This window comes from Thermoplasmata archaeon (genome assembly GCA_036395115.1).
Classification (GTDB): Archaea; Thermoplasmatota; Thermoplasmata; order RBG-16-68-12; family RBG-16-68-12; genus RBG-16-68-12.
On sequence record DASWDU010000049.1, the window covers coordinates 1 to 57,671 of the forward strand.

Here is a 57,671-nt window from a genome sequence, read left to right on the forward strand (position 1 = left end):
CCGCAGGAGGCGGTACAGGACGTTGACCGCGTCGACGCCGGACAGCGAGAGGGCGACGACTCCCGAGACGCTCTCCGAGACGCTGGTCTGACTCAGGTTCTCCCCATACAAAGGCGCGTTCGCGAGGGGCGCGAACGTCCCGCCGTCGAAGTCTGCCCGGAGCTTCGAGCCGAGGAAAATCGACCTCGGGACGACGACCGCGTTCACGCCGACGACGAACGGCCCGTACGCGGACGTCACGTCGAACGTGAAGACGTAGTACCGGTCTTGCCCGACGAGGCGGCTCTGGCCACTCGCCAGCGTGATCGTCGCGTTCCCGTCCGTGACGAACAGCGTGTTCGCCTTCGGCAGGGCGAGCGTCCAGGCGTCGAACGAGTACCAGGAGTCCCCGTTGTACAGGGTCGATGACGACGTGCCCGAATTGAGTGTGTACGTGACGAACGCGTCGACGAGGATGTCGTCCCCGCGGCCGGGGTTAATCGCCCAGGCGGTCGCCCGCAGCGAAACGGACGACACGTCGTCCGGGACGTCCGCATAGTAGGTGGAGCCGAAGTCCGAGGTCGCGTACTGCGTCGTCGGGATCGGCGGCGGGCACGCGTACGACGTGAAGGAATCGCGCGTCGACACGACGTGCTGGCTCACCCACGTGTAGTCGTCGTTCACCCGGATGATGCCGACGAGCTCCGGGGTGCACCACGGGCCCGCGCCGTGGTGGACGGAGTTCACTCGGACGGCCACGAGGAGGTTGTGCAACGGGTCCAGGTCCGACGAATCGCGGACGCCGTCCCCGTCCGTGTCCCACGCCAGCGGGTTCGTCCCTTTCGTCAGCGTCTCGTACCCGTCGGACCATCCGTCCGCGTCCGTGTCCGTCTTCCACGGATCCGTCGCGAAGCCGTCGGAGCCGAGGTTCATCTCCTCGCTGTCATTGAGGCCGTCGGCGTCCGTGTCCGCCCGGTTCGGGAGCGTGTGGACCGTGACCTGCAATTGCAGGTACTCGACCGCTCCAACTTTGTTGATCGTCGAGTCGTACGCTTTCACGTACCACGTCCGGCCTGCGACAACGAGATCCTCCCGAGCGAGTTGGGAACCCGTCGAGGGCTTCTGCAGGAGGTCGTACGACGTGAAGTTGTTCGACTGGCCTGCGTTGCCGTACTGGCGCAACAGGACGCCGAGGTCGTCGGTGCTTCCGGTCCACCGCTCGAGCCATGCGGCGATTTGGCCCATGTCCTCGTGGGTGAAGCCGACCATCGCCCGGACGCCCTGGATCGCCCACGCCGGGGCTCCGAGCGCGAGGTCGATCTTGTCCGAAGAGACCCAGAGCTGGTCTCGCGTCGGATAGCGCTTCGGGGTCTTGACGCTCTTCACGAACAGTTCCTGCCCGTCGGAAAGGCCGTCGAAGTCCGTGTCCGTCGCGTTCGGGTTCAGCAGGATGCCCCGCGCAGAGGACTTCGTCAAGGCGGCTTGGGCGATTCCCTTCGCGTACACGACGAGTTCGTCAAGCGAACCGCCGAATCGCGGGCAGCTCGGCGAGCATCCTTCCGCCCGAGCCAGCGTGATCGGGTTCGCCGTATCCGTCGGCTTGAAACCCGTCGCCGAGGCCATGAGGACGTCATCGAAATACAGGGCCATCGTCGTTCCATCCGTGGTCGCGGACACGCGGACCCATCGATTCAACGGTAGCGGGAGCTGGGAGACGAGCGGGGCCTTCGTGTACATCGTGAAGCGCGCCAGCCCGTCCGAGCTGAGGTTCAGGTAAAACTCCCCTTTCTTGGCGACGAGGGAGACGTCGGACGCTGGAGCCGACGACGAGAGCGCGTATGTGGAAACGGTCAGGCCCGCCGTGTTGAAGTTCAGGCTCGCCGCATCCGTCACGTTGACGCTCGACGCGGCGGTGGCAAAGTTCCGGGCGAACCCGATCCGACCTTCGACGACCGACGTGGCGAAGAGGATGCCCGCGTTTCCCTTGCCGGCGAAATCCGCAAGCTTTCCGTCGGATCGAAGGGACTCCATGTCGAACCGGACGACCGGCAGATCCGCGGCCGAATATTGCGCGATCTCGTCCAGCGCGAGGGCCCGATCCCACAACTGGACTTCGTCGATCGATCCGAGGAAGTACAACGAAGAGCCGTAGTACTGGCCGATGCGCAGGGGTTGCCCCGTCGTCCGGAGGGATCCGGAAAGGCTTGCGGTCGTCGCGTCCGTAACGCCGTTGATGTACAGGCGGACCGTCGAGCCGTCGAACGTGAACCCGATGTGCGTCCATGTGGCCGTGGTGATCGACGTGCTCGAGGTCGCGCTCGCGGTCGTCCCGGCGACATTCTTGACCTGCACATTGAGCTTCCATGCCGTGCCGACCTTCCGGACGTCCATGTAGTACTGGAAGTCCACGCCGCTCTGGCCCTTCACGACGACGGGGTTGTACGTCCCCGCGCTACTCGAAATGGAGACCCAGGCCGCCACCGTAATCATCCCCGGCGAGACCACCGAGGCGTCGCTCGCCTGGACGTAATTCGAGCTGGCGAACGAGCGCGCATTCCCGACCTTGCCGGTGACAGAGGTCGTGCCTGAAATGGTGCCATGGCCGCCGTTCCCGCTCCAATCGCGCAGACGGCCATCCGCCAGGGTCGTCTCCATGTCGTAGAAGGCGATCCGGTGATCCAGGATCCCCGCGAGCTCGTCGGGATCCTTCACGCCGTCCGCGTCCGTGTCATCCGAGGTCGGCGAGGTCTTGAACGTAAACGTCTTCGCGGTCCCGTTCACGGGGATGGTGATCGTGCGGTCCAACACCTCCACGTTATCCGGGACTCCGTCGGCATCCGTATCCTTCAGGGACGGATTCGATCCGTAGGTGTTGACCTCCGCGCCGTCCAGTAGCCCGTCCCCATCCGTGTCCGTGGCGCCGGTCCCCGTCGGTCTCGTCGTCATCCGCGCGGTCAGGTTCGCCGGCCCCGCGAATGCGAAGTAATGCAAAATCTCGACGCCCGGCGTCGCGCTCGTCTCGCGCGCGTAGCCGAAGCTGGCGTTCGCCACCGCAGAGAGCCGGAGGCTCACATCCGCGTTCGAATTCTCCGTCGCGAACCAGGAGACGACCATGGGGGCGACACCGAAGCTCTTCGGGAAAGAGATGTTCCCCGAGGTCGCCGACCCGATGCTTACTGCCAGACGCGTCCATGTCGCGAGTGCGGTTGAGTCCGCTTGGGGGGCGACAGCGATGTACCCGACCGTCTCGGTTGCGTGCGTCCCAAGCGGGTTCGTGCGCAGGTACGTCTCGAAGGAGAAAGCCCCGACCGACCGGATCTTTGCGGCGGCAGCCTTCGTGTCGGCGTTTGACTGGATCTGCGCCAGGACGATAGGATTCTGGGCGAAGGCCTCCCGAAACGGCACGGGCACGTATGTCGTACCGACCCCGGACTTGATGCCCGCTTCGACGACGGTCCCGTCCGGCAGGACGTGGTTCCCGGCCTCGACCACGAGGTAGGTCACGTTCTCGCCGCCGTGCCCGCCCACTGCAGACCACTCCTGAAAGCGGAGTTCAAAGCTGTGGTCGGTGATGGACTGGATCCGGATGATTCCGGTCGCGACATCCTTCTGCGTCGGCGGCTGGGCGATCACGACGGGGCTGGTGTACCTGTTCTTGAGAAACACTTTCGTCCAGGCGTCCGTGATGCCGGCGGCGAGGCCCACCTCTCCGACGACCTTCGATTGGCCCGTCGTGACGAGGCCGCGCTCCTGGCCGTCCGTCAGGCCGTCCCCGTCGGTGTCTGCGAGGCCCGGGTTCGTCGTGAAGGCGGCGAGGATCGAGGAAACGCCGCCCGTCCACACGGTGAGCGTATGCGGCGCGATTTCGTAGCCGTCGGAGAGCCCGTCCAGGTCGGAATCCCTCGTGACGGGGAGCGTGGACCACGTGAACGCCTCCGTCCCGTCGCCGATCCCGTCGGAGTCCGTGTCCATCGCCTGCGGGTCGCTGTTCGCCTCGAATCGCAGGGTGTACGACGTCAGGCTGCCCGCCGAGCCGATCGACCAGTCGCGCACGACGAGACGCCACGGGAGATACGATGTGAACAAGGCCAAGGGCAGCGCGGGCCGCAGGATGCGAGATGCGTTCTCCCAGGCACTGCCTCCGGACGCCGCACTGGTGAGGTCCACGACGACCGTCGCCTTCGTGCCGACATCGATCTCCCCCGGGGTCCAGTCCGCCCCGAGAATGCCCAATGTCGCGGAAGCCGGAGCTGAAGGTCCGTCCGGCGCGAGGGTGGGCGACGTGGGGCAGTTGATCCGGCAACCACCGCCGCCGCCCCCGCCCCCGCCGTTGTACACCGTCACCGTAATGGTAGACGAGGCGGCCTTTCCGTCGGAAACCCGGTACGCTTTGGCGGTCAGGGTGTGTAGATCGTCTGTCGAGTTCGTCGTGTCCCACAGCCACGAATAGGGAGAGGACGTGTCCGTGGACTGCAACACTCCGTCGAGGTAGAACTCCACCTTGGAGATCGACGAGGACGCGGAACTCGCGTTCGCCGCGACGGTCCTGGCGAGCTTCACAATCGCCCATGCGGAGGGCGCCGTGATGTGTACCGCGGGGTCGTTGCTCGTCGTGACGTTGCGGGTCGATGTCGTCGTCTGTTGGAGGGCCCCGAGGTCGTACGCGACCGCTTTGATCGTGTGGACGCCGTTCATCCACCCATCGGTGCCCCACGACAACGCATAGTCATGGGTCCCGGCGATCGGGGTGGACACGAACTGCTGCAGGACATTGTCCACATAATAGCCGACCTTTTGGACGCCGTTGTAGTCGGTCGCGGTCACCTTGACCGTGACCGTCCCGGTCACCGTCGCATTACTCGCGGGGTTCTTCCACGTAACGACAGGGCCGAGGTTGTTGACGTTCACCGAGATCTGGTCCCACGCCTTTCCGCCGGCCGTGTCGTACTGCGTCGCGTTGAGGATCCGGACGCCGTCTCCTGACGTCGTCCAGCTCCACGGGTACGCGTTCCCTACGGGCGCCGTGAGGTTCGCCATGAGCGTCCCGTTCACGCGGAACTCGACTTTCGTCGTGATTTCCGGATGAAGGACCGTCGCGACGGCATTGATCGTCCCCGCGTAGGTCGCCCCCGCGATGGGGCTCGTTATGCCAACGGAGAGTAGATGCCTCCCGGGATCCCAGACGTAGCGCTCGATCCACGCGGACCCGTTCCAGTATCCCACCGCGGCCGTAACGTCGCTCCGTTTCGTATGGTCGATCGAGAAATTCGCAAGTGCTTTCACAGGCAGTCCGTAGAATTGCGCTAGGGACAGGCTTGCGGTCGTCGAATTGACTCCGTCATCCGGGATCGCCTTAGGGAGTCCCCCCGGTGACATGTCCTGGTAGTAAATCGTGGCCGTCTCCTGCGCGTTCGTGAGGCCGTCGCCGTCGGAGTCCCCCTGTAAGTACGCCTCGAATTCGTTGATCTGCGGCTTCGTCGACCCCACCTTGGCGTCGATCGTGATTTGCATCCCCAGCGCGAAGAAGGTGCTCTGAAGGCTGACGACCACATCCAAGACATTGTTCTGTGTGGTCGACCACACCTTCTCTCCGGATTCGTAGAGCCCATTGCCGCTCGTGTCCAAATACAGGGAGAGAGACGTGTACTTCGTCGTCGTAAAGTGGGCGTGCACCACGTTCACGGAGGCGAAGCTCCGGAACCTCACGGCGAGACTCCCTATCGTCGTGGAGCTCTGCCAAACGGAGGACGTCAACCCGTCGATCGCCTTGCCTGGAACGTTGGGGTCCGTATACCCGGAGGCCGTCGCTTGAGCGCCGTTCGTCGCGAGCGCGTGATTGTACTCCGATCCCGTTGGCGACGTCGCCGCGGCCTCGTGGCTCTGAAAGAGCACCGTGATCATGATGACCGCACAGACAATCGCGATAATTCGAAGCGCCCGCTTCGTAAAAGTCCCCTCCGCGCCCGATAACCATGTAGAGGCAGATAACCGCGGTTGTCAATTCGACTTGAGTTGTCACGTTTTCCCCGGGAAGCTCGGACAGTCTAGATCCACGTGCAGCGATTGATTTTGCGACGAATCCCGATTCCTGCATGACCTGCCCGGTCACGCATTCGCCACGGTCGCAAACCCCCTGGACCGGAAGGCGGACGCCCCTGCTGGGATTCGAACCCCAGTCAGAGGTTCCGGGAGCCTCGCCGAGGCTGCGTCGGTTCGATTTCAAAGATGGGCGGCACGACCTCGGGCCGCCTTTTCTGCGCCCGCTCGGATCGCTTTCAGATTCTCCGCGATGCGGTCCGGAAAAATCCCGGAGCCCGAAACGAGGATGTCCGCCCCTGCCTCCGCGACGATCGGCGCGGTGTCCACCTTGATCCCTCCGTCGACTTGGAGCTCGGTCTCGAGCCGCTCTCGATCGATGTACGCTCGCGCCTCGCGAATCTTCGGCACGACGTCGGCGCGGAACGCCTGGCCCGAGAAGCCCGGATGGACCGTCATGATGAGGAGCAAGTCCGCGTCGGGGAGGAACGGCTTGCCCCTCTCGAACGGCGTGGCGGGGTTCAGCACGAGTCCCGGGGCGATTCCGTGGTCGCGGATGAGTTTGATCGTCGTGCGGACGTCGTGATCGCTCTCCACATGGACCGTCAGGTCGTCGACGCCCGCCTCGACGAACGCCTCCACGAAGTTCTGCGGGTGGGTCACCATCAGGTGTGCGTCGAACGGGACCTTCGTCAGCGGCCGGATCGATTTCACCAGCGCGGGTCCCATCGTGACGTTCGGCACGAAGTGTCCGTCCATGACGTCGATGTGGAGCATGTCCGCGCCGGCCCCCACGGCCTCCAGCACTTGCTCCCCGAGCCGATCGAAGCGGGCGGAGAGGATCGAGGGGGCGATCTTGATGCCCATCGGCGCGACGAATGAACAGCGCGGGATAAGGGTTCCCTCCCTCCTCCGCGGCGACGGGAAAGGGAGGCGCGAAGTGCGTTCAGGCTCGGTGGTACGACGTCAGTTCGATCTGAACGTGCAGGCCGTCGACGAGGGTCGCGACCTTGACGACGTTGCCGACGTCCCCGTTGAACCACGCCGCGACCGGCGCGTGCAAGTCGCCAAATCCGTCGTCCCCGAGGCGCATCGCGAACGCCATCTGGTCCGTCGTCGTCCCGAGCTCGATCACGGGCAGCCCCACGCCGACGGGGATCGCCGAGAACGTTCCCGCTGGCGTAGTGACGTCCTCGAAGATCCCGCTCGACAAGAGGAGCCGGACGGGCACGGTGAACGTGATGTTCCGGCCTTTCTCGACGTACCAGTTTGGCGCGTCGAAGCGCCAGGTCGTCCAGGCGTGGACCGTCGCGTTGCTCGAGGCCTCCCATGTCTCGTTCTCTCCGAGCGGGAACGACCAGACGTCGAGGGGCGGGTCGTACGTCGTCTCGATCTTCGCCGTGTACGACACGTTGATCGCCACATCGTAGGTATCGTATTCCGCATAGAACGAGCCGCTGATGTGGACCGTCCGGACCTCCGTGACCTTGGCGAGGTCCGAGGCGCGGTACAGCGTGTACCCGTCGACCGTCGCATCGTTCAGGATGACGGTGGCGTGCAGCATGATCGTGGCGTCCCCGTAGCCCGTCTCCTGCGAGAGGTCGATCACCTTCCCGACATGGTACGTCGCCGCAAGGCTGACGTTGTACTGCGAACCATCCGCCGAGTCGACCGTGCGGGTGATGGTCCCTTCCAACGCCGGGGCGACCCACAGGCTCTGCATGCTCTCGAGATCGGACGAGGCGTTCACGTCGTACGTCCACGAGTCCCCCACGTGCCAGGTCGGCGTGTCGATCGGCCCGGCCTCCGGTTGCGGCGCCGCGCCGTTCGGCGGTTCGAGGCTCATGAGATTCTGGGGCCCGACCGCCACCGCGAAGGCGGTGAACAGCGAGGACGTCACGAGGACGCTGATGAGGAGCGCTTTGTTTTGCATTCGCATCATCGTTGTTCCGGCCTTTACGAGCACTCCAGCTATTTACGAATTGTGATACAGACGTAGAACGGTTAAGCATGTTGAATCGATTTTATCTTTTGAGAATGAATGTCGCCATGCGGCGGGTCGGGAATCTGCGTGCTCCACATCGGTTCAACCGTTGGATCTTCGAAGGGATGTTCCTCGGATGGGGGGCGCTGACGAGCCTCGTCCTCGTCGCGGTACTCGCGGTCGTGACGACGGTCACGTCCGAGCCCTTTGCTATCCTCCTCGTCCTGGCGGTGTTCACTCTGGTGTGGTGGCACTTGCTTTGGATTTCGTTCGAGCGAGGGAGCGGCGTCCGCTAACCCGCGTCACCAAAGCCCTTAAGCCCGTCGCGTCATCTCCGGGCCGTCCCGGGCCACGCCTGCGGGCGGGGTGGGCCATGGTCGACGTTTCCGAGGAACTGATTGCAGGTCTCAAGAAGAAGGCCGTGGTCCTCCGGAAGCACATCATCCGCATGACGAACAACGTGCAGAGCGGCCACCCCGGAGGCTCGATGTCCGCGTGCGACATCGTCACCGCGCTCTACTTCCACGTCCTCCGCGTCGATCCGAAGCGGCCGGACTGGCCGGACCGGGACCGGTTCGTCCTGAGCAAGGGCCATGCGTGCCCCGTCTGGTATGCGGCCCTCGCCGAACGCGGATTCTTTCCGGTTGACGAGCTGATGACGTTCCGCAAGATCAACAGCCGCCTGCAGGGCCATCCGGAGATGGGCACCACGCCGGGCGTGGAGAACGCGGCGGGCGCGGAAGGGCAGGGCCTCTCGTTCTCCGTGGGTCTCGCGCTCGCCGCTCGGATGGACCACCAAGGCTGGCGCGTGTACTGCGTCATGGGCGACGGCGAACAGGACGTCGGGCAGACATGGGAAGCCGCGATGGCGGCATCGAAGTACGGGCTCGATAATCTCACCGCGTTCATCGACCGAAACGGGATTCAGCAGGAGGGCCGCACGGAGGACATCATGCCGCTCGAGCCGCTTGCTGAGAAGTGGGAGGCGTTCAACTGGCACGTCCTCACGATCGACGGGCACGATTTCCGGCAGATCCTCGCGGGGATCGAAGAGGCCCAGCGGACGCGGGGCCGGCCCACGGTTGTCGTCGCGCGGACCGTGAAGGGGAAAGGCGTGTCCTTCATGGAGAACAAGATCAAGTACCACGGCGCCGCGACGACCGACGAGGAGCTGAAGCGCGCCCTCGCGGAGCTCGATGCGCAGGAGGCCGCGATTTGACGGGCCCGTGGAAGTTGGAGAGCCAGCGGTCGTACTTCGGGAAGGCACTCGTCGAGCTCGGCCGCCGCAATCCCGACGTCGTCGTGGTCGGGGCCGACACGACGGAGTCCCTGAAGGCAATCGACTTCGGGAAGGCGTTCCCCGACCGCTTCTTCCAGCTCGGGATCGCGGAGCCCAACATGATCAGCGTCGCCGCAGGCCTCGCCGCCGCGGGCAAGATTCCCATCGCCGCGACGTACAGCGTCTTCGGGAGCGGGCATACGTACAACGTGATCCGCCAGAACGTCGCGTACACGAACCTGAACGTGAAGATCTTCTGCTCCCACGCCGGGCTGAGCGTCGGCCCGGACGGCGCGACGCACCAGATCAACGAGGACATCGGCGTGATGCGCGGGATCCCACGCATGACGGTCCTCGTGCCCGCGGACGGCCCGGAGACGGCGAAGTGCGTCGATGCCGCCGCGGCGATGAAGGGCCCCGTCTACTGTCGCTTCTCCCGTTCGGACGTGCCCACGATCACGTCGATGGGCGACGAGTTTGCGGTTGGTCGGGCGCGAGTCCTGCGAGACGGATCCGACGTCACGCTCGTGGGCTCCGGGCTCATGGTGGCACGGTGCCTCGAGGCCGCGGATGCCCTCGCGCGTCAGCGGATTGACGCAAGGGTGATCAACCTCTCGACGGTCAAGCCGCTCGACGTCGCGACGATCGACCGCGCCGCACGGGAGACGGGCGCGATCGTCACGGCGGAGGAGCACACGATCGTCCACGGCATCGGAGCGGCCGTCGCTTCGGTCGTCGTGGCGAACCACCCCGTGCCCGTCGCCTGCGTCGGCGTGCAGGACGTCTTCGGCGAGAGCGGCGAGGCGGAGGAAATCCTGCGGAAATACGGGCTCACCTCGGACCGAATCGTCGAGGCGGCGCGCGGCGTGCTGAAGCGTCGGGGCATGTAGTCCGCATTCCCGCGGCGTGCACCGGGAGTCGGGTTGCCTCTACCGTCGCCGCCGTCGCGCCTTGGGCTTCGGCTTGCGACTCGGCGCCTTCGCGCGGCTCGCGGGCTCGCTCTTCTGAGGTCCCTGGTTCGAGTAGGTCGTGACGGTCGCGAAGCCCGCTTTGTTCTCCCACGCCATGTCGAAGTCGCCGTCGTTCAGGGACCACCGCGCGATATTCGTCACGAACGCGTCCTTGAAATTGATGCCGCCGGGGAGGAGGATCTCTCCCGAGAAGTCCGCGCCGGTGACGGGGTTCTTGATGTGTTTGCTCCGGACCTCGCCGATGCCCGCGACGGTGAACCAGCTGTCGTACCCGTCGTAGTGGAAGTCGATCGCCGCGTTCCCCGTCGGCAGGACCTTGGAGAATGTCTTCGGGAAGATCTCGAACACGCCGCCGCCGTGCCTCCCGGCGGTGATTTCCTCGATCGCGCGTCGCTGCTCCGACGTCGCGCTCGGATCGACGTACAGCCGGGCCGTCCCGTTCCCCATGTGGATCGCCCGCGGCCACCACACGCCCCATGCGAATTTCACGCCGTCGAGCTTCGTCCCGTCGAAGTTGCCCTTTCGGATCCGCCAGGCCACGAGCGCCTCGCAATTCCCGCGCGTCGGGAGCGCGTTGAAATTGCACGGGCATCCGTAGTCGCAGTTGCAGCTCTGAACATATTCCGCCTCGAACTTCCAGTTGGTCAAGGGAACCCCCGGGGGCGGTATCCGCGAGGCGCTATAAAATCGCGTGCGCGATCGGCCTCCGCACCGTTCATATCCGGGCCGCCGGATACCGCGTCGATGGAATCGGGGAGCCTCGCCGCGCCGGACGCGCTCCTCCGCCGCCTCCGGATTCCCGTGGCCGCCGCCGTCGGGATCGTCGTCGCAGCCGCGTGGTACGTCACGTGGGTCTCGTCCGACCTCCTCATGCAGGCGCGATCGCCCGCCGCGGTCGGCGCGACGGATCTCGCGCTGTTCTTCGCCCTCCTCGTCGTCATGATGGTCGCGATGATGCTGCCGTCCGCACTGCCGATGGTCCTCGCGTACCACGGCTTCACGCGGCTCGAAGCGGGTCGGCCGGCGCGGCCCGCGGACCCGCTCGCGACCCTCGCCTTCGCCCTGCCCTACTTTCTCGTGTGGGGTGCTTTCGGGGTCGTCGCGCTCGTCGCCCTCGTGGCGGTCAATGCCCTCGGGCCGTGGACGGGCGTCGCGCTCCTCCTGCCCGCCGGGACCCTCGTCGCCGCGGGAGTGTGGCAGGTCACGCGGACGAAGGAAGTCTGCCTGAGCCACTGCACGTCTCCGATGATGTTTGTCCTGCATTTCTGGCGTTCCGGGCGGCTCGGCGCGATGCGGATGGGTTTGCGCCACGCCGCATCCTGCATCGGCTGCTGCTGGCTCTTCATGGTCGTCCTCTTCGTCGCGGGCTCGATGAGCCTCGCGTGGATGGGCGGGATTTCGCTGCTCATCTTCGTGGAGAAGCTCGGCGTCCGTCAGGCGCTCCTCACGCGAGCCATCGGCGCGGTGCTCCTCACCCTCGGCACCTTGGCGGGGGCAACGGCCCTCGCGGCCGCGTAGCGGGGGCCCATGCCGCCCCCGTCCGGCCGGACGACCGGCCTCCTGGGCGTAAGCCAGCTCGGCGCGTGGGCGACGATTTTTCGCTCCGTGTTCCTCCGCCCCTTCGCCGCGAAAACGATGACAGGCACGATCGCCCTCGGCGTCCTCGCTGTCGGGGGGGTGGCCTCTTCCTTCAACGACGAACCCGTGCGGCCGAGGCGGTCGCGGGGATCGCTCGATGACGGTGGCGGGATCGGCGAGGGACTAAATCGTCGTTCGATCCGATGCGGACAGGAGCCTACGGCGCGGACTCGGGCATCTCTTTCACTTGCCGGACGGGGGAGAAAAGGACGAAGAGGAAGGCGAACGCCCCGCCGGCGAGCCCGACGATGATCGCAGGCCGCAACCCAATCGCCTCTCCGAGGAATCCGCCCGCGAGCGCTCCCAGGGGCAACGTCCCCCAAACGATCGTCCGCATGGTCGCATTCAATCGACCCTGAAGTCGGAGGGGGACGATCGCCTGGCGGTAGCTGACCTGGTTGATGTTATAGTAGAGATTGCCGACGAACGAGACGAAGAACATCGCCGCGATGGCGGCGAAGGCGAGCGGTCCCGTGACGAAGGGCAGCGGGAGGGGAGCGAGGCCAAACATCACTCCTCCGAGGATGATGGCCGGCCCCACCCCGATTCGTTTCGCAACGCGATTCGCGGTCACAGCGCCGACGATCCCCCCGATTGACGAGATGGCGAACAGGAACCCGAGGGCGAGCGGATCGAAGCCGAGACCATCCTTCAGGTACAGGATGAGCAGCGCCGAGAAGATGGCGCTCGAGAAGAAGTTCGACCACGCGGTGCACGCCGCGATGTGCCGAAGCCGGCGATCCCCCAGGACGACCTTCAGTCCCTCGGCGATTTCCGCAGGCACGGAGCGGCGCTCGGTTGCATCGGGCGTCGCCTCCCGCTTGCGAATCGCGATCAATGTGATCGCGGAGAAGAAGAACGATGCCGCATCGAAGAGCATCGCGGCGGCCGCCTGGAGGAACTGAATCACCGTGCCAGCCAACGCGGGCCCACCCGTGTTCGCGAGCGTGTTGCTCGTCTCGAGCTTGCTGTTCGCATCCACGAGTTGTTTACGTTCGACGAGGGCCGGCAGGTAGGCCTGGTACGCGACATCGAAGAAGACGGTCAAGATGCCGATGAAGAACGAGAAGGCGTACAGGTAGGCCATGTTCAGGAGGCCGGCGAGGCCGAGCAGGGCGATCGTCAGGATCATGCTCCCGCGGCCGAGATCGGCGAGGATGAGGACGGATCGCCGCTGCCGTCGGTCGACCCACACCCCGACGAGGAGCCCGAACAGTAGGAACGGCAGCGTGCCCGCGGCGCCGAGGACGCCCATCTCCGCGGGATGCGCTCCGAGGACGTATACTGCAATGACCGGGATTGCAAGGCCCGTGAACTGGTCGCCGAGCCGCGAGATGGATTGACCCAACCAGAGGAGCAAGAAGTCGTGGTGACGCCAGAGCGTGGGCCCGGCTGCCATCGGTGAACCGCCCGCATCGGTCGTTCGGATATGTAGGTTCGCCCGCCGTGCGGGGGACAACGTCTCCCGCGAAGCGGAAATCCTCTTATCGACCTGCCGCCATCGGTCGTCGGCGGACGCGCATGGTGAAGATTTTCCTCGACACCGCGAACATCGACGAGATCCGCGAGGCGGCCTCGTGGGGCGTGCTCGACGGCGTCACGACGAACCCCACGCTCGTCGCCAAGACGGGCCGCAAGTGGTCCGAGGTGATCCAGGACATCCTCGCCCTCGTCGACGGCCCGATCTCCCTCGAGGTGACGACGACCCAGGCGGACGAGATGATCAAGCAGGGCCGTCAGCTCGCGAAGCTCCACGAGAACGTCGTCGTGAAGATCCAGATGACGACGGAAGGTCTGAAGGCGATCAAGGCGCTGTCGTCCGAAGGCGTCAAGATCAACACGACGCTCATCTTCAGCGCGAACCAGGCGATCTTGGCCGCGAAGGCCGGCGCGAAGTACGTGAGCCCGTTCATCGGCCGGCTCGACGACATGGGCCAAGAGGGGATGCAGGTGATTCGCGAGATCGTCGAGATCTTCCGGAACTACGAATGGGATTGCGAGGTCCTCGTCGCGTCGATCCGCCATCCGCTTCACGTAATCGAGGCCGCAAAACTCGGCGCGGACATCGTCACCCTGCCGTTCGACGTCCTGACGAAGATGACGCAGCATGCCCTGACCGACGTCGGGCTGAAGCGGTTCCTGGACGATTGGCAGAAGGTGCCGAAGTAGGCCGAGGGCCGGATTGAGCAAGCCTCATTTATGGCATCGGGCATCGGGATGGCGTGAAGCTTCCGAGCCTCCGAACGCTCGGCGTGGTCGGATTCCTGGCGCTAGCGGCCGTCGCGACGGCCCTCGGATGTCCGTTCTTCCGGAACCCGGGGAACTTCGCGACTACGGGCGGCCTCGTCGGGTACGTCCGCTACGTCGTCGACGTCCACCGAAAGCGCTGACCCTTCGACCCGCGTCGCGTGGATAGTTAGGGTCCTCCCGAACCGGGGGGAATCTTTCAAGAGGTGCGGGGCCGATAGTACCGACCGGATGGACCCGGGCGCTCCCAAGATCACGCTCGACCAAGAGAGTTTCAAAGCGCTCGCCTCCGACGTCCGCGTCGGCATCCTGAAGCGCCTCGACGTGCGGCGGGAGACCGTCACGGACCTGAGCAACCGGATCGCGCTGAGCAAGCCGACCCTCCTGGAGCACCTTGAGAAGCTCCAGGCGGCGGGGCTCGTCAAGCGGGTCGACGAAGGCCGCAAGTGGATCTACTACGAGCTCTCGGATAAGGGCCGGAAAATCCTGCATCCGGAACGGGTCGCGATCACGCTCGCTCTGTGCGCCGCCGTCGGGCTCGCGATCATAGGGGCGATATACGTGTTGTCCGCATCGGCGCTGATGGGGGCCGGCCCTCTGCAGAATCAGACCGCTTTTCCCGCCGAAAGACTGCAGAGTACTGCGACCGGAGTCTCCGTCGTGATCTTGCCGTTCGTCCTCTCGGCCCTGTGCGTGTTCGTGGCGCTCGCCCTCCGTGTGTACGGCCGGCATCGGCGGCATCGGTTCTTCGCGGAACTCGACGTCGCATGAGTTCGTCCGCGGGCAGGGATGCCCGTCCGGCTTCCGGGAAATCGTTATGAGCGGCGACGGCCTTCGCAACGGTGTGCCGCGGCTCCGGCGGGGGAGGCCCGCGTGGGCGGTCCCCGTGCTCCTGTTCCTCGCCGTCGTGCTCGCCGCGGCCCTGGCGTTCAACGTCGCGAACCTCGAGGCGGGGGACGAGACGGCGCCTCCGCTCCCCCGGGGTACGAGCCCGGGGGCCCTGTTCACGCTCGACCCGATCTACGCGGACGTCCTCGTCGTCGGGTTCGGCGGCACGGTCGTCGGGGCCGCGATCTACCTGATCCTCACGAACCGCGGACACCAGGGGCGCCCGGCGAAGCCCTCGCGGTGGCGGGAGATCCTCTCGTCCGTCCTCGGGCTCGTGATCGTCCTCGCGCTCCTGTTCGGATGGCCGCGGATGGTCCACACCCTCGCCCCAGGAAACGAGACGGCGGACTCGACGACCGTGACCGGGGACTCCGGGAACGTGACGGCGTGGCCCGCCTCCGTGGGCGCGCCGCTCGGCCTGTTCTTGGCCATCACCGTCCTCGGGACGATCCTCGGGATGTCGTACCTGCTCCGCCGCAACGCCGGCGGCTTCGAGGTCGACGACGACGCCGCGCCGGACGAGCGACGAACCGCGTCCGAGGCCGTCGGAGCGGCGATCGCAGAGCTCGAGATCGGAGGCGACGTGCGGGGGGCGATCCTCGCGTGCTTCCAGCGGTTCTGCCGCCTTCTCGGGTCGCGAGGGATCGCGGAGCAGGGGGCGATGACGCCTCGGGAGCTCGAACGCCTCGCCGTGGACCGCCTGCGCGTCTCGCCGGACGCCTCGGGGACCCTGACCTCGTTGTTCGAGGAGGCCCGGTACAGCGACCACCCGCTGCGGGAGGCGGACCGTGCGCGGGCGATCGAGAGCCTCACGGGGATCCGGGCGGCGCTGGAGGCGTGAGATGTTCCGGCGGCCGCTCCCCATCGCGACGGCCCATCCTCGGCCCGCACGGACGGAGGATTCGCGGGAGACGCTCTGGTCGGAAGCCGCCGCGGTCATCGCCCTCGCGGTGACGGTCGGCGTCCTCCTGTACGAGGCGCAGTTCAGCAGCTCGATGCAATGGCTCCTCGGGGTCGGATTCCTCGCCGCGTTCGCCCTGTTCGCGTGGGGCCTGATCCTCCGCCGGACGGCGGAACCGGCGCCGCTCGTCGGCCCGTCGACCCCGGGGACCATCCGCGAGGGGGAGCTCGGGGCCCTCGCCGCCGCCGTGCGACGCGCCTCGCGCGGCATGGCGTACAGCCAAGTGTTGGTCGCCTCGCGCGCCCGGGCCGCATTCGTCGAGCGGGTTCGCCTCGCCCTGGGCCTCTCGCCAGAGGCGATCCGGGAGGCGCAGCGGGATCCCGAGGCGCTCCACCGAATCCTGCACGACGAGGTCCTCGAGGACTTCGTGCACTTGCGCGTCGGCGACTTGGAGGACCGCTACCGCTGGGTCGTCGAGGCACGGGGACGGCGCGGGTTCGGCCCGGATTTCCTCGGGGTCCTCCGGCGCATGGAGGCGTGGAGGTGAAGGTCACCTCCGTCGCGGAGATCGGCGGAGCGCTCCTCGACGCGGTCGAGACCGTCATCGTGGGAAAGCGGCCGGTCCTCGAGCGCGTCCTGTGGGCGATCCTCGGCGACGGGCACCTCCTGATCGAGGACGTGCCGGGCCTCGCGAAGACGCTGATCGCGAAGTGCTTCGCCGCGGGACTCGGCCTCGGGTTCCGCCGCGTGCAATTCACGCCGGACCTGCTCCCGGCGGACATCACCGGCACCTACGTCTTCGATCGCAAGACGGGCGAGTTCGTCCTCCGTCGCGGCCCCGTGTTCACGAACGTCCTCCTGGCGGACGAGATCAACCGCGCGCCGCCGAAGACGCAGTCCGCGTTGCTCGAGGCGATGCAGGAACGGCAGGCGACGCTCGAGGGCGAGACGTTCCGCCTCGATCGGCCGTTCTTCGTGATCGCGACGCAGAATCCGATCGAGCACGAGGGCACGTATCCGCTGCCCGAAGCCCAGGTCGACCGGTTCCTCCTCAAGATCGACGTCGGCTATCCGACGCGCGAGCAGGAGATCGAGATCCTCCGTCGACGGCGGGACCGGCGGACGGACGACGCGACGATCGAGCCGATCACGACGCCCGATGAGGTCCGTGCGCTCCAAGCCGCACTCGAGGACGTCCACGTCGATCCGGCGGTCGAAGGGTACATGGTCGACGTCGTCACGATGACCCGCGGGCACAGCCAGGTCGAGATCGGCGCGAGCCCGCGAGGCTCCCTCGCCCTCCTCAAGTTGTCGCGCGCGCGGGCGGCGCTCGCGGGCCGGGACTTCGTCACCCCGGACGACGTGAAAGAGGTCGCGCAACCGGCCCTCGCGCACCGGCTCATCCTCAAGCCGGATCCGTGGATCCGGGGCGTCCGGACGTCGTCCGTCATCTCCGATGTCCTCGGGCAGGTGCGAGTGCCGAAGGTGCCGTGACATGCGGACGTCCCTGGCGAGCGGCCTCGCCGCGGCGTCGCTCGCGTTCCTCCTCGTCGGGCTCGCGGCGCGGAGCTGGCAGGTCGTCCTGCTCTCCTTGCCGCCGGTCCTCTTCCTCGCCCTCGGCTCGCTGTTCCCGCCGCCGACGCCCCGGGTCGTCGCCGTGCGGAGCCTTTCGCGGGACCGGGTGCAGGCGGGCTCGGATGCGCGCGTCGATCTCGTCGTTCGGAACGAGGGGCCGGCGCTCGACCTCGTCGAGATCCTCGACGTGTTGCCGCCGGAGCTCGCAGTCGTCCGGGGCACGAACCACGCCGTGATCGCCTTGGAGCGGGGCGGCGTCGTCCCGCTCTCGTACGAAGTGCGGTCGGCGGTGAAGGGGGACTTCCACCTCGGGCCCGTCCGCGTGCGTTCCCTCGATCCGCTCGCCCTCGGCGCGGAGGACGCGGTCGTGCCGCTCGACTCGCGGCTCGTCGTCGCCCCGGCCATGGAGGACCTCCGGCGGGCACGCCTCCAGCCGCGGCGCACGCGGCCGTGGTTCGGCCAGGTCCCCTCGAGGCGGATCGGCGTGGGCACGGACTTCTGGGGGATCCGGGAGTACGTCCCCGGAGACGACGTCCGGCGGATCAACTGGAAGGCGTCCGCACGGTTCGATCGGCTGTTCTCGAACGAGTACGAGGGCGAGCGATCCGGGGACGTCGTGATCGTCGTCGACGCGCGGCGCGAATCGTTCATCGGGACGGAGGAGGACAACCCGATCGAGCACGCCGTCCGGGCGGCCCTCGCGATTGCGGAGCACGTCCTCGCGTCGAAGAACCGCGTCGGGCTCATCGTCCAGCGGGACGTGCTGGACTGGGTGCCGCCCGCGTTCGGCCGGAAGCAGCTCTACCGCATCCTGGACCACCTGACCCACGTCCGGCCGGGCGGGGAGTGGCCGTTCGCCCACGTCGCCTGGGTGCTCTCCCGGTTCTTCCCACGGAATTGCCTCGTCGTCATCATCTCGCCGCTGCAGGATCGGTCGGCGCTGTCGGCGATTATCGCGCTGGCGGCCCGCGGCACGGACGTCGCGATCGTCTCGCCCTCGCCGCTCGCGATCGAATGGAGGCTCGGCGACAAGAGGTCGGAGCTCGCCACCGCCCACCGGATCCTGACGATGGAGCGCGCGAACCTGATCGCACAGCTGGGGCGCATCGCCCAGGTCGTCGACTGGGATCCGACGACGCCGCTCGCGCTCGCCTTGCGGAGGATGGGCACACGGCCGCGTCCCGCGTAGTTCCGCTCGCGCTTCGAGGCGCGCCGACGGCCCTGCTCGCCGCCTTGGTGGGCTGGACCGTCGCCGACCTCTTCGCGATCGAAGATGTCGGGTCGAAGACGGCGCTGGTCGAACTCCTCGTCGTCGGCGTCGCGGTCCTGATCGTCGCGCATGCGCTCCGACGACCCGCGCTCCGTCCGATCGGCCTGACGGGCGTCGGGGCCGTGTACGTGGCCTCGCACACGATCGTCTTGGGAGTCCAAGTGCTGCCGGCGCTCGGCTTCGTGGTCCTCCTGATCACCCATGTCGAATTGCGGATCCTGGCCGATCGGTTCGCGCGACTCTACGAACTCGCGCTCTCGGCGGCGGACCGGGCGCGGATCCGCGGGGCGCTGGGCCGAGCGGCGTTGCGTCTCGCGACGGCTGCGATCCTCGCGGTCGTCGTGCCGCTGATCGCCGCGAATCTTGCCGTCGCCGGCGTCGTCCCGCTCACGACGATTCCCAGCGCCATCCTCCTCGCGGCCGGGCTCGTGGCGATCGTCGTGGCGCTCGCGATCCTGCCAAGCCTGCGAGGGAGAGCGGCGTAATTCCACGCGCGGATCGCGCGCGGCGCAAAGGATAACTAGACCTCGAACTTTGCGACGGCCGCTGCCCCGGTGGTCTAGCGGTCTATGATCCCGGCCTGTCGAGCCGGGTGCTCGGGTTCGAATCCCGACCGGGGCGTCTTACCCGTTACTTCTTGGTGTTTTCCGTTTTTGCATCTTCTCGTATCTTCTGTTTTGCGAGTTCCGGGTTCTGGATGTACAAGATGATCGCGTTGGCGTGACCATGTCCCAGCCCGCAGTCCGACTTGAGCCACGTAAGTAGCTCGCCGTGTTTTGCGAGGCCCTTCTCTTTCGCCAGCGCTCGGAAGTATTCCGGGTCCTTTCCGGTCTTGGCCCTGATGTTGTCGATGTATGCTTTGTATGTCATAGTTTCGCCGGGTGCATCTGCTGGGTCAATCTGAATTCTTACTGTTCGATCGAATCCGATTGGACGCATCTGTACCGGGCACCGGAGACTAACTTTGATTAGGCCATGCAGCCATGACGACCGGGGAGGTTCTTACCGTGGCGGGAGAGGGAGAGACGATTGTCGGCATCGTGTACAACGCAGAGGGACAAGTCGGTCGGCTCGCACTGCCGAAGCTGTACGACCTCATCTTCACGGATCGACGTCTCGTCGGCGTCGTGACGGTGAAGACCGGGGGCGCGCGTCTGGCGGGACAGCTGCTCGGTGGGGTGATCGGCCAGGCCGTCGCGGCCTCGTTCGCGAAGGGCGGGGCGGACAAGAAACGGATGGCCTATGCGGGAATGCCGCTGGACCAAGTTGCCGCTCAGAACGCGGCGAACTTCGCGGCGCCGTATGGCTCCATCGAAAACCCGCGAGTCAAGGGGCTGTTCTCGAAGCGCCTTGAGATGAAGGTTGGCGGGAAGAAGGCCGTATTCCGTCTTCCGAAAGAGCAGGTGCCCGCGACCCAAGATTTGGTCCGAAGGCAACTCCCGCGGTAACGATCGCGGGCAGACCGGCTTGGCCGGAGTCCAACGATACAATCATTGCGACCACCATATACCTCCGGGGGGGCCTCGCGTCGCGGCCGCAATGAGCTTGTTGGTTTGCCTCGTGACCGGCCCACCGACAGTGTGAATCCCACCACGGGTCTTCCTGGAGAACAGCTTCGTCGCGAGAGCCTGCCATATGAACCTTCGGATTCTTTCGTTCTCGAAGACGTTAACACAGCTATTTAGCCGACTGCCACTTGGGGAGGCGCCATGTCGGAAGCCGTGACACTTCGGCCTGACAGCAAGAAGACGGTCGCCCCGATGCGTTCATCGAAGGGTTCCGTCATCGATGTCCGCCACCTCGTCAAGGTGTACGGAGGCCGCGGTCAGGAAGAAGTCAAGGCTGTTAACGACGTCAGTTTCTCCGTGGCGGAGGGGGAGTTCTTCGGCTTCCTCGGCCCCAACGGTGCGGGAAAGACGACAGTCATCCGGATCATCACGACCCTGCTCGCGAAGACGAGCGGCTCGGTCCGCGTGGCGGGCCTCGATGTCGAACGCGATGGCGCCGAGATCCGGCGGATCATCGGATACACGGGTCAGTCGATCGGCGTCGATGGCGAACTCACGGGCCGCGAAAACCTCTGGTTGATCGGGCGGCTCTACCACATGCCCAAGTCGCTCGTGGAGGAGAGGGTGGAGGAGCTCCTCGAGGTCTTGCAGTTGAAAGATGCCGCCGATCGGCGCGCGTACACCTATTCGGGCGGCATGCGGCGGAGGCTCGACCTGGGTGCGGGCCTCGTCCATCATCCTCGGATCCTCTTCCTCGACGAACCGACGACGGGCCTCGATCCGCAGACGCGGAACGCGGTGTGGGAGTATTTGCGCCGACTGCACAAGGGAGAGAAGATGACCATCTTCCTCACGACCCAGTACATGGAAGAGGCCGATCAGCTGTGCCAGCGCATCGCGATCATCGATCAGGGTAAGATCGTGGCCGAGGGCAGTCCCACCGAGCTGAAGGCCGCGATCGGTGCAGACATCATCACGGTCCGCATCACGCGAGACGAAGCGTTCGAGCAGAGCCGGGATCGCGCGCTCGAGATTGCCCGGATGGTCCCCGGCGTAAGTCGCGCGACGATCTTCGACGAGGGCGTGAGCGCCCACACGGCCGACGGCGGCGCGACCCTGCTCGAAGTCTTGCGGCGACTCGATTCGGAGAAGGTCCCCGTCCATCAGGTCGCGCTCGCGCACCCCACGCTCGACGAGGTCTTCCTGCAGCACACGGGGCGGCAGATGCGCGTTGAGGAAGTGAAGCCCATGTCGCGGGGATTCGGCCGCCGGAGGCGCTAGAATGGTCACAGACGTTGGACACGCACAGCGGATTATCACGCGAACGCGAGATTCGGAAACGAGCGGCGGGGTCCTGACGGAGATCGGCCTCGTTACGTGGCGGAGCTTGGTGAAGCTGACGAGGACCCCGGTCCTCCTGTTCTTCAGCCTGTTCATGCCGCTCATCTGGCTCGTCATGTTTAGCCAGACGTTTGGGACCGTGTTCTCTTCGGCCACAACCGGCGGCCTTCCGGGAGGTCCGTCTCCGACCCCTCTTCCGTACGACTACGTCGCCGTCCTCCTGCCCGGCATCACGGTCATGACGGCCATCCAGAGCGCCTCTCAGTCGGGCTTCGCGATGGTGTCCGATCTCGAGTCCGGATTCATGGACAAGTTCTTCGTCGCGCCGATCCGGCGGAGCAGCGTCCTGGTGGGCAAGCTCCTTGCGGACGGACTGCGCATGGCGGCCCAGGCCGGCATCATCCTCGGAATCGCGGCCCTCCTCACACTCGCGGGCTGGCGGATCCCGTTCGCGACGGGGATCTTCGGGGCGGTGATGATCATGTTCCTCGCCGCGGCGTTCGGCGTGGCCTTTTCCGGCCTTTCGAACACGGTCGCCCTGAGGACGAAGAACACGGAGTCGACGATGATGGTGAGCTTCTCGCTCACCTTCCCGCTCCTGTTCCTGAGCACCGCGATGCTCCCCAAGGCGCTCCTGCCCGCGTGGGTCCAGAGCTTCTCGACGGTCAACCCGGTCAGCTACATGGCCGATGCCGCTCGCGCGCTCATCCTCACCGGATACGATTGGACCGCGCTGGGGAACGCGATCCTCGCCATCACCGCATTCGGGATCATCCTGAACGGTCTTGCGGTCATGGCGTTCCGCGCGCAAGGCAAGTAGGCCACGATCCGGGTGGATCCAGGCCTAGGCGGGCGTCGGCGAGACGCTCGGCTCGATCCGTCGTGGGGCCGACGCCTCGGTCGACGGAGCGGCCGTTGCCGCATCCGCGAGCCCGGTCGCGTCGCGGCTCTCGACCAGACCGGAGATCGCACTCGACGCCACCGCCGCGACCGACGTCGCGTCACCCCAGGTCTCGAGATGGGCCGCGTTTGCCTCCTCGAATTCGCGGAGGAACCGAACGAGCTCGCGCCCGAGCGGGCCGTCGCCGGAACCCCGGTATACGGCGCACGCGCTTACGAAGCGGCCGTGGACGGCCACGAGTCCCTCGTCTCCGAATCGCTCGTTCGTCGGTCGGAAGGTGTGGTTCGTCGTGGGCGTTCCAACGAATGTCCGGACGGCGGTCAGGACAGGTCCGAGCTGGTCCGCCGCGATGGGCGGCACGAAATCCGAGGCGACCGTCGCGAGCGGGTCGCCGCTCCGGTGGAACAGGAACACCGCACGCACGGCGTGGTCCGTCCCCCGCCACCGCAGGCCGACCGGGAAGGCCAACATTGCAATCATCGCGGGCACAATCAAGATGCCGAAGTCAATCGTCGGGAACCCCTCGGCCCACGGACGCGGGTCTAGGGTCAATAGGGTTTGGTCAAGGCCGGTTGAGTCAAGCGGAATTGAGTGCCTCCGGCGCGACAGGCTCAAGACGGCCCCCGTGTTGCGGCTGCCATGCCCTCCCGCCCCCTCCTGTATTCGATGGACATCAGCCATTACTGCGTCGCCGCGGACCGCATGCTCGCGTTCAAGGGCGTCGAGTTCGACACCCGCTACGTCCCGTATCACGACAAGCGCGAGCTGATCAAGGCGACGGGCCAGGACTACGTGCCCACCCTGGTCTGGGACGGCAACACCGTCGTGTGGCACGACATCGCGGACTTCCTCGAGGCGGAGCGGCCGAAGCCGACCCTCTACCCGTGGGGCCAGAAAGGCCTCGCCATCACCCTGGAGCACTGGGGCCACCAGGTCCTCGAGGAGCGGGTGTGGCGGTACGTCGTCACGAAGATCCCGCCTGTCCTGAAGGACGACTCCGAGCGCTGGGTGTTCGAGGAAATGCAGACCCGGGCCCGCGGGCCGTGGCACGTGCTCGAGATGCGCCGGGAGGAGTTCCGGCAGGACATGAACACGCACCTGGCCATGGTCGAGGCGATCCTCGACGGGCGCGACTGGATCCTCGGGGAACCGAGCCTCGCGGACTTCGGAATCTATGGATCGATGTCGCCTCTCCTGACGGCGGGCGAGCGGATCCCGAAGGAGCTCCCGCGGCTCGCGAACTGGGCGGAGCGGATTCAAAGGCTCGGCCGGTAGAGAGCAATGGCTCAAGGATGTCGGCTCACGCGCCGCGAATCGTCTCGACGAGCGTATCGAGCGCCACGTCGCGCTGCTCCCCGCGCGCCATGTCCCGGACCGTCGCCCGCCCCGCCTTCAGCTCCCTCTCGCCAAGAAGGATGGCGTACCGCGCGCCGATCGCGTTCGCATAGTCGAGGTTCTTCGAGGGCCCACGCCCGACGAGGTCGATGTCGACCCCTAGGCCCGCGGCCCGGAGCGACGTCAAGATTTCGACGGCCCTCTTCTGCGCTCCTTCTCCGATCGGGATGACGTAGGCATCGAGCGCCCGGGCGGGCTCGATGGTCCGTTCGGCATCCGCCGCCATCACGAGACGATCGAGTCCGAGCGCGAACCCGGTCTGGGCCACGCGTTCGCCGCCGAAGACCTCCGCGAGGCTGTACGCGCCGCCGCCTCCGACTTGCTTCTCCGCGCCGAGGTTCGGCGAGTCGACCTCGAAGACCATGCCCGTGTAGTAGTCGAGGCCGCGCACGACGCCCATGTCGAACTCGTAGTCGGAGCGCGAGACGCCGTACGACTCGAGGAGACCGGCGAGGTCCCGAAGGTACTCGAATCCGTCGCGCGCCGCCCCGCTCAGGAGTTCCGCGGCCTCGTCGAGGGCCGAGGTGTCGCCGCTGATTCCGATTACCTTTCGCAGCGGCTTGGACAGATCCTTGCGGCCGAGGCGGACGAGTTCCGCGTCGAGGACCTCGAAGTTCCTCTTGTCGAGGGAATGCAAGATGACCGACTGGTCGTCCGGCTTGAACGGCAGGAACCCCCGCAGGATTCCGATGTTCCCGATCCGCGCCCTCACCTCCTTGAGGCCGATTGCCCGCATCGTCCCGATCGCGAGGGCGAGGACCTCCGCATCGGACGGAAGCGCGGCGCCGCCGAGGATCTCCGCGTTCAGCTGGAAGAATTCGCGGTATCGGCCCTTCTGGGGCTCCTCGTATCGGAAGACGTTCCCCGTGCTGTAGAGCTTCAGCGGCTTCGGCCGGCTCCGGAGCTCGGACACGTAGAAGCGGAGGATCGAGGCCGTGAACTCCGGACGCAACGCGAGGTCCCGGCCCCCCTGGTCCTTGAACGCGTACAGTTCCCGCACGATCGCAAGCCCGGATTTCGCCGTGAAGAGCTCGAGGCTCTCGAACGTCGGCGTGGCGACCTCGCGGAACCCGAACGATTCGGCGAGCTGGACGAACCGCGACTCGACGAAGCGACGCTTCGCCATGTCCTCGGGACCCCAGTCGTTGGTCCCGCGGGGCGGTTCGAACATCGGAGACGCGGCGAAGAGGGTCGGCCACCATAAACGTTTCTGGGAGGCGTCGACAGGGGGGCGGTCGACGATGTTATCGCAGTACTGAGATGCGACCGCCTCCCGTCTGGAAGGACGCTCACGGCCTCGCAAGCTCGCGTCGCCACGCCGCGATGCGCTCCACGAGTTCCGCGCTCGCGCGGGCCGCGTAGGCCTCGATCTCTCGGAGGGTCCGTCGGCGGGCGTCCGGGTCCGACGTGGGCCCCATGTACCGCTCGATCTTCTTGACGCCAGCGCCACGACCTTGGAAGCACCAGAAGTACAGGTACCGATTGCCGCGAATTTCCTTCTCCACGAAGCCGCACCCCACTTTCATGGAGACACCGCCCGAGGGAGATGGCGCCGGAGAGCATGAAGTTATCGCAGTACTGAGTTAAATTCTATCGAACGATCTCGCGTCGCGGCGAAAGTTCCGCTGTGGCGGCCTCGCGATGTTCGGTGGCGTCCCGGCGGCGTGAGTACGCGTCCATCCTCCCCGCGAGCGTCCTGTGGGGCAACTCGTTCCCCGGGAGCAAGCTCACCGTCGGATGGCAGACCCGCTCTTCTCGACGTTCGCGCGGATGGCGCTCGGCGCGGTCGCGGGCCTCGCATTCCTCGCCGCACTCCGTCACCTCGATCTTCATCTCTTCGCCGCGCTCCGCGACCACGCTCCTCGGATTTCGAGGTGGGACGGCCCGATCGTCGCGTAGAAGGACAGGGACGGATCCGCCTTTGCGCGCTCCAGCTGCCAGTGATGCCCCAATCCAATCCCGACATCGTCCTTGACGATGCTGTTGTCGAGCATGCACGCCTTTGCCGCGGCGTTCAGGCCGACCGAGAACCAGCCCAAGCGGGCGCGCGTCCTCGCGGTCGCAGGAAGCGCGTGGACGAGCAAGCTTCCGTTTTCCTCCGCTTCGGCCTCGACTATTTTCCCATTGGCGATCCGGAGCCGGACCCCCCGGATTGTGCGGCCCGCGAAGAAGATCGGGTCGCGGAAACGGACCTCCCCATTCGCCGTCTCGGGGCGTAACACGGCCTCGAGTCTCCCGGCTGGGAGGGACGTGTCGACGAATCCTTGACGGACGTCCGCCGGGCTGATGATTCCGTCATCGACCGCGGGTGTGACCGGCTTCGTCTCGAACCGAAGGTCTGTCCCGAAGTCGGACGTGATGCGGACCCTTCGGCGACCCGAGAGTGCACGAGCCAGCGACGCGCCGGCCTTCTGAATTGTATGCAAATCTACCGCTAGCGCGGCCTCATAGCTCTGCCGCCACTCGGCAAAGTCGAGGCCGTACGCTTCCGCCCGTTCCGGGGTCAGACGGCCGATCGGCAAGTCCACGTGGCGCACCCGCCTCCGGCGCAGCGGTTCGTCTTGCCGTCTGCCCCCTGTCGCATTCGCCTCGAATTTCTCCGGGGGAATGTCTTTCATGCGGCGGGCGTCCGCGGGCCCCCCAAGGTAGATCGTTGCGGTGGCCGTCGCGTTCAACGCGTATTCCGCGGGAGAGGGCGCGCGCAACCACCGGGTCGCAAGCTCGTTCATCGACGTGAACCACAGGTCGTCCGTCATGAGGGTGATGTGGGTGTCGCTCCCAACGCGCCGTGCCTCCAACGCAAGCGCCTCCGCGAGCGGTATCGTCGGGACGTACGTGTAGATCTCGAACACATCGCTCCATCCGAGCCGGAGGGAGGCTCGGACGACCTGGCGTGCGAGTTCCGTCCAACGTTCGAAGGCGCCTGGCTCAACGCTGACTTCCCCCATGGGAGGACCCGCAGCGTGAAGCGGCCGATGGAAGAATAACGTTTGGCCATCCGCGCGCAGGACGGATTGTCTTCGTCCGCCGCAATCTTCAATACGGCTCGCCGGTCTCGTTCGGCGGGATCGCCATGGACGAGGACGGGCCTTTTTTCGAGGACTTCCGGGTCGGGACGAAGGTCCGGAGCAAGGTCGGACGGACCGTCACGGAGACGGACAACGTGTGGTTCACCCTGCTGACCGGGAATGCGAACCAAATCCACTTCAACGAGGATTACACCCGCCGAACCTTCCCGGGGGCACCGTTCAACGGGCGGCGGGTCGTGAACGGCTTCCTGACCGTCGCGATCGCCGCAGGGCTCCTCGTCGACGCGACGAGCCGCAACGGGTTCCAGGTTGGCATGGAGCACGTACGGTTCTCCCGACCGGTCTTCCACGGCGACACGCTGTACTCGGAGGCGGAAGTCACGGAGGTCCGGGAATCCCGGAGTCGGCCGGGGTTCGGCCTCGTGCGGCTGCGGACGCGCGGGCTCAACGAGCGAGGCGAGTCGGTCGTCGAGTTCGACCGGATCTTCATGGTCCGGAAGAAAGGGGAGGCTTGGCATGGCCCACGCGCCGAGTGAGACCCAGCGGCTCCTCCTCTCGACGGTCGCGCGGCTCATGGACAAGTTCCCGCCCGACTACTGGAAGGGCCTCGAGGACCGCGAGGCCTACCCCGAGGAACTCGTGACGGAGTTCGAGGCCCAGGGCTTCGGCGGGCTCCTCATCCCGTCGGAGTACGGCGGCGCCGGCGGCGCGCTGTCGGACGCGGCCCTCCTCCTCGAGGAGATCCACGCGCGGGGCGGCAACGCCCAGCCGTTCCACGGGCAGTTCTATCTCTCCTTCCTCGTGTCGCGGTTCGCCTCAGAAGCGATTCGGCAGGAGTATCTCCCCGGACTCGCCCGCGGCGAAATTCGCATGCAGACCTTCGCCCTCACGGAGCCGGACGCCGGGTCCGATCTCACCCGGATCACCACGGTCGCCGAACGGACGGGGGACCGCTACCGGATCCGGGGCCGCAAGGTCTTCATCTCCCGGGTCGAGCAGAGCGACCTCATGGTGCTCGTCGCCCGCACGGCCCCCGTGGCCGAGGGCGCGAAGCGGACGGAGGGGCTGAGCCTCTTCCTCGTGGACCTCCGGGAGGCGAAGGGGATCGAGCACACCCGCATCCGGACGATGTTCAACAGTCAGACGTACGAGCTCTTCCTGAGCGACGTCGAGGTCCCCGCCGCGAACCTGATCGGCGAGGAGGGCCGGGGCTTCGAGTCCCTCGTCCACGTCCTCAACCCGGAGCGGATCCTGATCGCCTCCGAGTGCATCGGGGACGCCCGGTGGTTCATCGACCGGTCCGTGGAATACGCGAAGGCACGCGTCGTCTTCGGCCGCCCGATCGGGAGCAACCAGGGGATCCAGTTCCCCCTCGCCGACGTCCACGCGCGCCTCGTCGCCGCGGACCTCGTGCGATGGGAAGCGGCCCGCCTGTACGAGGCCGACGCGGACCCGAAGGCCGTCGGCGAGTACGCGAACCTCGCGAAGTACCTCGCCTCCGAGTGCTCCTGGCGCGCCGCGAACGTGGCGATGGACGTCCACGGCGGCTACGGCATGGCGAGGGACATGCACATCGAGCGGAAGATGCGGGAGACCCGCCTGTACCAGGTCGCGCCGGTGTCGAACCACCTCGTCCTCGCGCACATCGCGCATCAGGTCCTCGGGCTCCCGAGGTCGTACTGAACGACGGAGGCGCGGACGATGCGACGTCGGAGCCAACTGTACGTGCCGGCGAACAATCCGCGGATGGTCGCGAAGGCCGCGGGCCTCGAGGCCGATTCGATCGTCTTCGATCTGGAGGACGCGGTGCCCGCCAAGGAGAAAGCGTCCGCCCGGGACGCCTTGGGTCCCGCCCTCCGGAAGGCGGATTGGGGATCCCGGGAACTCGCGGTCCGGATTAACGCCCTCACGACGCCGGAAGGGGAGCGCGACGTGGCCGCCGTCGCGAAGGAACCGCTGCTCCAGGGGATCGTCGTGCCCAAACCGGAGGGGGACCTCTCGTCCCTCGCGCGGACGACCGGCAAGGCGCTCCTCCCGATCATCGAGTCGGCGCGAGGCCTCCTGCACATCGAGGACGTCGTCCGGAGCGAAGGGGTCGTCGCCGTAACGTGGGGGGCGGGCGACCTCGCGGCCTCCGTGGGCGGCGACATCGGCGCGTACGGACGGAACCCGTACGTGAAGACGCTCATCGTGATGGCGGCCGCCGCGTACGGGCTCGATGCGATCGACCGGGTCTTCTTCGACCTCGAGGACGACGACGGCTTCCGTGCCGAGGCGCTCGAGGCGAAGTCCCTCGGGTACGTCGGGAAGCAGGTAGTGCATCCCCGCCAGGTGCGCCTCGCGAACGAGCTGTTCTCGGCGACCCCCGAGGAGACCCGCTGGGCGCGGGATGTGGTCGCGGCGTATGAGGCCGCGGCCCGGGAAGGCCGAGGGGCGATCCGGGTAGGGGACCAACTCGTGGACGCCGTGCACTACCGGGCCGCGAAGCGGGTCCTCGAGCGGGCGGGGGTCTAGCGGGCCGACCTCACCCGGCGCCCTGGCCCCGCGCGAACCGCTGGGTCGCCTCCAGGCTGAATGGCAAATGGCCGCCTCCGTCCTTCGCCTTTCGGTAGTACGCCCAGAGATCGTCCCGGAAGCGCGGATCGCTGCAACGCTCGATGATCGCCTCGGCGCGTTCCCTCGAGGAGAGGCCGCGCAAGTCCGCGTGGCCGTGCTCCGTCACGAGCACGTCGACATCTTGGCGCGGGATGTCCGCGCTCGACAGGAGGGGCACGATTCGCGAGTATCGCCCGCCCGCGGCCTTCGACGCCATCGCCACGACGACGAGGCGCGCCGCGCGGGTGAAGTCGGGCGAGCCGCCCACGCCGTTGTGGGCGTTCGAGCCGATGTGGGAGCTATTAGCACCTCCAAACAAGTCGACTTCGATCGCCTGCTGGACCGTGACGACGTTCAGGCGGGCGATCACCTCGAGGCTATTCGTCACGTCGTACGGTCGTAGGACGACATGCTCGCGTACGCGATCGAGTCGCGCGAACAGCTCGTCCAGGATGCGATCGTCGCCCGGGAGCTGGTACATCGAGGTCGTGCTCACGCCTCGGACCTTGTCCCCGAGGACGGCCGCCCAGCGCGCCGGGATGCCCTCCGTCCAGATGTCCACGCCCCGGAAGGGCAACGCTTCCATCATGGCGGCCGCGAGAGGACCCGCCCCGAGCTGCAGCGCGAACCGGCCCGCCCAGGCCTCGCGCTTCAGTTCCCCTTCGAGGAACGCGGAGACGGCCTGCGCGATTCGTGAATCCGAGGGAGACGGCCCCGTGTAGGAGGCCGAGGGTTCGTCGTCGCGGTCCGTCACGATGATGGCGGCGATCTTGGACGTTGGCACGGAGACGTACGGCCTCCCGACCCGATCCCGGACCCCGCGGATCGGAATCGGCACGCCGGGTCGAGGGCGATAGATGTCGTGGAGGCCCGTCAGGTCCGGCTTCCGTTCATTGATTTCCACGATCACGCGGCGGCTCGCGTCGATGAACGCGGGGAGGGCGTCGACGGCGAGCCCGGGGACCAGCCGTCCCCGCTCGTCGATCGAGGTCACCTCGACGACCGCGACGTCGATCGGCTTTCCTCCGGTAAACGTGCCTTCGCGCACGAGATCCGGATACTCGCCGATGCGGCAATCGAAGAACTCGATGGACCCCTCGTTCACGGCCTTCCGTGCCCCTTCGCTCAGGTAGGGGAAGCGACGCCGGATTCCCAGACGAGCGATGGCCGCCTCGAATCGGGCCGTCGTCGCGCCGCCCGTGAGGAGCGTGAGCTCGTACCGACGGCCGGCTTCCGCGGACCGCGCGAGCGCGTCCGGGATTTCCTTCGCGAGGGACGAACCGCCCATGCAGGAGAAGGCGATCGAGCCGCGCTCCGGCACGAAGCGCTCGACCGCTGCGTCGGCGTCCATGAGGCGCGCGCGTAAGCCCTTGGAACGAACGCGTTCCGTCATCCGCCCCGCTCGACCGGACTACGCCGGGCCTGCCTATAACGGTGGCGCCCGCCGCGGATCGACCGCGGCATCAGGGGATTGCGAAGTACGTCTTCCGCAGATCGTCGAGGTCGAGCAACTCCGCTGGCGGACCGGACTTCACGACGTGGCCGTTCTGCATGACATACCCGAAGTCGGCGATTCGTAGCGCGGCGTATGCATTCTGTTCGACCATCAAGACCGTGAGGCCGGCCTCGCGCAGCTCGCGGATCTTGAGGAAGATCTCCGATACGAGTTTCGGAGCCAGGCCAAGGCTCGGTTCGTCCAGGACGAGGATGGAGGGCTTCGACATCAAGGCGCGCCCGATGCCCACCATCTGCTGCTCACCGCCGCTGAGGCGGCCGGCTTTCACGCGCGCTCGTTGGCGCAGGCGGGGGAACAGGTCGTAGACGCTCTCGAGGGTCCCGTCCGCGGACGATCGCGCGCGTTTGGTGTACGCGCCCAGCCGGAGGTTCCCCTCCGTCGTCAGCAGCGGGAACAGGCGGCGGCCCTCCGGGCACGCGGCGATTCCCTTCGCGGGGCGTTCATGGGCCGGCGTGCGCGTAATGTCCACTCCCTGGAAGACGACGTGACCGTGGGTCGGCCGCACGAGGCCGTTAACGACCTTCAGCGTCGTCGACTTGCCGGCGCCGTTCGGCCCGATCAGGACGGTCATCGCGCCCTGTTCGGCGTTCAGCGTCACGTCCCACAAGACTTGGGTACCGTCGTAGCCCGCCCGGATCCCGTCAAGCCGTAGCATCTGTCGCCTCCGTGCCGAGGTACGCCTCGATCACCGCCGGGTTTTCGACGACCTCCTTCGGAGACCCCTCCGCGATCTTCCTCCCCTCCTGGATCACGACGACGTGCTCGGACAGGGTGAGGACCGCACGCATCACATGCTCGACGACCAAGGCACCGAATCCCAGTTCCTTCTGGACTCGCGCGAAAAGGGCGATCGCGTCGCGGAGTTCTTCCGGCGACAGCCCGGCGAAGATTTCGTCGAGGAGGAGGAGTCCCGCGCCCGTCGCTAAGACCCGCGCGAACTCGAGCCGCTTCCGTTCCTGGACGGTGAGGTTCGAGGCGGGTGCGTCGGCGCGGCGAGTGAGTCCGACCAACGCAAGGAGGCGGAGCGATTCCTCCAAGGCGGAGGCGGGTTCGGCCTCCCGCCGATTTCCGTACATGATCGCGACGGCCACATTCTCGCGGCACGTCATGGCGAGGAACGGCTTCGGGATCTGGTGGGTCTTTGCAACGCCGAGCCCGACGATTCGATGCGTCGGCCACCGGTCGACGCGGCGCCCATCGATGGTGACGGTCCCCTTCGTCGGCTTCTCGACACCCGCGAGAACGTTCAACAGGGTCGACTTCCCCGATCCGTTCGGCCCGATCAGGCCCACGATTCGGCCGACCTCCAACTGTAAGGAAACACCCTGCACCGCTCGCACCCCGCCGAAGTACTTGTGGATGTCCCTTGCCTCGAGCGCGCGACTCACTCGAGGATCCTCCTAAGTTCAGGGACATACGCTCTCAACGTGCCGACGATGCCATCGGGGACGAGGAGGGCGATTACGATGACGACGAGACCGATGATGATGAACTCCGTGCCGATGAAAATGGTCAGGAAGAAGCGCGAAAGGAGGTTCACGATGGCCGCCCCGATAAGCGGACCGAGCAGGGTGCCCATGCCTCCAATGACAATCATCGCGAGCATGAGGAGCGAAAATGTGAGATCGAACGCGGCATAAGGGAAGACGCCCGACGTGGTCCAAGCGGAGACTCCGCCCGCGGCGCCGGCGAACAAGCCGCTCAAGGCGAACAGGAACAGCTTCAGCTTCGGCGCGTCGACGCCGAGCGACTTCGCCGCATCCTCGTCGCTCTTGATTGCCCGAATTCCGTATCCGACGCGTCCGTGCGTGATCCAATACGTCAGGCCGACCTCGATTGCCACGAGAGTCCAGATGGTGTAGAACCACGCCAGGGGTTCGAGCCCGATGTTCAGGTAGATCGCCTGCCCTTGGCCCAGGCCGGGAAGAACGAGAACGATGTTCAGCGCCGCAAGCGGTGTGACCAGCGACGCGATCGCGAAATACACGCCGCGGAAACGAAGCGTGACAGCCCCGATCCCGACGGCGAGGAGGAGTGACACCAAGGCACCAAGCGCCACGCCACCGATGGGATGCAAGCCCAGCGTCCCAACCCCGTATCCGAGCGCGTACGAGCCAGTGGCCATGAACACGACATGGCCGAAGTTCACGTACCCCGTGAGGCCCGTGATGAAGTTCAGCGAATAGGCGAGGGCCGCGAAGATTAGCAAGTTGATCACGATCGTCAGGAGAAACGTTGGGATCCAAGGGGCCCCGGACCCGAGCAATAGCAGGAACGCGCCGATGCCCCAGAGTGTAGGCCCGAACGCCGGTACGCGCGGTCGGGTCGGCCATTTCATCGGAGGATCCCCTCGGGTCGGAACAGCAGGATCGGTATGAGGGTTAGGAAAGCAATCGCAGTGGCAAGCGAGAGGCCCACAAACGCCTGGCCGACGTCGATGATCACGGCGATGGTGATCCCGCCCACAAGGCTCCCCCACATCTTTCCCGGGCCGCCGAGGACGACGATCACGAAACTGATCGGCGCGTATAGCGCGCCCATGCCCGGATTAATCCCCGTTGGCAGCCACACCGTCAGGAGGGCTCCGCCGGCCATCGTGACGGAGAAACCGAGCGCAATCCCGATCGCACCGACGAGCGTTGGGTCGATTCCGAGGAGTTGCGCAGCGGGGATGTCTTGGCTGTACGCACGGATCGCGTTTCCTAGGAACGTGCGGGTGAGGAAGATGTGGGTCAAGCCAATGATTGCCACGGACACGATCGCTACGTAGACTGCCCCCAGGGGCAATCGAAGGAATCCGATTTCGACTACGCCCGGGCTCCAGGGGATTCCGACGAAGTTGGGGCTCCACACCCGGAGCGCCACATTGGTGGTGAACAGCGCGAGCCCGAACGTCGAAACAAGGGTGACCATCTCGCTCCGCAGGCCGATCGACTCCTTCCCACGAATTTCGCGGTAGAGGAATCCGAAGTAGAATCCGAGTCCGACGGCAAGGCCAATCGCTGCGTCCACCGGCGCGCTTAGGAGCGGACTGAATCCAAACCACAAGTTAAGGAAGTACGCTCCGTAGGCGCCGATCATGATGAATTCGCCGTGCGCGACATTCACGATTTTCGCGATGCCCCAAATTAAGTTCAGGCCGTGTGCGATGACCGCGAAGACGCAGCCGAGCAGCAGACCGAAGGCGAGGTCCGCGGCGAGGACAGCTGGCTCGGGCATGCGCCCGGTCTCCCTCGGCTACGATCCGGTGTACGGGTACTGCACCGATGTCTGCGCGAGGTCGGAGGGATACACGAGTTTCTTCGTTCCGGCTTGCCACTGGACGAGGACCATCGTGTGCGCGGTTTGCAAACCTCGGGAGTCGATCTGGAAGCCCCCGAAGAAGGTCATGCTGTGCATGGTGCCCAGCTTCGCTCGGACCTCGGTCGTGTTGAGACTTTGCGCCTGCTCGATTGCCTGCGCAAGCACGAACAGCGCTGCGGCGGCTTCGGCGGCATGATAAGCAGGGGTGGCCCCCCCGTTCAGGGTCCCGTATAGTTGGGTGAACTCCGCCGGGGTCGGTCCGTAGTAAGCAAGGCCCAGCGACTGGGCCAGGGTCGGGCTGTACGGGACGGCGGCCTCCCATTGGGAGGGGCCCGTCACGTTGTTTGCCGACGCGCCGAGCTGGGACTGGAACGTAGGCTCGGTGACCGCCACGAGGAGCGATACTAACTTCGGTGGAGGGATCCAAGTGGTTTTGAGTTGGTTCATGATGAGCAAGCCGTCGGCGAAATGCCCGCCGCCGATGAGGTCGTCGGCGCCCGACGCAGCCGCATCGTTGAGCTGGGTCGTCAAGTCGTTTGTATTCTGGGGGTACGAAACGTTGTAGACGACGCTCAGCCCCTTAGACTGCGCGTACGCGATTGCGGACTGCGTCGCGAACGTCGAGAACGCGTCGTTTGCATACAGCGCGGCGATCTTGTCCGTCGGGTGGTTTGCCTCGATCCAGTCGACCACGCCTTCCAGATAGACGGACGCCTTGCTCAACACCTCGACGAGGTTTCGACGTGTGGCACCGGTCCAAATGATGTCCGAGGACCCGCCGTGGGACATCATGACCCGGTCGTACTGATCCGCGAATGGCGCCGCGGCGGTCGTAAGGCCGCTGCTGTAGGGCGCCAGGAGGAAGTCGGCTCGATCCTGCTGGATGATTTGCGGGTAAAGCGAGACGACATTGGCGCTAAGGCTCTGGTCGTCGTAGTAATCCAAACTGATGTTGTACACCTTTCCTTGAACCGTGATTCCGCCATGGCTATTGATCCAGTTCGCCGCGGTCTCGATTCCATGCAGGGAATTCGTCCCTTCGACGCTGAATGTCCCGGAAAGGGCAATCGTGAACCCGACCCTGATCGTACCGGAGGGACCCTTCGGCAGACTCAGATAATAGAAGGCGACAGCTCCGGCGGCGACGAGGATCAGCAGCACGACCCCGATCGCGATCAGCTTGCCCCGGCCCGTCTTCGGCGCCGAGGGGGCTCCGACCTCTGGTTCGACTGGTTGCGACATGTCTCCCCGCCCACCGGCGGGGCGAAGGTTGGAATCCCTTAAGCTCTTTCCGCCTCCGCGCGAGGATCAAGAGGGGAAAAACTCAATGCCGTCATCGTTCTCCCCCGTGGGGTGAGGGCCCGCGACCGGGACGTGATCCTCGTCCTGCTCGCGAGCGTCCTCTGGGGCACCTCGTTTCCCGGGAGCAAGCTCACCGTCGGGAGTGTCGACCCACTCTTCCTGACGTTCGCGCGGATGGCGCTCGGCGCGCTCCTCGGGGTCGGAGTCCTCGTGGCGACGCGTCGCCTCGATTTCCGCGTGTTCCGCGAGCCGCTCGTCTGGGTCCTCGGTGCGATCAACGCGGTCGGATTCGATCTGCAGAACGAAGGAATCCTGCTAACGACCGCGTCGAAGACCGCGCTCCTCGTGAACGTGAATGTCGTCATCATCCCGGTCCTCATGGTGCTCTTCTTCCGGGAGGCGATGACCCGAGTCCGGATCGCGGGCCTCTCGATCGGGGTGTTCGGGGTCGTCGTGCTCGCGACGAAGCTGAATCCGGGGTCCCTCGCAGGGGGCCAGTTCGAGGGCGACGTCCTCGTCTTCGTCGCGGGCCTCGTCTGGGCGTTCTACGTCGTCGGCGCGAAGAAGATGGTGGACCGCGGCGGGGACTACGTCGCTCTGGCCGCGGGCATCCTGGCGACGACGGCGATAGTGGCGGCCCTCCCCTTGTTCTTGGTCGGCTGGCCTCTGCCCGCGAGGACCGAAGGGTGGCTCGGGATCGCGTACCTCGGCCTCGTCCCGACGTTCACGCCCCTCCTGCTGTACGTGGCCAGCCTGCGCACGATCTCGCCCACGACGTCAGCGCTGCTGATCCTCCTCGAGGTCGTCGTGGCGGCGATCCTTTCGTTCGTGATGTTCCAGGATGCCATCGATATGTTCACCCTCGCCGGAGGGGCCCTCATCCTCTTCGGCGCCTACGTCGTGGCGCGCGGAGAGAAGGAGATCCCCGAGCCCGCGGCCGCCGGTCTCGCGCCGGTGCCGTCGGGCACCGCCTTGCCGGATTCCGATGGCGAGAGGCGGCGATAGCCCGTCCGCAGGAGCGCCAAATTGGCGCTATCGCGCTCTCGCGATTTCGACGCGGGACGGCGCGATCGCCACGTACGAGGACGGGGACGGATCGGCCCTTATCCGCTCATATGAACGGAACGAGGCTCCGGAAGATCGAGTAGGAGATCCAGGAGAAGATCAGCCACACGGCGAGGAACACGGTCGCGAAGACGAAGATTCCGCGCCGCGTCCCCTCCGGGATGTCCCCCTTCAGCGCGCCCACGACCCACGCCATCATTACGGCGAACGAGACGGCGAGATCCATCGCCACCACGGACACCCAGCCCAGAATCCGAATGGTGTCCCGATAGGCGATGATCGCCGGATCGGTCGGAGGCTGACAAAACCCCGTGCAGGGCGGGGGAATCAAGAGCGCGGCGTGGAACGACAGCATCCCGGCGAACAAGAGCACGCCGATGAAGAGGCCGGTCAACAGGACGAAGGTGTTCGTCGAGATGCCCGCTCGCCGCGGGGTCATGGGTACGGGGGGCGCATACGGCGGCGGACCATACGGCGGCGGAGCATACGGCGGCACGGGCGCAGTGGGGCTCGGTTCCATGGTCATCCCTCCCGGACGGGAATGGCCTGTGGATACATAAGGCTCCCGAAGCCCCCGGCCCTCACTCGGCCGATGACAGACCTCGCTGTGGTGATTGCGAGACGGGCGATGTCCGACCACGTGACGGCGAGATCCCGGGCGGAACAAGGAGTTCAGGAGGCGATCCGATCGGCCACGAGGGCAGCCGCAAAGATCGCCGTTCCAACGGACACGACGAGCGGCCCGGCCGGCAGCCTGAGGTAGTTGGCCAAGAGGATTCCCGACCCCGCGCTCGCGGTCCCGGTGAGGCCACTCAGCAACGCGTAGGACGAGAGATTTCGGCTGACGGTTTTCATCGCCGCGGCCGGGATGACGACAAGGGCCCCCACGAGGACCGTGCCGACGATCTTGATTCCGACCGCCACGACGAGGGTCACGAGGAAGAGGTAGACGAAGTTGACCAGGGCCACATTTGTCCCCGTCGACCGGGCGAGTTCCTCGGACAGGATGCTCAGGACGACTCGCCGGTACACGAGCCGTGCGACGACGACGGTCGGAGCGGAAATCCCGACCGCGAGGAGGGCGTCCACGAGGGAGACCGTGGTGATGTCGCCGAAGAGCGCCTCCAAGAGGTCGACCTCGGGGGTCAAGAGGATCCCCACCGCGAGGGCGGTGACGAACAAGACGCCGATGATCGACTCGGGGAACAGCCTCGTCGTCTTCTCGATGTACCATGTCAGGACCGCGGCGGAAAACAGGAACGCGAACGCTCCGAGGAACGGATTGAAGTTGAACAGAATTCCGAGAGCGAGGCCCGGCAACGCGACGTGGGAGAGCGCGTCGCCCACGAGGGCCATCCTCTTCAAGACCATCAGAGACCCGACATAGCCCGCCGCGAACCCGACGGAGATCCCCGCGACGAGGCTATACACGGCCGCGTCGGTCATCGGAGTCCCCGGGACCCGAAGTCGTGCTTGTGCTCTGCGAGGCCCGAACCGCTCCCGAAAATCTCCATCAAGAGATCGGGCTCCGAGAGGCGGCTCGGGGCCCCAAAGAATCGGACCGTCCGATTCAGAGCCAACACCGCGTCGGAATACTGAGAGGCGATGTGGATGTCGTGCGTGATCAGGAGGACCGTGATGTTGCTTTCCTTCTCCAGCCGATTGAGGGCTTCGTACAGCATGTCTTCGCTTCCGATGTCGACGGTGGCCGTCGGCTCGTCGAACAGGAGGACGTTCGGCCGATCGAGGACCGCCCATGCGATCAAGACGCGCTGCATCTCGCCGCCCGACAGGATGTCGAGCCGCTTTCGCAAGACTCCCCCCTCCAGGCCGACCGCGGCGAGCGATTCCTCGAAGCCGGCCTCGCTTTTGAAACCGAGGAAGTCGCGGACGGTGATCGGCACATCCGTCACCACGAAATGCTGCGGCACGTAGCCGATCCGGACCGGGCCGGACCACTCGACCGTCCCCGTGTGTGGCACGAGGCCGAGGAGGACGCGAAAGAGCGACGTCTTGCCCGCGCCGTTCGGGCCGACGATGGCGAGCGTGGTCCCTCTCCGGACGTGGAAGCTGACATTCTCCAAGATGGGGACCTTATCCAATCGAACCCCGAGGTTCGCGACGCGCAGGACGTCTCCGGAGGCGCCGGCGTCATGGGGCGAACTTCGAGAAGGGGGCGGCTCGACGGCCATGCTGCCGCGCCCATTCGATGTCGTTATTTAAGAATTTGTGCACTCTTAATAACCCTCAAGTACGCGTTGCGCGGTCATTAGTAGCATGCCGATCGTCAGCGTGAGCATGGACGAGTCGATCCTCCGGAACCTCGACGACGTGGCTCAGCGGCGCCGCTACCGCAGCCGAAGCGAAGCGGTCCGCGAGGCGCTCCGTGAGTTCATCGATGTCACGGAATGGGGCCGGGAAGGCGGAGAGGCGTCCGTCATTCTCGCGGTCATCTACGAGAAGGGGAATCCGCGCGCCGACCTCGCAATGCTCCAGCACCGGTTCGATGAAATTCGCACGATGCTCCATACCCACGTCGATGAAGCGGATTGCCTGCAGATCTTCGTCGCCGAAGGATCGACGACGCGGCTGAAGGAGCTCATCGGGCAAATCCGCCGAATCAAGGGAATCAAGGTGATCAAGTTCATCCAGACCGCGGCCCGCCGGTGAGCCTCGCTCCGACCCGAGACAAGGCGAGCGCGGTCCTTGGGAGGAGAGGTGTATGCGGACGCGTCTTCCGCGCACCGGAGGAGGTTCGGTCGCAGGTCACTCGACCGTGACGCTCTTCGCGAGGTTCCGCGGCTTGTCGATCGGGCACCCGCGCATCCGCGCGACCTCGTACGCGAACAGCTGGAACGCGACGCTGACCGGGACCGGCGCGAGGACCCATGGCATCGAGGGAATCCAGATCACGTCGTCCACGGCCTTGGGGAGTTCCTTGTCGCCCTCCGTGCCGATCGCGAGCACGGGCGCGCCGCGCGCGACCACCTCTCCGATGTTCGACCGCATCTTCTCGTACGTCGGGTCCTGCACCGCGATCGCGATGACCGGCGTGGATGGCGTCACCAGGGCGAGTGGCCCGTGCTTGAGCTCTCCGGCGGCGTACGCCTCCGCGTGGACGTACGAGATTTCCTTGAGTTTCAGAGCGCCCTCCAGGGCGACCGGGTAGTGCGCATGGCGGCCGATGTAGAACGCGTCCCGCGCGTTCCCGTACTTCTCGGCGAGCGCCCGGATCTCCGTGGACTTGTTGAGTACGTACTGCGCTGCCCGCGGGAGGGACCGGAGCTCGTCCTTCAGCGCGTCGATTTCGGCGTATCCGAGCGCCCCGCGGTCCTGCGCCATCTTGAGCGCGATCAGGTACAGGACGACGACCTGCGCGATGAACGTCTTCGTGCCCGCAACGCTGATCTCGATGCCCGCGCGCGTGTACACGGTGATGTCCGTCTCGCGCGTCAGGCTCGATCCGAGGACGTTTGTGATCGCGACGGTCCTGCAGCCGCGGCGGCGCGCCTCGCGCGCGGCGCCGAGCGTGTCGGCCGTCTCGCCGCTCTGGGAGATCAGGATGACGAGCGGCCGGTCCGCCGGACCCTGCGTATAGCGGTACTCCGAGGCCAGCTCGGCGGAGGCCGGGATGCGCGCGAGCTCCTCGAGAATGTACTTGCCGATCAACGCGGCGTGGTACGACGTCCCGCACGCCACGAGCTTCACGCTCGTGGCCCCCTCGGACAGGAAACCGTCGATCTCGAGGTTCGCGAGCCTCCCGAGGAGCGTCTCGTGGATCGCCTTCGGGCCTTCGTGGATTTCCTTCAGCATGAAGTGTTCGAACCCGCCTTTCTCCGCGTCCTCGAGCGACCAGGTGACCCGCTCGGGCTCTCGCCGGACCGCGCGGCCGTCGAGGTCCGTGACCGCCGCGCCCTTGGGTGTGATCACGACCATCTCCTTGTCCATCACGTAGAGCACGCGGTCCGTGTAGCGCAGCAGCGCGGGGACGTCGGACGCGAGGAAGTTCTCGTCCGGTCCGAGGCCGACGACGAGCGGGCTTTCGTTGCGGGCGCCGACGACTTTCCCGGGTTCGTCCGCGTGGACGGCCAGGATCGCGTAGGATCCGCGGACATCGCGGAGCGCCTTCCGGACCGCTCCCTCGAGGTCGCCGTCATAGTATGACTCGATGAGATGGACGAGGCTCTCCGTGTCCGTCTGCGACACGAACGTGTGGCCGCGCGCCTCGAGCTTCTCGCGGAGGCTCGCGAAGTTCTCGATGATCCCGTTGTGCGCGAGGGCGATCTTCCCGTGGCAGTCGACGTGCGGGTGCGCGTTCACCTTCGACGGCGGCCCGTGGGTGGCCCAGCGGGTGTGGGCGAAGCCCGTCGTCCCCTTGAGCGGCGGGAGCTGCGCCTCCAGGTCCGCGATGAAGCCTTTGTCTTTCACGACGTGGAGGGCGCTCCCGACGACGGCGACGCCCGCGCTGTCGTACCCGCGGTACTCGAGGCGCTTCAGGCCGTCGAGCAGGATCGGCAGGGCGTTGCGGCGGCCCGCATACCCGACGATTCCGCACATCTACAGGACCACCGCGCCCGAGGGGATCGTCCCGCGGAGCTTCGCGCCCGACTCGACCCGCGCCCTCTCATTCACGACGGTCCCCGGCGCGACGCTCACCCCGTTCCCGATTTCGACGTCCTCGCCGATCAAGGCGCCGATCTGCGGGACCGCGTGCCACGCGCCCTCGATGTTCACGTCCCCGGGCCCGGACGCGGCGAGGAGACCCGCCCGCGCGACGACGCCGGAGCCGAGGACTGCGTCTTGCACGACGCTCGACGGACCCAGGATGACGTCGTCCATGAGGATCGAGTTCGCGACGGTCGTCAGCGCGCCGATGCGGACGTTCTTCCCGAGGCTCGTCGAAGGCAGCAGGACGGCGTTCGGACCGATCTCGCATCCGGGCCCGATCGACAGCGGACCTTGGAGGTACGCCCCCGACCGGATCACGCACCCGTCTCCGATCGAGACGCGGCCGCGGATCGTGACCGCGGGCTCGATCGTGCCCGCCCGGACCTCGTGCCCGTCCTTGAGCGCGACCGCATTCAGCCGAAGGAGGTCCCACGGGTACAGCGCATCGACCCATGTCCCGCCCGTCTTGACGGCCGCGACCGCCGTCCGCTTCGCAAGCGAGGACACCGCCCCCGGCAGGTCGTGCTGGCCCTCCTTCACGAGCGCCTGAATCTCGTCGAAGATCCGCGCGTCGAGGGCGTACGCCCCCGTGCTGATCAGGTTCGAGATGACTTCGGTCGGCTTCTCTGTGATCGCGAGCAGGTTGCTTCCCTGGATCGTGATGACGCCGTAGCTCTGGGGCCGCTCGCTTTCCGTGATCAGCACCGCGGGCTTCCCGGCGATCTCGAGCAGGTCCGATACGAACCGGCCGTCGACCATGTTGCTGCCGTTCAGCACGAGGAACGGCTCGTCCAGATGGCCGCGCGCCTCCCAGATCGCGTGGGCCGTTCCGAGCTGTTTCGTCTGCGTGACGTAGGTGACGTGCGCGCCGAACGCCTTGCCGTCCTGGAAGTACGCCTGGATCCGTTCGCGCCGGTACCCGACGACGAAGAAGAGGTCGTGGACTCCGTTTTCCACGAGTGCCTGGACGACGTACTCGATGAGCGGGCGGTTCCCGACGGGGATCATCACCTTGGGCAACGACGCGGTGAAGGGCCCCATCCGGGCGCCTTCTCCTGCGGCGAGGACGACCGCTTTCATGGTCCGACCACGTCCGAGCGCTCCGGACGGATGCCGGGCTTACGCCGCGACGGGTATATCCCTTGTGGGGCCCGTCCAGCGGCTGAGAATCGTTCGAGTCCGTCGCGTTCGCAGCGCTCGGGCGGATTCGCCATGTCCCATTCGGACTGCTTCCCGATATTAAAAGCAATTCTACAACATTCCGAGAACCGGTAACGAAGGATTAATAACACTCCTCCCCCTTGCGCCGGCATGGTCCGGCGTTGGCTCGTCGAGGACACCCCGCAAGGGGCCGTCGGACGGGAAGCCGAGATCCTCGAGAAGCCCGAGCGGGTCGCGCCCCTCTCCTCGCCGCTCGCATGGCGGATCCTCCAGGAACTCGCCCGGGCCCCGGACTACCCGAACGCCCTGGCGGCCCGCCTGAACGTCCACGAGCAGAAGGTCTACTATCACGTGCGGCGGCTCGAACGCGCGGGCCTCCTCGAAGTCATCCGGGAAGAATCGAAGCGGGGCGCGTCGGCCCGCGTCCTCGCCCCGACGGCGGACGCGTTCGCCGTCGTCCTGAAGGGACGCGGCACGCCAGTCGCCTCCCCCCTCCTGCCGCACGCGGGCATCGTCGCGCGCTTCCTCGAGGAGTTCTCGAGCGAAGGGACGTTCAACGGCTCGATCGTCGTCGGCTCGCCGTACACGCACGGACCGTTCGGCACGACGTCCCGCGATTCCCCGTACGCCGTCGAACTCGGCTTCTTCCTCGGGCGGCTCTTCGCGGCGCCGAAGCGTCCCCTCCTCCGGCTCGACACGGAGATGAAGGCGGCGGGCCCGGGGCGGGACCATCTGATCCTGGTCGGCGGTCCGGTCGCGAACATCATCACGATGGACCTGAATCCACATCTCGCCGTGAATTTCGACTGGAAACAGGTGTGGCGGATGGAATCGTCGCGCACGAAGCGGCACTACGTGGACGAGCAGGTCGGGCTGATCGCGAAAGTCCGCAACCCATGGAATCCGGCGCGGGTCGTCGTCCTGCTCGGCGGCCTCCACGCGGTCGGCACGATGGCGGCAATCCTCGGCATGACCCAATCCGCCGACGACGTCCTCGACGGATACACGCCGGGGGAGGACTTCTACCGGGTCGTCGCGGGCCAGGACCGGGACGCGGACGGACGGATCGACGCCGTCTCGATCCTCGAGTGATCAGCCCAAGGCGACGCTCTCGTAGGGAATCTTGTCCTCGAGCCGGGCATTCGCCGCTTCGATCGCTTGGATGGCCTCCATCGCCCGCTCCTCCGGGAGGAGCAGGAGGACGTCGACGCCTCGTTCGGCCGCCTCCACCGTCGCGGGGACCGCACCGAACTCGATCCGAGGACGCAAGCCGAGTTCCCTCGCCGCCACGAGGCCCGCCGGATCGAGCGCCGCGACGACGAACCCTCGCGTCTCGCGGAGGAGTCGCTTCGATGACGGCGGCGTCCTCCGGCGGGTCCCGGCCGGCACCCGCGCCACGACGATTCGGCCGGGTCGCAGGGCGACGATGCCCTCGAGGTTGCGGACCGCGAGCAGTTCGCCCTTCGCCGCATCGTGGGCAGCGATTCCCGTCGAGGGCGACGTCCGCCCGGCGTAGGCGACGAGGAGCCCGTTCTCCATGAAGAGCCCGAGGCGGTCGCCGCGGCGCGCCGCGCCCCCGGCGAGGGCCTGCGTCGTATCGACGACGGCCATCGCCCGGCCCGCGCGTTCGACGAACGCCCGCAGTTCGACGAAGCGGTCGTGCAGATGCTCCACGCCTTTCTTCGTGGCGCGGTATTCGCCGTTCGCGAGCGTCAGCAGCGCATCTGCCTGGAGCCCGTGCGCGTATTCCGAGGCCCCTTGGACCGTCATGTCGAGTCGCTCCGCGATCGTGCGGAGGCGCGTGTGGCGGTTGGTCGTGACCTCGTAGAGGAACAGGAGTCGGGTGGTCGCGCGAAGGTCCCGGAGCAATGCCATGGGAACCGCATTCCTTCACCCGAGGAAAAGGCCGCGCCAACATTCTTAAATACTCAAGTTCATCGGACAAACATCAAGTCTAGTTGAGGAGGAGAATCAGGTGCGGTTGACGACGCGGATCGCGGTGGGCTTCGCATCGGCCCTGCTCGTCGTCGCGATCCTGTACGACGCCCCGGCGTCGGGAGGGTCCGCATCGATCCGGATTCTCTTCGACTTCGGGGACGGCAGCTATCTCTGGGCGAGCGAGACGATCCCCGATCCTTCCGCGGTCAACGCAACGTGGCTCGCGGTCCAGCGAGCGGCGTCGGCGAATGGCGTCTCGATCGAGTCCACGTGGTACGATTGCTGCGGCGTAGGGATTGCGGACATCGGTGACCGCCATTCTCCCGCCCGGTTCATCGGCCTCTACGAATGGAACACGTCCGCCCGTACGTGGGATTTCACATCCTCGGGGATCTCCGGGCTCATCGTACAGGACGGGGCGAGCATCGCTCTCTACAACGCGGGATACGATTCGGTGACTTTCGCCGGCCGCACGCCGGTGCCGACGCCGGACCATCCGACCCCCGCCGTCGAGTTCCGATCGGACCTCGGGAACAGCGGGGCCTCCCCTTCGACCGCCCCGAGCGCCGTCCGACTCGCGTGGGACCGCGACACGGGCGTGCGGGAGATCGAGGCGACTCCGGCCGTGGCGTACGGACATGTGTTCGTTAACACGCGCGACGGGATCCTCGCGCTGGATGAGTTCAGCGGACGCACAATTTGGAATCGATCGGCGGCCCGAGGGTTCTCGTCTCCCGCGGTCTTCGACGATTCCGTGATCGTCGGCACATCGGACGGGACCGTCGTGCGGCTCAACGCGTCGGATGGCGGCGTGCAGTGGGAGACCCGCCTTCTCACGGAGAGCTCGTTCAGCGGCATCACGTCCTCTCCGAAGGTCGCGTTCGACCGAGTGCTGATCGGTACGTTCAACGAGTCGGGAGGACCCGGCGAGGTCGTGAGCCTCTGGGCGAGCAACGGGACCGTCGCGTGGCGGCACCCGACGGGATCCGTGCACTATTCCTCGGCCGCGTACTTGGACGGCGTCGCGTACGTCGGAATCATGGGCACGTACAACACGACGAGCCAGGTGACGTTCGACCCGCCGTACGGCATCCTCGCGCTCGACGCCTCGACCGGGGCGGAGAAGTGGTTCTTCGAGACCGGGGGCTCCGTCGCCGCGTCTCCAGCCATCGCCGGTTCGCGGCTCATCGCGCCATCCAAGGACGGCAACGTCTATGCGATCGACCGGGCGACGGGCGTCCTCGCCTGGAAAGCCGCCGTGGATGCGGGGGTGTCCTCCCCGGCGGTCGCTGGGGACTCCGTCGTCGTGGGGGGCGGCTCCTTCGGAACGACGGGGCGTGTGGTTGCGCTGGACGTGGCCACGGGAGACCCGCGCTGGTCGTACACGCCGAACGGTCCCGTGCAGGCGTCGATTTCGTACGCCGACGGCAACGTGTTCTTCGCGACGAACGCCGCCCATGGGTCGATCTACGCATTGAACGCGACGACCGGCGCTCTGGCGTGGTCGTTCGAGCCATCGCCGTCGGAATACATCCTCGGATCTCCCGTCGTCGCCGACGGGACGGTCTTCGCGCCGAGCGACAACGGCCACGTGTACGCCCTCGGTCCGGCGATTCGCCTCGCCGAGCCGATTCTCATCCCGGTCCTCGTCGGCCTCGGCGTCGTCGGGGCCGCCATCGGGGTTGCCGCGGTCGTCGTGTTCGTCGTGTTCGTGCGGAAGAGGTCCCGCGGGGGGCGCGTCGCGTGAACGAACGGCGTCAGGCGATTCTCCTCGTGGTGCTGCTCATCCCCGCCATCGCCGGTCTCTACGCAGCGACGCAGCTGATCCAGCCCGCACCCGTGCAACCCTCCGTCGTGCGTGCAGTCCGTCTCGAGGCGGTGGGCGTCGACTGGACGATCGTATACGATGCGATCCTCACGACGAACAATACCGCGTTCTCCCTGCTGATGGAGGCCAGCCACGCGCTCGGCTTCCCGGTCGCGTACGTCCCCTATGGTGTCCCGAGAGGGATGTTCGTCACCGCAATCAACGGGTCTGTCAACGGGGAAGGCAATCGCTATTGGCAGTACTGGGTGGGCGGCGCGTATGGGGACGTCGCGGCGGACCTGAAGCCGTTGCGTGACGGCGACACCGTCCTATGGAAGTTCGTCTTGTCGGTGGAGGGCGGCTGAATGGGACGTGCCTGGCGCGCCGTGCTGGAGGCCGGTTTCGGCGATGCGCGGACCCGGCTCCTCGGGAGCTTCTTGATCGTCGTCGCGGTCGCCGGGACGTACATCATGCACACGTTCGCGAACATCGAGACGGTGTTCGTCGCGAGCCTTCTCGCGGGGTCCCTCCTGGGCCGTTGGTGGACGGTGCTCGTGCCGGTGACCGCGCTGGTCGTCCTGCAGACCCTCGAATGGTCGACCGGATACTCCGGCTATGCCCTCGAGGCGATGGCCGCCATTTCGTTCTTCGTCATTTCGGGATTCGTGTTCGTCGCATTCGTCGGACGCCGGATCCGGCCGAGGGTCCTGTTCCGAGTCAGGTCGGTCGCACTTCTGACCACGATCAGCGTGCCTCTCACGATCGCCTACGATTTGTGGACCGCGTTCGGCGAGTGGTATTTCCTCACGCGGCCGTTCGGAGTGGGCTTGGCGACGGTCCTGTATTTCCAAGTACCTTTCACCCTGTACCACCTCCTGAGCTCCCTGATTTTCGTGCCGTTGTTCGGGAGCATGTTCCTCTTCCTCCGCGCCTACGGATGGCCCGCAAAGACCGAAGATAAGGTGCCGTCGCCAGGAGGGCGCGAGTAATCAGAGGAGTTCCTCGATCTGCTCCCGCATCCGGTGGACCTCTTCACGACGACGGTCGAGATCCTTCTCCGCTTCTCGGATCGCGCGGTCACGGGCCTCGAGGCTGGCTTTCCGCGCTAGCAGATCCCGCTCGAGCCCTTCGAGGCGGAGTCGGTCCCGCTCCGTGGCCTTCCCTCTGCCCTTCAGATCGGCTGCCAGCGTGTGCACCTTCTTCGTTTGCTCCACGAGCGATTCGCGTTCCTTTGCGATCGCCCGGGCCACGAGGGATTCGACCGCCCCTTCCTTCTGGGAGACCCGCCGGCCTTCCGACTCGAGGTTCTTCCACATCGCTTTCGCTTCAGCACGTTCGCGAGCGAGGGCCGCGGACTCCTCCTTGAGGCGTTTCTCGCGCTGATCGACGGCCTTGCTGCGCACGTCAAGCTGGGTCGAGGCCGCCTCGAAGCGCGTCTCGCGCTGCTCGAGGTCCTCGCGGGCACGCACTGTCTTCTCCATGGCGGCTCGCTGCTCCTCGAGAAGGGTTTCTTCTGATGCCATTCGTTCCTTGAGTTCGCGGCTCTTCTCCTCCGCGACCTTCTCCGCGTACTTCAGGAGGCTCATCGCTTTCGACTTCAGGTCGGCCGCCTCGTCTTCGTGCGATGCAACCAAGCCGGCCTGGACCTCGATCTCCTTCGACCGTTTGTCGACGTCACCCTTGGCCCGCTCCAGGCCTTTCCGCTCCTCGGCGAGCCGTTTCACGTCCGCGGTGAGGTGCTCTTTCGCCTCCTTGAGTCCCTTGTCAAGTCGATCGAGTTCTGCCTTGCGCTTTTCGATTCCCTGCGCGATTTTGTTCGACTCGATGTCGTGCTTCTCGAGCGTCGAGGCGAGCACCTTCAGTCCGTCTTCGCGGTCGGCGAGTTCATGGCCTCGTTCCTCCATGCCCGCGGTCGTTTTCGCGAGATCCGCGAGCTTCTCTTTGAGGTCCGCCTCACGAGCCGCGAGTTCGGCCTCTCGCGCCCGCGCAGACTCTTCTCGTGCGGCGAGACGAGAACCCTCGCCCTCGATTTTCTCGAGGCGTCCCTCCAGCTTCTTCGACTCCGACCGAGTGCGTTTCTCGACAGCAGAGAGGGACGCTTTCGCGCGAGCCAGCTCCTTCTGCACGGCGACGGCCTCGCGCGCTTCTTTCGCTTGGTCCCGCGCCATGGCCTCCACCGCCTGCTTGCGGGCTTCGAAGTCGTTGAGCGCCTCGCGGAGTTCGTGTTCTCTCTGCGTGAGTTCCCGGCCTCGTTGCGTGAGGCGTGCGTCGACCTCCTGCATGGCCGACTCCTTCGCCGCAACGTCTTTCGTCGACTTGGCGAGCGCCGACTCTCGGCGATCCAGCGTGGCCTCCACCCGCCGCAACTGTTCGTGTTTCGATCGCAACGATGCATCTTGGAGGGCGAGCTGTTTCTCTTTCGCATCCGCACCGGCCACGAGGTGTCGGGCTTCCTCGATTTCCGCGCGGGCCCGCGACTCCTGGCGTTTCGCCTCCTCGGCCGTGGCGGCTTGGGACTCCTCCCATTCCCGCTTCGCGGTGCCGAGGGTCTTCTCGCTCTTCTCGAGTTCCGATTCGCGGGACGCGACCGATTTATCCCGCTCCATCAGCGTCGCCTCGGTCGCCGCGAGCTCGCGACTCCGGACGTCGAGCGCCTTCGTCCTCGCGACGAGATCGAGCCGGAGGGCATCCGAAGCCTTGCGATCGGTCCGCAACTCCTTCGTGGCGCGGTCGAGGTCGGCGTTCGCCTGCAGAAGCGCCGCCTGAGCCTTCGCGAATGCGGATTCCCGTCGCTTCAGATCCTTGCTCGAGGTTGCGAGCTCTTCCTCACGTCGGTCAACCTGAGCCAAGCTGGACTCAAACTTTGCAAGTGCGACCTTGTGACCATCCGCTTGCGCCAAGAGCGTCTTCTCCCTCTCTTCGACGGCGGCGGTCCGTTCCTCGATCTGCCGACCCCGCTTTAGCAGGTCGGCTTCGTGGCGCTCTAGCGCCACTCGCTCCCCTTTCAACGCCTTTTCCGAAGCCGCGATGGCGGCGCGAGCTTGTCGGAGCTCCTCTTCGGCCTTCGACACGGAAGACTCGTGCGCGTCTACTAGGCGGTCCCGCTTGCTAAGCCCGTCCGCCTGAGTTTGGAGCTCTGCCTGAGCGGACTCCAGGGCTTTACGATTCGAACCGAGTTCCTCTCGGGCCCGCTCCAGTTTCGCGGTCGCGTCCTTCAGCTCCTCGCGTTCCTTCATCGCGGCCTCTTGCGCCTTCGTCAGTTCGGACTTGACCGTCGCGATTTCCTCCCCGCGTCGTTCGGCGTCGGCCACGCGGGACTCGAGCTTCGCCGCGGCGGCCTTTTGGGCTTCTGCCTCGGAGCGGAGCTCCCGCGCCCGTTGGTCGAGCGATTTCTCGCGCACCCCATGTTGACTCTTCCGGCGTGCGAGTTCATCAGCTCCTCGAACGACGGCAGATCGCTCCCCTTTGATGGCCTTCCGCTGCTCCGCGAGCGCCTCGAGGGCGGCGGCGAGATCGTGTTCGCCTTTCGACACGGCGGCTTCGCGTTGCTTCAGGAGGCGATCCGCGCGCTTCGCCCCCTCCGTCTGCGCGGCGATTTCCGCCTTCCCCGCTTCGAGTCCCTTCGCGCGTTCCTCGGCCCCTGCCTCACGTCGCGACAGGACGGCCTCGCGTGCGCCCAACTCGGTCGCTCGCAGCTTGATCTCCTTGTCGGCCCTCCCGAGCTCGGTTCGAGTGGTGGAAAGGTCCTCCCGCGCTTTCGCAATCCGACCCGCGTCTCGTTCCAAGGCTTTGCGCTGGGTCGCAAGCGCCTTTTCCGCCGCGGTGAGTGCGACACGGTCCTCCTCGAGTTTCGCTTCGCGCTTCGTCGCCGTGGCCTCCCGGGCCTTCACGGCTTGGTCCGCCCGACGGACCGTGTCCTGCCGAGAGGTCACCTTTGCGCGGGTCCCTTCGACGGTCCTCGAGAGCTGAGCGACTTCCTCTGCGCGTTTCTGGAGTTCGGCCTCGCGCTCGCTGAGTTTCGTTGATGCAAGCTTGAGTGCCCGCTCCGCGCGTTCCAGTTCGGTCCCCCGGAGGGCGAGATCGTCTCGCGCTTTCGCGAGCGCCGCCTCCTTCTCCGAAGCGTTCGCGGCCGCCCGCTGGACGGCTCGCTCGCGGACTTGGAGTTCCGCTCCGGCCGACTTGCCGCGAGCCTCTCCCTCGACGACCGCCTCCTCGCGCGCCTTCAAGTCAGCGGTGGCCCTCCCGACCGCTTCCGCCGCGTTCCGCATCGCGACCTCGCGGCGCTCGAGCTCGGCCTGCTGTCGATCGAGGCCCTCCTTCGCCTCGGCCAAGGTGTGGTCGAGGGTCTTGAGCCCCTTTGATTGGTAATCGAGTTCGGTTTTCCGTTTCGCCTGCGCGTCCGCCCCCTCGGTGAGCTCCCGCCCGCGTTTCGCATCTCGGACCTCCGTCGCCTTCGAAGCGTCGTCGATGCGCTTCTCGAGCCGAGCAAGTTCTCGTTCTCGTTCGCGCAGGGCCTTGAGCGCTTCCTGGCTCTCCGACTCGCGCTTCGTGAGTTCCGTCTCTCGACGTAATTGGTCGTCGTCTCTCCGCTGGTGGGTCTTCGATTTCGAGTCCAGGTCTGCCTGGCTCGAAGCGAGTCGTTTCTCCCGCGATGCCAGGTCCACATTCCTCCGGGCGAGCGTCGACTCGAGGGCGTCGAGCTCCGACGCCTTCGCGGAGGTCGTCCGGGCCTTCTCGAGATCCTTCTGGAGCGCGGCGGCTCGATGCACCTCGGCATCGAGTTGTGCGTTCGCGCGGGTCATCTCGGTTTTCACTTCAATCTCCTTTCGCCGTAGCGCCTCGTTCGCGGCGTGCAGCGAAGTTTGGAGCGCCTCGAATTCCTGGTCCCGCTTCGAGAGATCGCGCTCCGTGGCCCGGAGCCCCTTCCTCGCGTCCTCGAGCTCCCCGGCGTGGGCCTCGTCGTTCGCTTTCGCTTCCGAGGCGAGACGCGCTTGGGCGTCTCGGAGTTTCTGCTCGTCTTTCTCCGCCGCGCGCTCCCGTTCCTTGATTGCCTTCAGCGCCTTCTCCGCCTCGAGCGTTCGTTCGGCCGCCAATCGGGAGGCTTTCTCGGACTCGGTTTCCCGAGCCTTGAGGTCGGTTTCCTTCTTTGCCACCGCAGCCGCGTGATCCGCAAGATCCTTGGACCGTGCGTCGAGCTTCACCCACTGTGCCTTCAGGTCCGCCTCCTTCTCCGTCAGCTCGCCCGCTCGACCCGCCCTCTTCCGTAGTCCTTCGATTTCCTCCCTGAGCCGGCTCGCCTTCTCGTTCTCCTGCTCGACGGCGGCCCGCGCCTTCGCGAGTTCGGCGTTGAGCGCCGCCTCGATCTCCCGGCGCTCGTTCCGAATTGATTCGGCCTCTACGCGTGCAGCCTCGAGGCTCCGGAGGCCTTTGGTCGTCTCTTTCCCAGCCGCAGCGAGGTCTTTCTGCAGAGCGTCCGCCCGGTGGCTTTCGGATTCGAAGTGGGCGTTTGCCTTCGTAAGCTCAGCTTTCAGTTCGAGTTCAAGCCGTTCGCGCGCCTCCTCCGCGGCGCGGGCGGCGTTGTGAGATGTCTCGACCTCCTTGTCACGCTTCGCGAGCTCGCGATCTCGAATCTGCAGGAGCTTCTTGGCTTCGTCGAGTTCCCGGTCTTGGGCTTCCTCCGCCTCCTTCGCTTGGTCCGCTAGCTTGCCCTGGGTCTCCTTGAGCTTCCGCTCGGCTTTCTCGACCGCGCGCTCCCGCTCCTGGACGGCCTTGAGGGCCTTCTCCGCCTCGAGCGCCCGTTCCGCGGCCGCGCGACCGCTCGATCGGGTCTCCGCCTCACGGGCGCTGAGTTTCGCCTCGGACTCGCCGAGGACCGCCTCGCGACCCGCGAGGTCCTTGGACCGTCCGTCGAGCTTCGCCCACTCCGCCTTCAGCGCGGACTCCTTTTCGGTCAGCTCGCCCGCCCGGCCCGCGCGCCTCCGAAGGCTCTCGATTTCCTCCTTCAGCCGGCTCGCCTTCTCCTTCTCCTGCTCGACCGCGGCGCGCGCCTTCGCGAGTTCGGCGTTGAGGGTCGTCTCTCGCTCGAGGCGTTCGTTCCGCGCGGACCCGGCCTCGGTGCGCGCGGCTTCCAAGCTCCGGAGGCCTTTCGCCGACTCCTTCCGCGCCGCCTCCAAATCCCTTTGCAGGGCGTCCGCTCGGTGGCTTTCGGATTCGAGTTGGGCGTTCGCCTTCGTGAATTCGGCTTTCAATTCCAATTCCCGCCGCTCGCGCGCCTCGTCCGCAATCTGGGCGGCGGTCCGAGACGCCTCGATCTCTTTGTCGCGCTTGGCTAGTTCACGCTCTTGGATTTGTAGGAGCTTTCGGGCCTCGTCCAGCTCACGGCCGTGGGTTTCCTCCCGGGCCTTCGCCTGCTCGTCGAGCTTGGCCTGGGCCTCCTCGAGTTTTCGCTCCCCCTTCTCGAGAGCCCGTTCCCGGTCCCGGAGGGCCTTGAGGGCTTTCTCCGCCTCGAGCGCCCGTTCGGCGGCCGCGCGACCGCTGGATCGGACCTCCGCCTCGCGCGCGCCGACTTTCGCCTCGGACTCGGCGAGGGCGGCTTCGCGGTCCGCGACGTCCCTCGTCCGGACATCGACTTTCGACCACTGCGCCTTGAGATCGGTCTCTTTCTCAGTCAGCTCCCCGGCTTTGCCCGCCCGTTTCCGCAGGTCTTCGATTTCGCCTCGGAGCCGCACGCCCTTGTCGCGCTCCTGCTCCGTGCCGGCCCGGGCCTTCGCGATCTCCGCCGTCAGGGCGGTCTCGCGGTTTTGCGCCTCCTTCTGAGCCGCCTGCGCCTCCGATCGCGCCGCTTCCAGGTTCCGCAGCATCTTCGCGAGGTCCTTACGGGCCGCTTCCAGATCCTTCTCGAGGTCCGCGGCCCGTTGGTCCGCGCGGTCCCGCATGGCTTTCCGGTTCTCGGCAAGTTCCGCCTCGCGCGCCTCGAGTTTCGTCCGCGAGTCCTCGATCTCCCGCTGCACGCCGCCGAGTTCGCGGCCCTGGCCGTCGAGCTTTTCCTCGAGGGACGCGAGGGAACGCTCGCGCGCGGCCAGTTCTTTGTTGCGGCCGTCGAGGGACGCGACGAGGCCTTCGACCTCCTCTTCGCGCTTCCGGAGCGCTTCCTCTGTCGCCTCGAGCGCGGACCGTCTCTTCTCGACCTTCTGCATCGTCGCGCCCGCCTCGGCCGCGGCGGCCTTGGCTTTCCGGAGCGAGCCGATTTCGTCCCGGGCCGCCTCGAGTTGCTTCTGCGCCGCCTCGACCGCCCGTTTCGCCTCCCGCTCGGCCGCGGTCTGCGCGGACCCGAGTTCTTTGACCCGCCGTTCGAGGCTCTCGATCACGCCGTCCTGCCGCGCGATCTGTTCTCCCTTGGCGTCGGAGAGTTTGCGGGCGGCTTGCAGCTCTTTTCGGAGCTGGTCTTCCCGGGCTTTCGCCTCGGACTCGAGGCGCGCGACGTCGACGTGGACGACGAGCGACTCGCCCGCGTCAGCGTCCTCGCCCGCCGCGAGCGACTTCCGGGCTTTCTCACGCAGTCCCATGTCCCGATCACAGCTGGAGCCGTTCGAGGATGCGTTCGTACAGGGCGAACTTCTCGGACTTCGCGAAGTCCTTGATCTTGTCGGCCGGCAGCTCGCCGAGCAACTCGTCGAGGTCCTTGATCACGACCTTGAGTTCGTCCCTCAGGCCGGTGAGGTCCTTCGTCTCCTGCACCAACCGGTTCCGCTCCTCCATCACCCGCTCCATCTGGTCTTCGAGTTGCACGACCCGACCCTTGAGTTCCGTCATCTCGAGGTCGGGGGGCTTGACCGTGACCGTCGGGGTGTCCGTCCTCCCGATCGGGCCCGAGGATCCCCGCTGCTCGAGCTCCCACCGCCGGCGCTCGATGTCGACCTCCCCTTGGCTCAGCGCGTGAAGCCGCTCGTCGAGCAGCCGGCCCTTCTCCCGGAGGAGGTCCTCACGCTTCTCGAGCTCCCGCTCCTTCTCGTGCAGGCGGCTCACGAGCGTGTGGAACTCTCCCTCCCGGCGGAGGATGTCCGACTCCCGTTCCTTGAGCTGCCCGAACTCCTTCTCGCGCGACTCGAGCTCGCGACGGAACGCCTCCACGCGACTCCGGAGGGAGGACTCCCGCGCCTTGAGCTCGTCCTCCTGCATGCGCAGGATGTTCCGGTACGTGTGCTCCATGTCGACGAGCCCCTCTTCGAGCTTGAGGATGTCCTCCTTCTGGAGCAGAAGGCCCGCGATCTGGCCTTTCAGCTCCTCGCGCTCTCGGACGTCCTTTGGATCCGTCGACGATTCGAGCGACCGGATGCGGTCCCGCGCCCGCTCGATTAGCGCGTCCATGTGCTCGAGACGCCGCTTGCGCCGGTCGAGCATCCGATCGAACGGCTCGGCGAGCTTCCAGAGCGACTCGTCCAGCGCGCCGCCGGGTTGTTCGGAGGCGTCCGATATGGCCGGAAGATCGGCGTCGCGTCGCGCGCTGGCCGGGGGTGCGCTCCGGGCTTTCGCCCTTTCGCGGCTGAGCTGCAGGATCCGTCGCAGGTACTCTTCCGCGGGGGAACCCGCGGCGGGCTCGAGGGGCGGTCGGACGGGCGTGAGCGAGCCGGGTTCCGGGAACCTCGCGTTGCAGTTCACGCACTCCGTCGACTTGGCGGCGTTGATCGAGTTGCAAATGGGACACAGGATCGCCTCGATCGAGCCCTCGAACGCCTTCCCGCACCGCGCGCACGCGGCGGCGTCCGGCAGCGTCTCCGCTCCGCATTCGCTGCAGTAGGCGGCGTTGCCGGGAGTGAGGGCGCGCTGGGCCATCGATGCCTGCTCGAGGACCGTGGGATCCCGGAGGTCTCAGTCGTACGCGTTGTACGCGAGGATCTCCGAGAGGTGTTTCCTGCCCGCCGGAGGTTCGAACGCCTCCGGGACGCCCAACGGTGTGAACCCCACCACGTGGACGTCCGCCGGGATGCTCAGGAGGGCCTTCACCTTCTCCTCGTTGAAGGCGAAGATCCAGGAGGTCCCTAGCCCCTCACTCGTGGCCGCCACGGTGACGTTCGCAAGGGCCATGCCCACATCGACCGGATACGAGTTCATGTATCCGCCGATCATCGCGACCGCCTCGTCGAGCCGGGCACACGCGACGACCACCAAGGGCGCGTCGGCCATGTGCTTCGAGTTCGTGCAGGCGCCCGCGAGTTTCCGCTTCGCGTCCTCGTCCGAGACGACGATGAACTTCCACGGCTGCAGGTTCTCCGCCGAATGGGCGAATCGGGCCGCGTTCATGATCGCCTGGACTTTCTGCTCGGGGACCGGATCGGGCTTGTACTTGCTCACGCTCTTCACCGACTTGATGGCCTCAAGGGCCTCCATATCGTCCCGAGGCGTCCGATTTGGCGTGGTGATAATAAGCGTTTCGGGATGGTTATTCCCCTTCGACTCTCGTTGCGGAGGGAGACATCCGGCCCGAAGCGACGCTGACTCGTGACCGCACCATTTGGCCCGGGTCCCCCGGGCGACGATCCTTCAAAATTCGACATCGTCGGGTATCCGCGGGGGACCCGCCCGAGAGATCACCGCGGAAACGGCCTAATAGAGCCAGGTTCATATGTTCCAAGCTGAAGCGCTGCCGTCGTCGCCGGCATGGGGGAGGAAGATGAAATTTCGGTGGGCATCAGTCCTGACGGTTGGGACGCTCCTTCTCGTTCTCGTCCTTGCCGGCGTTCGTGGAGCGGCCACGGTCACGGAAACGAGACTCGTGCCGAACGATGGCGCCATCGGCGACCTCTTCGGCGGTCTCGGCGTGTCCATGAGCGGGGACACCGCGGTGATCGGGGCGCCGGGCAAAGACAGCGGCACGGGAGCCGCCTACGTCTTCGTCCGAAGCGGGACGACCTGGTCGCAACAGGCGAAGCTCACGGCGAGCGACGGCGCCCCGTATGACGCATTCGGAACGTTCTCCTCTATAAGCGAGAATACAACACTCGTCGGGGCCCCCTACGGTGGCAACGGCACGGGAGCCGCCTACGTCTTCGTCCGGAGCGGGACGACCTGGTCGCAACAGGCGAAGCTCACGGCGAGCGATGCCGCGCCCTTCGTGTCCTTTGGCATCTACGTGGCGCTCGACGGGGACACCGCTTTGATCGGTGCGGTCTACAAGAACAATCAGACGGAAGCCGCCTACGTCTTCGTGCGGAACGGGACGACCTGGTCTCAGCAGGCGAGGCTTACGGCAGGCGATGGGGCGTCTGGGGACGGTTTCGGCGGCTCCATCAACGGCGACGCCGCGGTAATCGGGGCCCCCGGCAAAAGAAGGGGCACCGGAGCCGCCTACGTCTACGTCCGGAATGGGACGAACTGGTCGCAGGAGGCGAAGCTTACGGCGAGCGATGGGTTGCCGGGGGACTTGTTCGGGAATCGCGTTTCCCTCGGGAGGGACACAGCCCTCGTCACGGCCCCTGGCAAAGACAACGCTACGGGAGCCGCCTACGTCTACGTCCGGAATGGGACGAACTGGTCGCAGGAGGCGAAGCTTGGCGCGAATGATACCGCCGCCGGTGATGCGTTCGGCCTAGGGCTCTCTCTCGACGGAGAGATCGCCGTCATCGGGGCGCCGGGCGACGACGATCGCGGGACCGATTCTGGTTCCGCGTACCTGTTCGTCCGGAACGGTACGACTTGGTCCCAGAAAGCGAAGCTGACCGCGAGCGACGGTGCAACCGGTGATGGTTTCGCAGACGTGGGTGTGTCCGTCAGCGGTGACACGGCCCTCATCGGCGCCCCCTTCAAGGACCGCCACACGGGGGCCGCCTACATCTACGAACTTGCCTTACACGCCACCGCTCCGTCCGCGCCTCAGAACCTGGAGGGGACCGCGGGCGACGCCCAGGTCACCCTGACGTGGCAGGCACCGTCCTCCGACGGCGGTACGCCAATCACGAACTACCGGATCTACCGTGGGACCGAGTCGGGCGGCGAAGGCTTCGTCGCCGATGCAGGCACCGAGCTGACGTACACCGACACGGGCCTCACGAACGGGGTGACGTACTACTACGAAGTGGGTGCGGTGAACGCCGTGGGAGAGAGCCCGCCGTCGAGCGAGGTCTCGGCCACGCCGGCCACGATCCCGTCCGCGCCGCAGAATTTGGAAGCGACTTCCAGCGACCGCCGGGTCGACCTCGCATGGCTCGCGCCGGCCTCCAACGGAGGCCTCCCGATTACCAACTACCTCATCTACCGGGGGACGTCGCCCGGCAGCGAGACGCAGATCGCGACGCTCGGGGATGTCCGCTCCTACACGGACGTGGGAGTGACGAATGGCCTCACATATTACTATCAGGTGAGTGCGGTGAACGCCGTG

52 protein-coding genes and 1 tRNA gene (1 of these 53 running past the window's edge) are annotated in these 57,671 nt (G+C 66.3%); 27 read left to right on the plus strand and 26 right to left on the minus strand.

Translation table 11 applies throughout. The features are described 5' to 3' along the window. From VF992_11705 to VF992_11715, 3 genes are all read right to left on the minus strand, one after another. Positions 1-5,880: LamG-like jellyroll fold domain-containing protein (locus VF992_11705; protein HEX9341816.1), on the minus strand; the 5,880-nt coding region annotated here is incomplete at its 3' end. Positions 5,881-6,198: 318 nt separating this feature from the next. Beyond that, positions 6,199-6,882 carry a ribulose-phosphate 3-epimerase gene (gene rpe / locus VF992_11710; protein HEX9341817.1) on the minus strand — a complete coding sequence of 228 codons (684 nt, stop codon included), beginning with the start codon at positions 6,880-6,882 and terminating at the stop codon, positions 6,199-6,201. A gap of 79 nt (positions 6,883-6,961) precedes the next feature. After that, the gene (locus VF992_11715) at positions 6,962-7,957 is read right to left on the minus strand and encodes a hypothetical protein (protein HEX9341818.1); all 996 of its coding nucleotides are present in this window, start codon (positions 7,955-7,957) and stop codon (positions 6,962-6,964) included. Between the two features lie 95 nt (positions 7,958-8,052). Here VF992_11715 and VF992_11720 point away from each other — a divergent pair, with 95 nt between their 5' ends. The 3 genes from VF992_11720 to VF992_11730 all read left to right on the plus strand — a co-directional run bounded on the left by VF992_11720 (position 8,053) and on the right by VF992_11730 (position 10,168). Beyond that, positions 8,053-8,295, plus strand: coding sequence for a hypothetical protein (locus tag VF992_11720; protein ID HEX9341819.1), 243 nt, complete (start codon positions 8,053-8,055; stop codon positions 8,293-8,295). 77 nt (positions 8,296-8,372) lie between these two features. Beyond that, positions 8,373-9,218: a transketolase gene (locus tag VF992_11725; GenBank protein ID HEX9341820.1), complete on the plus strand. Its 846-nt coding sequence runs from the start codon at positions 8,373-8,375 to the stop codon at positions 9,216-9,218. Further along, positions 9,215-10,168 carry a transketolase C-terminal domain-containing protein gene (locus VF992_11730; protein ID HEX9341821.1) on the plus strand — a complete coding sequence of 318 codons (954 nt, stop codon included), beginning with the start codon at positions 9,215-9,217 and terminating at the stop codon, positions 10,166-10,168. The genes VF992_11725 and VF992_11730 overlap by 4 nt, the downstream gene beginning before the upstream one ends. A 39-nt stretch (positions 10,169-10,207) precedes the next feature. On the opposite strand, the gene VF992_11735 is transcribed toward VF992_11730, so the two are convergent. Continuing rightward, positions 10,208-10,897 (minus strand): DUF1326 domain-containing protein, encoded by a 690-nt coding sequence (locus VF992_11735; GenBank protein ID HEX9341822.1) that lies wholly within the window; start codon positions 10,895-10,897, stop codon positions 10,208-10,210. 96 nt (positions 10,898-10,993) lie between these two features. Here VF992_11735 and VF992_11740 point away from each other — a divergent pair, with 96 nt between their 5' ends. Then, positions 10,994-11,767: a DUF2182 domain-containing protein gene (locus tag VF992_11740; protein ID HEX9341823.1), complete on the plus strand. Its 774-nt coding sequence runs from the start codon at positions 10,994-10,996 to the stop codon at positions 11,765-11,767. A 277-nt stretch (positions 11,768-12,044) separates the two neighbouring features. Here VF992_11740 and VF992_11745 read toward each other — a convergent pair whose 3' ends face one another. After that, positions 12,045-13,286, minus strand: a complete 1,242-nt coding sequence (locus tag VF992_11745) for an MFS transporter (GenBank protein ID HEX9341824.1) — start codon at positions 13,284-13,286, stop codon at positions 12,045-12,047. 125 nt (positions 13,287-13,411) lie between these two features. Between VF992_11745 and fsa the strand changes: the two genes are divergently transcribed. From fsa to VF992_11790, 9 genes are all read left to right on the plus strand, one after another. Continuing rightward, positions 13,412-14,056, plus strand: coding sequence for a fructose-6-phosphate aldolase (fsa, locus tag VF992_11750; protein ID HEX9341825.1), 645 nt, complete (start codon positions 13,412-13,414; stop codon positions 14,054-14,056). Positions 14,057-14,109: 53 nt separating this feature from the next. Beyond that, positions 14,110-14,277: a hypothetical protein gene (locus VF992_11755; GenBank protein HEX9341826.1), complete on the plus strand. Its 168-nt coding sequence runs from the start codon at positions 14,110-14,112 to the stop codon at positions 14,275-14,277. An 88-nt stretch (positions 14,278-14,365) separates the two neighbouring features. Then, complete coding sequence (locus VF992_11760; protein ID HEX9341827.1) at positions 14,366-14,905, plus strand: winged helix-turn-helix domain-containing protein; 540 nt, start codon at positions 14,366-14,368, stop codon at positions 14,903-14,905. Between the two features lie 73 nt (positions 14,906-14,978). Then, on the plus strand, positions 14,979-15,863 hold the full coding sequence (locus VF992_11765) for a DUF4129 domain-containing protein (GenBank protein HEX9341828.1): 885 nt from the start codon (positions 14,979-14,981) through the stop codon (positions 15,861-15,863). A 1-nt stretch (position 15,864) separates the two neighbouring features. After that, on the plus strand, positions 15,865-16,470 hold the full coding sequence (locus tag VF992_11770; protein ID HEX9341829.1) for a hypothetical protein: 606 nt from the start codon (positions 15,865-15,867) through the stop codon (positions 16,468-16,470). Continuing rightward, on the plus strand, positions 16,467-17,417 hold the full coding sequence (locus tag VF992_11775) for a MoxR family ATPase (protein ID HEX9341830.1): 951 nt from the start codon (positions 16,467-16,469) through the stop codon (positions 17,415-17,417). The genes VF992_11770 and VF992_11775 overlap by 4 nt, the downstream gene beginning before the upstream one ends. A 1-nt stretch (position 17,418) precedes the next feature. Next, a complete protein-coding gene (locus VF992_11780; protein ID HEX9341831.1) occupies positions 17,419-18,687 on the plus strand; it encodes a DUF58 domain-containing protein in 1,269 nt (422 codons plus the stop codon). Positions 18,688-18,731: 44 nt separating this feature from the next. Then, on the plus strand, positions 18,732-19,253 hold the full coding sequence (locus VF992_11785; GenBank protein ID HEX9341832.1) for a hypothetical protein: 522 nt from the start codon (positions 18,732-18,734) through the stop codon (positions 19,251-19,253). A gap of 63 nt (positions 19,254-19,316) precedes the next feature. Then, a tRNA-Asp gene (locus VF992_11790) sits at positions 19,317-19,389 on the plus strand. Between the two features lie 9 nt (positions 19,390-19,398). Here VF992_11790 and VF992_11795 read toward each other — a convergent pair. Further along, on the minus strand, positions 19,399-19,638 hold the full coding sequence (locus VF992_11795; GenBank protein HEX9341833.1) for a DUF4287 domain-containing protein: 240 nt from the start codon (positions 19,636-19,638) through the stop codon (positions 19,399-19,401). A gap of 137 nt (positions 19,639-19,775) precedes the next feature. Here VF992_11795 and VF992_11800 point away from each other — a divergent pair, with 137 nt between their 5' ends. The 3 genes from VF992_11800 (at position 19,776) to VF992_11810 (ending at position 22,437) form a co-directional block, all read left to right on the plus strand. Then, the gene (locus VF992_11800; GenBank protein HEX9341834.1) at positions 19,776-20,216 is read left to right on the plus strand and encodes a hypothetical protein; all 441 of its coding nucleotides are present in this window, start codon (positions 19,776-19,778) and stop codon (positions 20,214-20,216) included. Positions 20,217-20,477: 261 nt separating this feature from the next. Then, positions 20,478-21,557 (plus strand): ATP-binding cassette domain-containing protein, encoded by a 1,080-nt coding sequence (locus tag VF992_11805; protein HEX9341835.1) that lies wholly within the window; start codon positions 20,478-20,480, stop codon positions 21,555-21,557. A gap of 1 nt (position 21,558) precedes the next feature. Then, a complete protein-coding gene (locus VF992_11810; GenBank protein ID HEX9341836.1) occupies positions 21,559-22,437 on the plus strand; it encodes an ABC transporter permease in 879 nt (292 codons plus the stop codon). 24 nt (positions 22,438-22,461) lie between these two features. On the opposite strand, the gene VF992_11815 is transcribed toward VF992_11810, so the two are convergent. Further along, a complete protein-coding gene (locus tag VF992_11815; protein HEX9341837.1) occupies positions 22,462-23,070 on the minus strand; it encodes a hypothetical protein in 609 nt (202 codons plus the stop codon). A gap of 87 nt (positions 23,071-23,157) precedes the next feature. Here VF992_11815 and VF992_11820 point away from each other — a divergent pair, with 87 nt between their 5' ends. Beyond that, positions 23,158-23,793, plus strand: a complete 636-nt coding sequence (locus VF992_11820; protein HEX9341838.1) for a glutathione S-transferase family protein — start codon at positions 23,158-23,160, stop codon at positions 23,791-23,793. A gap of 25 nt (positions 23,794-23,818) precedes the next feature. On the opposite strand, the gene hisS is transcribed toward VF992_11820, so the two are convergent. The 4 genes from hisS to VF992_11840 all read right to left on the minus strand — a co-directional run bounded on the left by hisS (position 23,819) and on the right by VF992_11840 (position 26,861). After that, the gene (hisS, locus tag VF992_11825; protein HEX9341839.1) at positions 23,819-25,084 is read right to left on the minus strand and encodes a histidine--tRNA ligase; all 1,266 of its coding nucleotides are present in this window, start codon (positions 25,082-25,084) and stop codon (positions 23,819-23,821) included. A 118-nt stretch (positions 25,085-25,202) separates the two neighbouring features. Further along, positions 25,203-25,439 carry a hypothetical protein gene (locus VF992_11830; GenBank protein HEX9341840.1) on the minus strand — a complete coding sequence of 79 codons (237 nt, stop codon included), beginning with the start codon at positions 25,437-25,439 and terminating at the stop codon, positions 25,203-25,205. 64 nt (positions 25,440-25,503) lie between these two features. Then, entirely contained in the window at positions 25,504-25,770 is a 267-nt protein-coding gene (locus VF992_11835) for a hypothetical protein (protein HEX9341841.1), read from the minus strand. Next, positions 25,743-26,861, minus strand: a complete 1,119-nt coding sequence (locus VF992_11840) for an aminopeptidase (protein HEX9341842.1) — start codon at positions 26,859-26,861, stop codon at positions 25,743-25,745. The genes VF992_11835 and VF992_11840 overlap by 28 nt, the downstream gene beginning before the upstream one ends. Before the next feature lie 119 nt (positions 26,862-26,980). On the opposite strand from VF992_11840, the gene VF992_11845 reads away from it, so the two are divergent. The 3 genes from VF992_11845 to VF992_11855 are packed head-to-tail and all read left to right on the plus strand — an operon-like array spanning position 26,981 to position 29,456. Beyond that, a complete protein-coding gene (locus VF992_11845; protein HEX9341843.1) occupies positions 26,981-27,478 on the plus strand; it encodes a MaoC family dehydratase in 498 nt (165 codons plus the stop codon). Continuing rightward, on the plus strand, positions 27,459-28,625 hold the full coding sequence (locus VF992_11850; GenBank protein HEX9341844.1) for an acyl-CoA dehydrogenase family protein: 1,167 nt from the start codon (positions 27,459-27,461) through the stop codon (positions 28,623-28,625). The genes VF992_11845 and VF992_11850 overlap by 20 nt, the downstream gene beginning before the upstream one ends. 18 nt (positions 28,626-28,643) lie before the next feature. Continuing rightward, entirely contained in the window at positions 28,644-29,456 is an 813-nt protein-coding gene (locus VF992_11855; protein ID HEX9341845.1) for a CoA ester lyase, read from the plus strand. A gap of 10 nt (positions 29,457-29,466) precedes the next feature. On the opposite strand, the gene VF992_11860 is transcribed toward VF992_11855, so the two are convergent. The 6 genes from VF992_11860 to VF992_11885 form a co-directional block, all read right to left on the minus strand. Next, positions 29,467-30,888 (minus strand): acetyl-CoA hydrolase/transferase C-terminal domain-containing protein, encoded by a 1,422-nt coding sequence (locus VF992_11860; GenBank protein ID HEX9341846.1) that lies wholly within the window; start codon positions 30,886-30,888, stop codon positions 29,467-29,469. A 112-nt stretch (positions 30,889-31,000) separates the two neighbouring features. Next, on the minus strand, positions 31,001-31,708 hold the full coding sequence (locus tag VF992_11865; GenBank protein ID HEX9341847.1) for an ABC transporter ATP-binding protein: 708 nt from the start codon (positions 31,706-31,708) through the stop codon (positions 31,001-31,003). After that, entirely contained in the window at positions 31,695-32,441 is a 747-nt protein-coding gene (locus VF992_11870; GenBank protein HEX9341848.1) for an ABC transporter ATP-binding protein, read from the minus strand. Before VF992_11870 ends, VF992_11865 begins: the two co-directional genes overlap by 14 nt. Next, on the minus strand, positions 32,438-33,391 hold the full coding sequence (locus tag VF992_11875) for a branched-chain amino acid ABC transporter permease (GenBank protein ID HEX9341849.1): 954 nt from the start codon (positions 33,389-33,391) through the stop codon (positions 32,438-32,440). The genes VF992_11870 and VF992_11875 overlap by 4 nt, the downstream gene beginning before the upstream one ends. After that, positions 33,388-34,272 (minus strand): branched-chain amino acid ABC transporter permease, encoded by an 885-nt coding sequence (locus tag VF992_11880; protein HEX9341850.1) that lies wholly within the window; start codon positions 34,270-34,272, stop codon positions 33,388-33,390. The genes VF992_11875 and VF992_11880 overlap by 4 nt, the downstream gene beginning before the upstream one ends. An 18-nt stretch (positions 34,273-34,290) precedes the next feature. Continuing rightward, complete coding sequence (locus VF992_11885) at positions 34,291-35,598, minus strand: amino acid ABC transporter substrate-binding protein (GenBank protein HEX9341851.1); 1,308 nt, start codon at positions 35,596-35,598, stop codon at positions 34,291-34,293. A gap of 111 nt (positions 35,599-35,709) precedes the next feature. On the opposite strand from VF992_11885, the gene VF992_11890 reads away from it, so the two are divergent. Then, on the plus strand, positions 35,710-36,663 hold the full coding sequence (locus VF992_11890) for a DMT family transporter (GenBank protein ID HEX9341852.1): 954 nt from the start codon (positions 35,710-35,712) through the stop codon (positions 36,661-36,663). A gap of 106 nt (positions 36,664-36,769) precedes the next feature. Here VF992_11890 and VF992_11895 read toward each other — a convergent pair whose 3' ends face one another. The 3 genes from VF992_11895 to VF992_11905 form a co-directional block, all read right to left on the minus strand. Further along, a complete protein-coding gene (locus VF992_11895; protein HEX9341853.1) occupies positions 36,770-37,249 on the minus strand; it encodes a hypothetical protein in 480 nt (159 codons plus the stop codon). A 146-nt stretch (positions 37,250-37,395) separates the two neighbouring features. Then, positions 37,396-38,169: a metal ABC transporter permease gene (locus tag VF992_11900; GenBank protein ID HEX9341854.1), complete on the minus strand. Its 774-nt coding sequence runs from the start codon at positions 38,167-38,169 to the stop codon at positions 37,396-37,398. Then, complete coding sequence (locus VF992_11905) at positions 38,166-38,915, minus strand: metal ABC transporter ATP-binding protein (GenBank protein HEX9341855.1); 750 nt, start codon at positions 38,913-38,915, stop codon at positions 38,166-38,168. The genes VF992_11900 and VF992_11905 overlap by 4 nt, the downstream gene beginning before the upstream one ends. 85 nt (positions 38,916-39,000) lie before the next feature. Between VF992_11905 and VF992_11910 the strand changes: the two genes are divergently transcribed. Continuing rightward, the gene (locus VF992_11910; protein ID HEX9341856.1) at positions 39,001-39,393 is read left to right on the plus strand and encodes a CopG family ribbon-helix-helix protein; all 393 of its coding nucleotides are present in this window, start codon (positions 39,001-39,003) and stop codon (positions 39,391-39,393) included. 96 nt (positions 39,394-39,489) lie between these two features. On the opposite strand, the gene glmS is transcribed toward VF992_11910, so the two are convergent. Beyond that, positions 39,490-41,280, minus strand: coding sequence for a glutamine--fructose-6-phosphate transaminase (isomerizing) (gene glmS / locus VF992_11915; GenBank protein HEX9341857.1), 1,791 nt, complete (start codon positions 41,278-41,280; stop codon positions 39,490-39,492). Then, positions 41,281-42,471, minus strand: coding sequence for a bifunctional sugar-1-phosphate nucleotidylyltransferase/acetyltransferase (glmU, locus tag VF992_11920; GenBank protein HEX9341858.1), 1,191 nt, complete (start codon positions 42,469-42,471; stop codon positions 41,281-41,283). A 231-nt stretch (positions 42,472-42,702) separates the two neighbouring features. On the opposite strand from glmU, the gene VF992_11925 reads away from it, so the two are divergent. Next, the gene (locus tag VF992_11925; protein ID HEX9341859.1) at positions 42,703-43,644 is read left to right on the plus strand and encodes a helix-turn-helix domain-containing protein; all 942 of its coding nucleotides are present in this window, start codon (positions 42,703-42,705) and stop codon (positions 43,642-43,644) included. On the opposite strand, the gene VF992_11930 is transcribed toward VF992_11925, so the two are convergent. Further along, on the minus strand, positions 43,645-44,427 hold the full coding sequence (locus VF992_11930; protein ID HEX9341860.1) for a hypothetical protein: 783 nt from the start codon (positions 44,425-44,427) through the stop codon (positions 43,645-43,647). Between the two features lie 100 nt (positions 44,428-44,527). On the opposite strand from VF992_11930, the gene VF992_11935 reads away from it, so the two are divergent. From VF992_11935 to VF992_11945, 3 genes are read left to right on the plus strand one after another with little or no spacing between them, the layout of a single operon-like run. After that, complete coding sequence (locus VF992_11935) at positions 44,528-46,237, plus strand: PQQ-binding-like beta-propeller repeat protein (GenBank protein HEX9341861.1); 1,710 nt, start codon at positions 44,528-44,530, stop codon at positions 46,235-46,237. Continuing rightward, on the plus strand, positions 46,234-46,662 hold the full coding sequence (locus tag VF992_11940; protein HEX9341862.1) for a DUF4430 domain-containing protein: 429 nt from the start codon (positions 46,234-46,236) through the stop codon (positions 46,660-46,662). Before VF992_11935 ends, VF992_11940 begins: the two co-directional genes overlap by 4 nt. Then, entirely contained in the window at positions 46,663-47,286 is a 624-nt protein-coding gene (locus tag VF992_11945) for a DUF6580 family putative transport protein (GenBank protein HEX9341863.1), read from the plus strand. Here the strand turns inward: VF992_11945 and VF992_11950 are convergent, their stop codons facing one another. The 3 genes from VF992_11950 to VF992_11960 are packed head-to-tail and all read right to left on the minus strand — an operon-like array spanning position 47,287 to position 55,684. Next, on the minus strand, positions 47,287-53,862 hold the full coding sequence (locus tag VF992_11950; GenBank protein HEX9341864.1) for a hypothetical protein: 6,576 nt from the start codon (positions 53,860-53,862) through the stop codon (positions 47,287-47,289). Between the two features lie 7 nt (positions 53,863-53,869). Beyond that, positions 53,870-55,129, minus strand: coding sequence for a hypothetical protein (locus tag VF992_11955; GenBank protein HEX9341865.1), 1,260 nt, complete (start codon positions 55,127-55,129; stop codon positions 53,870-53,872). Between the two features lie 36 nt (positions 55,130-55,165). Continuing rightward, positions 55,166-55,684, minus strand: coding sequence for a nitroreductase family protein (locus VF992_11960; GenBank protein HEX9341866.1), 519 nt, complete (start codon positions 55,682-55,684; stop codon positions 55,166-55,168). A 283-nt stretch (positions 55,685-55,967) separates the two neighbouring features. On the opposite strand from VF992_11960, the gene VF992_11965 reads away from it, so the two are divergent. Continuing rightward, positions 55,968-57,671, plus strand: the 5' portion of a protein-coding gene (locus VF992_11965) for a fibronectin type III domain-containing protein (GenBank protein ID HEX9341867.1). The gene runs 1,023 nt beyond the window's last position; only the first 1,704 of its 2,727 coding nucleotides appear in the window; it begins with the start codon at positions 55,968-55,970; the stop codon falls past the right edge of the window.

Coding starts and splice junctions, on each gene's coding strand:
- rpe (HEX9341817.1), bottom strand. CDS start 6,882: ATGGGCATCAAGATCGCCCCCTCGATCCTCTCCGCCCGCTTCGATCGG.
- VF992_11715 (HEX9341818.1), bottom strand. CDS start 7,957: ATGATGCGAATGCAAAACAAAGCGCTCCTCATCAGCGTCCTCGTGACG.
- VF992_11720 (HEX9341819.1), top strand. CDS start 8,053: ATGAATGTCGCCATGCGGCGGGTCGGGAATCTGCGTGCTCCACATCGG.
- VF992_11725 (HEX9341820.1), top strand. CDS start 8,373: ATGGTCGACGTTTCCGAGGAACTGATTGCAGGTCTCAAGAAGAAGGCC.
- VF992_11740 (HEX9341823.1), top strand. CDS start 10,994: ATGGAATCGGGGAGCCTCGCCGCGCCGGACGCGCTCCTCCGCCGCCTC.
- VF992_11745 (HEX9341824.1), bottom strand. CDS start 13,286: ATGGCAGCCGGGCCCACGCTCTGGCGTCACCACGACTTCTTGCTCCTC.
- VF992_11760 (HEX9341827.1), top strand. CDS start 14,366: ATGGACCCGGGCGCTCCCAAGATCACGCTCGACCAAGAGAGTTTCAAA.
- VF992_11770 (HEX9341829.1), top strand. CDS start 15,865: ATGTTCCGGCGGCCGCTCCCCATCGCGACGGCCCATCCTCGGCCCGCA.
- VF992_11780 (HEX9341831.1), top strand. CDS start 17,419: ATGCGGACGTCCCTGGCGAGCGGCCTCGCCGCGGCGTCGCTCGCGTTC.
- VF992_11795 (HEX9341833.1), bottom strand. CDS start 19,638: ATGACATACAAAGCATACATCGACAACATCAGGGCCAAGACCGGAAAG.
- VF992_11805 (HEX9341835.1), top strand. CDS start 20,478: ATGTCGGAAGCCGTGACACTTCGGCCTGACAGCAAGAAGACGGTCGCC.
- VF992_11810 (HEX9341836.1), top strand. CDS start 21,559: ATGGTCACAGACGTTGGACACGCACAGCGGATTATCACGCGAACGCGA.
- VF992_11820 (HEX9341838.1), top strand. CDS start 23,158: ATGCCCTCCCGCCCCCTCCTGTATTCGATGGACATCAGCCATTACTGC.
- hisS (HEX9341839.1), bottom strand. CDS start 25,084: ATGTTCGAACCGCCCCGCGGGACCAACGACTGGGGTCCCGAGGACATG.
- VF992_11830 (HEX9341840.1), bottom strand. CDS start 25,439: ATGAAAGTGGGGTGCGGCTTCGTGGAGAAGGAAATTCGCGGCAATCGG.
- VF992_11840 (HEX9341842.1), bottom strand. CDS start 26,861: ATGGGGGAAGTCAGCGTTGAGCCAGGCGCCTTCGAACGTTGGACGGAA.
- VF992_11850 (HEX9341844.1), top strand. CDS start 27,459: ATGGCCCACGCGCCGAGTGAGACCCAGCGGCTCCTCCTCTCGACGGTC.
- VF992_11855 (HEX9341845.1), top strand. CDS start 28,644: ATGCGACGTCGGAGCCAACTGTACGTGCCGGCGAACAATCCGCGGATG.
- VF992_11860 (HEX9341846.1), bottom strand. CDS start 30,888: ATGGACGCCGACGCAGCGGTCGAGCGCTTCGTGCCGGAGCGCGGCTCG.
- VF992_11865 (HEX9341847.1), bottom strand. CDS start 31,708: ATGCTACGGCTTGACGGGATCCGGGCGGGCTACGACGGTACCCAAGTC.
- VF992_11875 (HEX9341849.1), bottom strand. CDS start 33,391: ATGAAATGGCCGACCCGACCGCGCGTACCGGCGTTCGGGCCTACACTC.
- VF992_11880 (HEX9341850.1), bottom strand. CDS start 34,272: ATGCCCGAGCCAGCTGTCCTCGCCGCGGACCTCGCCTTCGGTCTGCTG.
- VF992_11885 (HEX9341851.1), bottom strand. CDS start 35,598: ATGTCGCAACCAGTCGAACCAGAGGTCGGAGCCCCCTCGGCGCCGAAG.
- VF992_11895 (HEX9341853.1), bottom strand. CDS start 37,249: ATGACCATGGAACCGAGCCCCACTGCGCCCGTGCCGCCGTATGCTCCG.
- VF992_11900 (HEX9341854.1), bottom strand. CDS start 38,169: ATGACCGACGCGGCCGTGTATAGCCTCGTCGCGGGGATCTCCGTCGGG.
- VF992_11905 (HEX9341855.1), bottom strand. CDS start 38,915: ATGGCCGTCGAGCCGCCCCCTTCTCGAAGTTCGCCCCATGACGCCGGC.
- VF992_11910 (HEX9341856.1), top strand. CDS start 39,001: ATGCCGATCGTCAGCGTGAGCATGGACGAGTCGATCCTCCGGAACCTC.
- glmS (HEX9341857.1), bottom strand. CDS start 41,280: ATGTGCGGAATCGTCGGGTATGCGGGCCGCCGCAACGCCCTGCCGATC.
- glmU (HEX9341858.1), bottom strand. CDS start 42,471: ATGAAAGCGGTCGTCCTCGCCGCAGGAGAAGGCGCCCGGATGGGGCCC.
- VF992_11925 (HEX9341859.1), top strand. CDS start 42,703: ATGGTCCGGCGTTGGCTCGTCGAGGACACCCCGCAAGGGGCCGTCGGA.
- VF992_11930 (HEX9341860.1), bottom strand. CDS start 44,427: ATGGCATTGCTCCGGGACCTTCGCGCGACCACCCGACTCCTGTTCCTC.
- VF992_11945 (HEX9341863.1), top strand. CDS start 46,663: ATGGGACGTGCCTGGCGCGCCGTGCTGGAGGCCGGTTTCGGCGATGCG.
- VF992_11950 (HEX9341864.1), bottom strand. CDS start 53,862: ATGGGACTGCGTGAGAAAGCCCGGAAGTCGCTCGCGGCGGGCGAGGAC.
- VF992_11955 (HEX9341865.1), bottom strand. CDS start 55,129: ATGGCCCAGCGCGCCCTCACTCCCGGCAACGCCGCCTACTGCAGCGAA.
- VF992_11960 (HEX9341866.1), bottom strand. CDS start 55,684: ATGGAGGCCCTTGAGGCCATCAAGTCGGTGAAGAGCGTGAGCAAGTAC.